Consider the following 57,671-nt stretch of genomic DNA (forward strand, 5'->3'; position numbering starts at 1 on the left):
ATTTTTCGATTCGATAGAAGGGTTCGAATATATGTTGTATATTTTCTTCTTTAATTTCGATACCTGTATTGATGATTTGTATTTCAATATGATTTTGCTTAGATTCTTGTTTTAACTTTATATAGACCTTTTCGTTATGAGGTGAATACATAATCGCATTATGAATGATGTTTTTACAGGCTTTTTCTAAAAGAGCATAATCCGTATAAACAAAAATATCAGAATCGACTTCTTTTATAATTTGAATGCCTTTTTGAGAAGCAAAAAATTCTAATTTTTTTGTGATTGTACCTATTAAATTTGTAAGATTAACTTCTTTTACTTGAAGTTTAAAGGTATGTTGTTCTAATTTTGACATGCTTAAAATTTCACGAACTAATTGTTCCAGGTTTTCAATTATTTGATAATTCCTCTTTAAATATTGGTCACGATTTTGATAAGGGCCAATATTATTGATCATCCCTTCCAAGTATCCTTTCATAACAGTAAGAGGAGTTTTTAATTCGTGCGCTACAATGGCAAAAAATTCCCTGCGCTTTGTTTCTATTTCTCTTTCCTTTTCAATATCACTTTTCAATTGCTGATTTGCTTTTTGTAAATTAATAGACATATCGTTCAAACTATAGGATAATTCCCCTAATTCATCCATAGAACGAACCTCAATTTTTTCGGAGAACTCCAGATTTGCCATCTTTTGTGCACCTTCATTAATGTAAATAAGTGGATTTGTAATAAATCTTGAATAGAAATAAGCACTTCCTATCCCAATAACCAGTACAATAATACTACTATAGGGAAGAAAACGTATCAATACTCGGGACGCTTCGTCAATCGGTTGAAAGGTTGCGAACACCATAAACGTTAAGGTAACATCTTGAAATTGAATCGGTATAGTAACTTCAAATGAGTTACGAAGGTTATCTGAACTCCCTAATGGTACAGTTGTAGCAAACCCATTTGCTTGATTATCTCCTTCGATGGTACCTTTTTGAAGAAAATTAAAAGTAGGTGAATAAACAATTGTCCCTTCTTTATTATGCAGGTAGATCACTGCGTTATTTTTTTGTGCGTATTCATCAAAAAGTGGTATTGCATTTTGAAACGTAAGATTTTTAGATTTATCAATTATTTCTTCTACTCCTGTTTGAAGCTGATTGGTTTTGTATTGCTCATAATATTTAGGGAGAAAGAAATATAAAGTTACATAAATCAGGGTGGCAAAGGCTAACAAAATGAGAGATGTACTTATAAAAAGTTTATAGGTGATTTTCTTCATCTTCATGATTTTTCATGACCTTATTCATCGATTTTATAACCAATGCCCTTTACTGTTTTAATGTAGGCTATACCTAGTTTTTTTCGTATATTTTTAATATGTGTATCTATCATTCGTGTGTCTCCGGAATAATCATATCCCCAAACTTTTTCTATGATGACTTCTCTTGTAAGTACTTTTTTCTCATTTTGAAGTAGCAGTTGCAGGATTTCAAATTCTTTTAAAGTTACGGGAACTTCAACTCTATTTACATATACTTTATATGCATCACCATCGATATGTAATTCTTTAAATATGAAATGATTATCGGTACTTTGCTTGTTGCTTCTTCTCAGAATTGCTTCAACTCGTCTCATCAATACATGAAAAGAAAAAGGTTTCGTAATATAATCATCTATCCCAAGGTCAAACCCTTTTATTTGATCTTGTTCTTCTTCTAGTGCGGTAAGCATAATAATGGGTATATTTGAATGACTTCGAATCATTTTGGCAACTTCAAATCCATTCAGGTTTGGCATCATCACATCAAGAAGAATTAAATCGAAGGCTTGTTTATTAAATTCTTTCATCCCCTCTAAACCATCTAATGCAACTATAACATTATACTCTTGTGTCATTAAAAATTGTTTAATTAGCTCTTGAATTTCTTGATCATCTTCTATCACCAGAATATGATAATTCATCGTCATATCACCTCTTATAGCCATTATAACCTTCTTATGTGGAGATGTATGTATGTATGACAGAAAGACAATATAAGGAGTCAGCCGTATGCCCATCACCTTAAAAATTTAACTAGAAAGGATGAGATTTTTTATAAATCTTTCGATTCAAAGTGAATTATAACTATTTTTTGAAGAACTGTGCCATTATTTTCCCATTTCTCTTTGAGAGAAACTTGCAAAAAATTTGGTTTTGTAAAAGGTAACTACTATTTTCAGGAAATGAATTAGCTACCATTTGTATTAGGATAAGTCAAAAAACGTGAAGGCTTCCCTCGGTCAATTATATAGCCTACAGGTATCCGTATAAGTACAGACAGACTTAATAAATACTTTGATACAATACGTTGAATTTCAAAAATATATTTTTCGCCCTTAATCTGTAACCAGTTTGTCTTGAGATACTCTACGATTACCGTATCTGTTTCAGAATATACGAATTGTATTTTATACACTTTCGTAAAGTGGACCCGCTTGTATTTTTCAAATTTAGAGTTTATAAAAATTGCTTAATCCCTCCAGTCTGCCTTTATATAACTTTTAAAATAGGTAACAGAGCCATCTCTAGAAACCATTTTTAAATGAGGGAATGTTTTAAGCCAAGCGGCCACATACCTTCTATATCCCTCGAGGGGATTAAATCCACAATTTTATGCGTCTCTATATTCACCATAATCGTTTGTCTTTTTAATAGCGAAATCATCAATACAGAATTTTGTAACTTAATTTTTAGCCATCATAACTTTCTTTTTTTAATTCAATGACAAATAGTATTTTTACTGATTTTGATTTTCTGCTGATTCAGTCTTTTAGCAGAATTAATAGAACTCATTTCTAACGAAAGGGCAAAAATCTCTTTTTCTAGACGTTTTGTATTCCGTGCCCTCGGCTCAATGAAAGAAAGCGATGCGCTAAAAGTAATATAAGCGCAGTCAGTGTTAATACAAATAAATTTAAGTAGTTCTAAATGAATGGATTTTATGTATTTCTATCCCCTAGTATGGACATGTAGCCTTTAGCTGTTTTTGACTCACATTATATCAACTTCAACTACTGTGAGAAAGAACCCTGTTTATCTTGATATTTACATTTGATTTAATGTATTGTTTTTTCTTAAGAGTGGATTTGGATTACTACTGAGGGATGGAACTTATATAATGAAATACAGAGGACGCTCTGCTCTCACTACGGATAAATTTAGTCATTATATTTCTCAACTAATATTACAAAATTCAGCTTCTTATTCGTTACATACCATGGTATTGTAAGTATAACTGTTACATATTTTTAAAAGCAGATATAGAATAAATAATCGTGTATAAATGAAGTGTAAGAAATTAATTATGATAACTACAATATAGGGATATCTTTTCAATCAGTAAGCTGCCTGTTCAGATGAGCGATCCAGTAACATACTGAGTTCACAAATTACAGAACCATATAAATGGCCTGTACGAAAGAAAAATCATCAGGAAAGAGAGAGCCTTCAATCTCAATATTTTATAAACAATAACTAATAATATTATCGTGCGTAACTGAGAAGATGCTTGTTTGGTGACAGTTGGACATAGGTACAATTGTTGTATGCTTTTTATACAAAAGCGCTTCTATTTGTAAGATATCCTTAAGGACCAGAGAAGAACCTGAAGATACCTAAGAACTTTCAAGCATAACTCTCCACGTCTTTTCTTATTCGATTAATGTAATAACTACAAACCATTTTTTTAAAGCACCCATTGTCTCGTCCATAATAAAACAGTCAAAGCTAATGATATCGGCAAACATAGTGGTGTTTTCTAATTCCGGTATTTCTGTCATACTTTTCTGATTAAATAAAAGTACTGCCTCGTAAGAGATACAAAAAATAACTTATAGTCATTACTATCCAACTCATTTGTAAACTACTTTCCAGAAAAACACAACATTCTTTTTACCTAAGTATAATGATTCAGCGAGAGTACCACACTCTATCTACAAATACTAGTATCTCGTAAAAATAGATACTCTTGGGTTCATAGGTATATCCCACCCCAAAAAACCTAACTTAATTATACAAGGCGCGGACAAAAATGATTGTACAAGTAAAAACTAATCAACAAATAGAGAAATTCAATCAAATATGGATGGAAAGTTGGAAAGAAAAAGGATTTGAAATAGAAGTATCAGAATCATACTTAAGTCAATTCTTGTTTAAAAAAGGAGATGAATTTGTTGCTACTATTGAGTTTAAATCAATAGAAAATTCATCAATTATTGATTTATTGCCATTAGGTAGTCTTGGGGAAGAATTGCAATTTAATATAAATCGAACAATTGAAGTTGATAAACTTTCAATTCAAAAAGATAGTAGAAAGAAAGGGTTATTATCATTAATACTTTCGTTTTTAATAGATTTTGCCATTAATAATAATGTCACTTATTATGTTGGTTTATTAGAACCGAATTTATATGCTGCATTAAAGAATTATTTCGAGTTTCCACTTGTTAGGCTAAGTAAGGATTTATGGTATAAAGGGGATTATGTTGTACCCATAAAATTAGATATAACAGATATGACTAACAATATTTTTAAATATAATTGGTATAGGTCTACTATCGACCATCTAGATGGAAAGACTTCTGGATGACTCAAACAAAAACCACGTTATTTTCGTTATTAGTAGTGTGAACTGCTTCCCGTCAATTAGACAAAGTAAAAAACAAAATATGATTCATACGATGACTTGATTTCGATATTCAATCGGAGTTAGGCCATCGTATTTTTTTACATAACGTTTATGATGATAAAAATGAATATATTGCTCGATACCATTAATTAACCCTGTGACATTATCAAAACTGTGTAAATAATAAAATTCAGCTTTTAAAGTTCCCCAAAATCTTTCGATATGCTGATTATCAAGGTATTTAGATACTCGGGACATACTCACTTTGAACCCGAACTTTTCCTTCAATCGATTGTATTCATGCGAAGTGTATTGGAATCCACGGTCATTATGAATAAGAGGTTCTGCACTCACTCGGATTTGCTTGGAATGATGCTTTAAGTGTATCCATAACTAAGGCATTATTGTTCCTATTGCTGATGACATGAGATATAATAAAATAGATACTATCCTCCATAGTATCTATCCATTATTCCCCTGTTTCCTTGCGAGTTTCCGGCTCGCAAGGTTTTTAAATTTATTTTCTCATACAAAGGAATACATACTATACTATTTACATAAAAAGTATAAAAGAAATATTACTGCTGATGTTTTTTCAATTCATCCAGTAGCTATTTTTCTCTTCATACTTTATTAACTATTGTTCACATCATATAGGTGTACAATGAAACAGAATCACACAACAAGCATTAGCGGAATTAGGAACCAGTTCCTTTTCTGGAGTACTTATCTACAAATATCGCAAGGTATAAAGTGCCTTTTTGGATAAGGATATACATAATATCATCGACCCATATTTTATTTCATCAGTCCGTTTAAAAAATTTAATTTAAGAAGTTGGGTCTTTCTATAGAAGTTGCTTTTTTATTATAATGTTTATAGGGCTATAGCGGCTTCTTTACGCATATAGCTTCATTTGACACATTAGTTTTCTTACGTTTTTCGATCCTCATCCAAAATAGAAAAAGCCATTTACAGATTTTCCATCCTTTCATCAACAACATCTATTTTTACATGTGGCTTCACAGATATTATCCTTACTTCTTCACATTTTACCTATTCTTCACTCAAATCTTTCGTGGGAATATTCTTTAGATTCATATGACACCTCCACTTAGTTTGGAATTCATCCCATGTACTAAATTCTATTTTTTAGAAGTCTGGTTTGCTCTTTCAAATTCAAACATGGTAATCCCTAACTTTTCATTCTTATCTTGTAACTGTACAAAGTGTGTACCTAAATCTGAAGAATATGGGACTTTCCACATATAACTGCCATTATCCTCAAACGTATTAATACGTATTTTTGACAAGCTATCTAGGGTACTTAACTTAAATTGTGCGACTTCGTATAAATATATATCCGGATCAAAAACGGAAAAGCCAGGAATATATTTATATTCCTCTAAACTTGAATGGATGTATTTTCCTTCCTGTTTCAAAAATTTGTTTATTTTTCTATATACGCCGTCTGTTCCTTTTTTCCATTCCTCAAAGCGGATCCGTTCTCCGGTGCGTACGTTACGTTTTTCGACACGATCATCCCCGATTAATCTATATGCATATTGACAATTTATACGATGATCACTCAATTTCACATATCCATCATTATCAACTGTAATATTAACCTTAGGCACAATTCCCACAGGTCGAATGCCATACGCTTGTCCTGTCTTTAATGTATTTCCATTCGTATCTTGCAATACTTGGGCACTATCAGCAAAACTTGTGGTACTAATAGTCAATGCAGATAGACCTATGATATAAGCCATAACTGCTTTTTTAGTTATTTTCATAAAAATCCCCCTATATGAACCTGTTTTATTGTGGAAGATATCCCTACCACACATTCCTGTCATATTATTTATCTACATATAGAAACAGTCTGTTTTTATACGTATTTTATTGATACAATGAAAACGGATTCGGCAGGATCGTTCACTTAGTAAGTTATTTATCCACTCAAATGTACACATAAAAATATCGGCGTGATTAATTTAATAGCGGGACATCTGTCTGTTTATTATCTACTCTTTTCGCGTCAAATGTAAATATTATTACTATAAACCATTTTTCAGATGTTCTATTCACAAAATTGGGCGTCAATAAATAGATCATTGTGCGACTCATTTCATTCTCATGAGAATTCCAGTATGTTTCATTTAAATATAAAATTCCATTATGCTTGCGCACTGATTTCATTGGAATCAATAGAAACGTCTATTTTTAAATATGGTTTCTTTCCAACTTCTTCGGGATGAATAACTGTAAATTTATTATACTTAAAAGTATATCCTCTGTTTATGAGTAATTCTAATTGGTCAGGATACTTACTCATTTCTGCAATATACGCTCCGTGTGTTCCTATAGGAAGTGTAATTTCTAAAAGAATGGATTGCCGATTGCCAAATGATGAATTAGGATCTTGTACTAATGAAGTACTCATATAACTATCTTGTTTAAATGTCTTCCCTTTAAATTGTCCCTCTAATTCCAATACTTTTTCTTTGTTTAATGTTTCATCTGATTCTCGTAACCAATTATAATCTTTACCGAATTGTTGTTCTGTTACTCTCCTATAAACCAGAAGTGTTTGTGGGATACTTGATTTTTTCAAAGCGGCATCTAATAGGGTTATTTGCTTATCTAGTTTTGTATTCCTACCTAGAATTCCGTTGTTCTCTCGTAGATACTCGTTAATAGGATCGTATAAACTACGTGTATACTTTGATACAATATCTTTTTCAGATACAGTCAAATTTGTTTTCCATTTAGCGAAAGTTTGGATTCCCCAATTTTCCGCTTCCGCAACATCACCTTTAAATTGTAATATTTCTCCACTTTCATTTTCTATCTGAGTATATCTTTCTTTGAATCTTGTTTGCTCAAGCTCCTTCATGTAATAAAACATAGCAGGTGCATACGCATGTAATCCCCCTTTATATCTTGCTTCGAAGTATTGGGCAAATCCTTCAGCAAACATATGCTCAAATTCTTCTAGGTGCTCACTAACAAACTCTTGATCTATTGGTTTGTCATACAATTTTACTGCTTTTTGCAAATCGTTGCTAAATAGTAACTCCTTTCCATCACGATCTGTATTGGAGCGAATTTGCTCAACAGCTTGAATAAAAGAATGATTCATTAACTCCTGTTTATAAGTCGTACTACTGATTAACGCTTTTCCTATTTCATAGTACACCTCTTTGCGTTTCGTATGACTCTCTGCATAATCTTCAATCCGTATCACGATTGTAGGTTTTCCCCCCGCCTTCCGGACGACAAAACGAGATGCTAAAGGGATCGGTTTTCCACTACTGTCTTTCATCACCTGTTCTTCAAGTCCTTGTAATTCTTTGTGCTTTGTTAATCGTTTATCTGTAACATGTATTACTCCTCCCCCCTTTTCGTATATCCCCAATACTTCATGGGGAAGTTTTTCCAATACAGCTCGCGTACTTTGAATCCTATCTTCATTTTCTCGTAAGATGTCTGGTTTCACAATTATTTGTAGGATATCTTTCATTTTTTCTTTTTTATCCTTAGCCGTTTCTTGTTCTCTGTTTTTTTTCTCCTCCACATAATCATGATTTGCAGCATGTACTGTAGTTCCATATAGTGGCGTAGTCATGATCAAAGCAGATATTACAGAAGTGGCACCTAAAATTTTATACGTGTATATAGTTGAATTCCTCATAAATCATCGCCTCCTAAAATACAAATCTATTATATGTAATAGTGAAAAATAAGCCTTTCTTATATTAGATAGGCTTATCCTTAAAATAAATACCTCTAATCAATCTTTTCTTTGAAAGTTAATTAATGGAAGATCATGATATGATTGATAGACCAAATAGTCGTGAATCATGTGATTCATTTTAGTAACAATATATTTGTAATGAATTTTCATCCTTACTTTTCCATTACACCATTTTCATTAAAATAGTGCATAGAATCATCTATCTCTTTCCAGCCTGTTACTTTCCTTCCATTTTCATCGAAATAATATTTTCTTCCTGTTTTTATGTTTTTTTCCCACCCTTTCGGTACGATTTGTATATTCATATTTGCATGTACTTGTATAGCATCTAACCCTTGATAGATATCTTGAATGCCCAAACTTTTTAGTTGGGAAGAAATCGCTTCACCGGTTTCTTTATCAAAAATCAATTCAAATTGTTCTATCGTTTTCTGTGGGCTTTTTAGCGATTTATTATTCTCTTCCAAATCAAATGCCAATTTTAACGCTTCTTTTAAAGTTATTTCTGGTTTTGTTTGTTCTAATGGATCCTCGGGGTCTATTGCAGCAACTCTTCTTTCAATCGTTTCATCACCTGTAATTAACAATAGGCGGGCACTCGTCGCTTTAATTTGTCCTATATATTCATCCCAATCAAGAGTTTTCTCGATTGCACCATTACGCTGTACTACGCCTACTTTTCCATTTACTTGATCTGTATCTAAATGGAATTTCTTTTCTCGTTCAAGGTATTGTAATTGTTGTAAATTCAGAGTAATCGGCATGGAACCAAAATCATCTTTGGTATTCAAAAGAATAGATGCATCGTTTTTTCTTGGATAATATTCCCCTGGTGAGATATGATTGGCTATTTGGTTTTCCTTCGCCATGATTGTTGCGAGAGGCGTACCATCGGTCAAAGATAATGTAGATGTTGGCTTCGCTTGATAAATCGGTGCGGTACCACTATTAACATATCGTATACCAGCTCCTACATACGCTGCCTCCGATTCCTTTATTCCTATTGTTTGAGACCAATTTGCTTCATTCGTATTAGAAATGGAATTTTCTAAAGAAACTGTTGAAGAATGATCTTTTGTAAAATTAGTAGAAATTTTTGCTCCAAAATCGAATAAAGAAGCGCTTATTTCTGCGTTCACTGAACTTGAAATCCCATCTGTCTTACTTGTAGATGTCATATGAGAGATAGAATGGTTTGCGGATCCCCCATTTTCTTGCGTTATATCTCTATTTTTAGATAAAATTATTCTTTCCATATTTACATCTACAATGGGATAGGCAGCTACTAGTGGATTTCTTGCCTCTTTTTTGACCAGTTTGTCAATTCGACCTGTAACTTTTGCAAAATCACTATACGGATCTGAAGCTGTACTCCACTTTTCTGGAGAAGACTTGTATTGAGTTAAACCTTTTTTTGTATGTAAATGCTCTATCCAAGGTACAATAATTGTTTTTTTATTTTTTACATCTACTGTATACCCTTCTATTTCTAATGAATCTGGAATTCCATCATTATCACTATCCATAATTTCATCATTCGTATCCAAATTACCTACGGTCCTAAGACTTCTTTTTGTTCGAGATTTCAAAGGTTTTTGTTTATTATTTGGAGCAAATAAACTTTCAGAGGGGATTACCTGTTTTTCATTATCTGGAGTTTCCCAATATAACTTTAGTTCCATTCCCTTGGTTGAAGAGGTATTGATTTGGTGTTTAATGGTGATTTCGTATAATCTATCTGGTTCCAAATTCATTTTTTGAGAAGGTGACAGCTCTTTCTGATCAATGAAAATCCGTGTATTTTTTTCATTTGAGGTTGAAAAAGCATACGCACCTTCTCTATCTATTTTAACGTGCCCTTTCCATATTGCTGATTGAACGGTTTTGTGATCTTCTGGTATTAATGTATGTAAATCGGATGTCGAAAGAGTCAAGTCACCTGTTTCCGCTGTTGTAAGGAATAGATTTTCTCTAAAGTTTGAATCCTTATAAAAATAACCAATTAATCCTTGTGAAGTTATATCTCCTTGTTTTGAACTTATCTCCGTATATTGAGTTTGTGCTTGAACAAGATTCAATCCACTTTTGTCTGAGACAAATACGGTTGAGCATGCTAAAATAGGAATTAACATTTTACTTTTCTTCATATCTTACTCCTTTTTATAATTAGTGTTTATTTTAATCATCTATATAGAACGCATTAATGAATTATAAAAAACAAGGCATAGTCGATCAATTACCTGTTGAGGCTGCTGATTTACCTTTTGGATAAATTCTTGTACAGCTTTACGGATTTCAGCAACGGATGTATAGAATACATTATAAATAACAGATGATTTGAGCCATTTCAACAGACCTTCAATTGGATTCAAGTTGGGACTATATGGAGGCAGAAAACCAGCTCCACCCTAGAGGAATGCTTCTCTAAAAAAGGTTGGATGAGCTTGCATGGTGAATTCGAGCATTATCTAGTATAATAACAATTTTCCCTTCGGGATATTGCACAAGTACTTGTTGAAGAAAAGATAAAAATACTTTCGCATCAAAACGTTCTTCCTCCATACATAGGATGCTTCCCTTTTCATAATCCAGAACGCCCAGTAACTTCACACTTTGATGAGCTCCGTAGGTAGGGATTTTCCGTTGTTTTCCTTTACAAAACCAAGAATAGCCAACGGCTACATAGTCACGAATTGTGGATTCATCTTGAAATAAAATGGTGTCAAATTCCCCATTTTCTAGTTTTTTTATATGTTTCGAACGTTTCACGAAATACTTGTTGCTTCTGCTCGTCTGCTTTTTCTAGTGTATAAGTTGGTCTCGTATGGCTGAAACCAAGACGATGTAGAATATTTAATACAGCTCTATCTTTGTATATAATGTTCCATTCTCGATATATCCACTCGCGAAGTAAAGGTGCTGTCCAGTTCATTTCTGGTTTGAGTCCCAATTCTGCTGGGGTATGGTGAAGAACAATCTCAGATATACGTTCTTCTTGTTCAGGTGTCAATCGGCGCGGTGCGCCTGGAGAAGAAGATAATTCGAGACCAGCAATTCCTGTTTCTTGATATCGTTTTACATACGTTCCTATCGTTAAGTTAGAACGGCCAATAATTTCAGCAATTTTTATATTGGTATAACCTTTTAGATGTAACATAATTGCTTGGTAACGTTCATACAAACGGCGATTTTTTTCATTTTTCATACATTGTTCTAACTCATTTATACGTGCGTCTAAATGATCATACTTCATAGCTCGTTTCATACACATATCCTTCCATTCTATAGTTGAATTCCGTATAGAATTAGACAAATTTATTCAAAATCCTTTAATGCATTCTATAAATATATATATATTTCGATTTAAGTTCCAATAACATTTTTAACATATACTTAAAAAGCTGTATCAATCAAATCACTTTCATTACAACCCCAAAATTATCGTAATCAACTCGTAAGTTTTGTTAACCTATGAAATGAACTCATGTATACTCCTTTCTACCGCAAATACATTTTCAGAATATCGAATTTTTTCATCTCCTACTATCGAATTACCTTACAAATACCTTACAACTTTGTAAGAATAAGCGCACAGCGGAATTTTATCTACACCAGAACATAACTAGATATTTCCCATAAATTATATATAGTTTTGTACACACCAATAATTTTTTTGCGCAACTAAGACCTCCTCTTACATATATAATCGACAATTCTTCACTTTTCTTTTCGACTAACCGATAGTTCCCTCAGCATTCTTACTACATCCAATAGGATTTTTTATGCGAATCATAAGAAACTGTTCATGCGTTATTATAAATATTCATTTTTACATATCCCTGAATAAAATCTCGTTTTTGGTCAACACTATAAACACGGTCATCTCATTTTGATTTTCCATTTTTCCACTTAAACTCTCCTGAACGAATACAAACAGTAGCTAGCAAAAGCTAGCTACTGTTTGTATTCGTATCACCTTCTATTCATCAAAAACTCAATCATTACTTATACGATTCTCAACTTTTCATCAAACAAATATTTTTTATTCTGTTGGAACACCCTATGTATTAAAATTTGCTGCAAAGGTAAAATAGTTAATCACCGTGTTTGGTTCTTTTTATGGAAACAGACCTCCTCTTCTTCCCATTACATACACCATCTTAAACCTTAATTTGTTGGTCTAATAATTTTGTTCCTAACTGACGCACATCATAGATAGACGGTGGCAGTTTCATAAACGAACATATCAGTACAATTGTTCGCTCGCAGCTATCCTCTCTAATGTTTTTTCTTATATTACGATTCTCTTCAATCCACCCTTAAGTACAAATAAATATTTATCTTCCACTATTTAAAATTTAATATAACGTTAATAAGATGTTTTTTCACCTTAATTATTTGCATTCGCTTCTTACAAAATATAACCTTATGTATAAATGATAACTTAAATATGGATCTTTCCCATGTTTAGGTTGACATTTTCAACTTATGAAGGATTAACAACCTAACATATATTAATTGATAGGAACAACATAAGGAATGTCAGTACTCTTCATCCAATATAACCTATCATTTTTTGGTTAAGTAACATTGACTCCTTCTTCACTTCTACTAAAAAATCCGTTTTTCTAGAAAAACTTCATTCGAAAAATAGTACCAGATAGGACAGGTTTTTATATGTTTATTTTTTAATAATTATAAGTTTTATAACACAATAAAGGCTATTATTTTCCCGATATAATAACCTTCATATCATCTTTTTTAAGTAACTATAACAAAATGTAAGAACGGACTTTCACTTCAAACCTGCATGCCTTTATACATACGCAATAGTTCATTGCCTAATGTTTTTCAGTTAAAATAGTAATGATTCTGTTCATCTTTTCCTAAAGAATCATACATTTTTTTTAACTTCGGAAAAGTAGCAATGGAAGTAATCCAGTGTATTGTATAATTTATTGAGAAGAAATAAAAAACTCCTTGTCTCTCCCCCTCTTGTAGTATTTCTTTCAATTGTTCAAAGTTACCTATAATATAAGGCTTGATTTTTTCTATTCGTGCACTTTCCTTCAAAAGCTCCCCATATACCAACGTTCCTATTTCTGGGTTTTCTTTTATTTGTGCAACAAAGACATGTAAATATTCTTTAAGAGCATTGATAGGATCAAATTGGTTTTTCTCCAGAAAATTAGGTAACGCATTCGCGACACTATATTTCTTAAATACCTCATAATATAGACTTTCTTTCCCATTAAAATAGTAAGAAGCCATGGAAACATTCACTTTTGCTTCTATTGCAATTTCTTGTATACTCGTCCCTTCATAACCATGCTCTCCAAATTTTTTCTTAGCAGCCTTTAAAATGCTTTCCATTGTCCGCTCTCTCGATTTCCCCATTGCCACACACCTCAAATACATAGATAGTTTAGTTCCACAGTCTAAAAAGGGCTTTAAATGACCGACCCTTTCAATACAATTAAATCATATATTTAAAATGAAAACTTGACAATCATAAACATTACTAACAAAAAATATCATTACACATCCCTTCGTGCACCAAAGTAATAAATTAGTAATTGTGTTTTTTCTTTTTTTCCATACTCATTATCATCTTACAATTGGTATTTCCAATGCTAAGAGCTACATATTTATTTTTAACTATAATCGTATTACAATTTAAAATAATTAAAATAAATATACAATATTATGAATCGGCAAATACCCCTAACATATACGAATTACTTTATAAAAGAGGTACAACTCTTATCATTTCAGCAGATGCCTTACAAGGGAATGACTTTTAGTAGCCAAAACAGGTGATTTGATACAATCCAAAATTCCTATTACTCTTGAGTACATCCATATGTAGTTAAAAGAAGAAATGGGCTTTCCCGCTCCTCTATACATTCACATTTTCTTTTTCAATCAATGTTTTTACCATCCCCCCTATGAAATTAATTGTATGTGAGCTGAATCAATTAAATCTATTTCCGTTTACATTTCTGGAATCATGATAGGTGTTAGCATGTGTTTTTCCGTCTACGTCCGCACTAAAATTATGGACATCATTGGTGACAAAATATATTTGATTGAAATCGCATTAACTGTGATAGCAAATTTAAGAAATTATTCATTCATAATAAAGAAAATCACAAGCTCCCCTACTATTTTTACAAAGTACTAAAACCTTTTCTTTTTATTTCAGCGATGCTATAATTATAATTCATTATTAACTAATTTCATGGACCTTTAGCTCAGTTGGTTAGAGCAGACGGCTCATAACCGTCCGGTCGTGGGTTCGAGCCCTACAAGGTCCATTATTCATTAAAAACATTAGTCACTTTAACAAGTTAATAATCCTTAGACGTGAATCCGCTATATGTTACATAAGATTGTTTTAATCGAATTACCTCTACTTCAAACCTTATTAGCCTGCTATATGAAAGTAACTTTCTCAATATACTCTATACTTTTATGTATTAAAATAAGATTGGTTGGATGGGCTTTTAAAATATATATTATTAACATGGTTTAAGTTCAAAAAAGACACCCAATTCATTGAAGTGCCCCCCAATTGTTAGACACAACTAACAATTGGAGGTTTGGACTTGTCAACATTTACTAGACACTAAGTTAGGTGAATATTATGAATAGGCCTTTTCAAATTCGCTTGGAGTAAGATACTCCAAGGAAGAGTGCATTCTTTTTGTATTATAGTACAACTCTATATATTTAAATATTTCTATTCGGGCTTGTTCAGGAGTTCTAAATTTAGCACCTTGAATAAGCTCTCTTTTTATAGTTTTATAAAAGGATTCCATCAATGCGTTATCGTACGGGTTTCCTTTTCTACTGACACTCGAAACAGCACCATACTGTTTTAGTGTAGATTGAAAATTACTGCCTTTATACTGAGACCCTTGGTCTGTATGAATGATTAATCCTGTTTTCGGGTGTTCTTTTTGATATCCCTGTAAAAAAGCATCTATCACAAGAGAATCTTTCATACGTGTACTCATGGACCAACTCGTTACTTTTCTAGAGTACATATCTACAAATACCGCAAGGTATAAAGTGCCTTTTGGAGCAGGGATATAGGTAATATCACCGACCCATATTTTATTTCGTTGATCCGTTTGAAAAACTTGATTTAAGAGGTTGGGTCTTTCTATAGAAGTTGATTTTTTATTATAACGTTTGTAGCGATAGCGACTGCCTTTCGCATACAGTTTCATTTGACGCATCAGTTTTCCTACTCGCTTCCGGTTTACTTTGATGCCTTTCTTTTCAAGAACTTTTGTAATTCTTAAAGATCCATACCGCCCCTTATGCTCCTCAAATATTTGCTGTATTTCCTCACTTAACACGTCATTCTCTAGAGCTCGTTTAGAAGGTTTTCTCTGTAAATATTCATAGTAACCTGATCGCGAGATGTTTAACGTTTTACAAGCCTTCTTGATGTTATATTTGTGTTTAGTTTATTTTCTTTTAAATATTGAAATCTTACACATTCTTTTTCTTCAAGAAGACCTGGAACTTTTTTAATAAATCGAGCTCTTTTCTCAGTTCTTCATTCTCACGCTTAAGTTTTTTCATTTCATACTGAGAATGATAAAGCGCGCTTCCACGGCCTGGAAACGCACTTTCCCCATATTCTTCATATTCACTTATCCAACGATAGAGGGTATTAGAATGAATCGATAATTCTCTGGAAACCTCTTTTACAAACATATTTTCTTCCAGTACCAGCTGAACTGCAGCCATTTTAAATTGACGATCATAAACTTTTCTACTCATAAACTGAATCACCTTTCTCTCTTAACTTAGTGTCCAATTTAGATGTTTTGATACGTGTCCCGTTTTTGGGGTTCACTTCAAAAATCCTTTTCCTGTGTTTTTTTCTGTGAAAGACTCAAGTTATCATTCCAAATTTCATATGTGCTGTAGAGGTAAAAAATCTTAACATGTGTGTGATGACTTAAAAAAGATCACAGAAAAATAAACCACATGTTATTAAATTTTTTTAACAGTAGCGAAAGAAATATGAACTTGAATGGGTTACTAAGAAAGAACTTTTGAATATTCAATGAAACCAGATCGTTGATCTAATATGTAATAGATAATTTTAATAACTTTATGTGCAATGGCAATAAGTGCTTTCTTTTTACCTCTCCGTGCAGCAAGAGACCAATACTTTCCTGATAACCATATATGACGTGTTCGGGAGATTGCCCAGGCTACTTCGCAAAGCATAGATTGAATGTGTGGGTTTCCTTTTGTTGTTCGAGAATTCTTTTTCTTGCCTGCACTTTCATGATTTCCAGGGGATAATCCTGCCCATGAAGCAAGATGATGGGCGGATGGAAATTGTCTCATTTCGACACCAACTTCTGCAATAATACTTGCGGCAGCATGTTTTTTCACCCCAGGAATCGTTAAAAGGAGTTCAGCTTGTTCTTGATAAGTAAAAAGAAGTTCATCAATTTTTTCTTCTATTTGTTGAATGGATTCTTCGAGAAATAAGATGTGATTCCAAGATTGGCGAATAAGAAAAATTTGATGTGGATTTAAAGTTCCAAACAAGAATTCTGTAATCTGGGATGCCTTCGGCATCATGCTTCCATGAATATTTTCTTCTACTTCATGTGAGTTAACATATCCTTGTTCCACAAGGCAGTGCGACACGTTCCTAAGTGAAAAGCTTAGGAACTGTCATTCCAAGAAGTCAAATGATAGGGTAACGCCTTGAAGGGCTTCCTTTAATACTCCGACATGCAGTGAAGTTAGCAAGAACTGAACTGTATGAAGCTCGGTGAAGTCGGTTGAGAGTTACCGTAATCCTATAGGATACGAAAGTCACTCAGAGTTGGGTGGTGTAACCTATCACTTCTTTGCGAATCATTTGATGGGAAAAGATGTGGAGCTTAAGAAAATACGTGACTATTTAGGACATGAATCTATTATGACGACAGAACGTTATTTAAGGGAACGTACAAGACGCCAAAACTTGGCCACAATAGATATAGGGAATTCATTATTTTAGTAAGTATATAATTAGGAAGAAGCTCGATTTTAAGGTTTAAAAGTTCAATTTAGGAAATATCTCTAAAAACAACAAATGCGATTGCCTCTATTGAGATAATCGCATTCGAATTATTTAATGGTTAATCCATTTTAGCTAATAATTGTTCTGTTTCATTTTTACTAAATTGTTTGGTTGCTCTTTACTACCAGCAGCGGTGTAAACAATTCCTACCGTCAAAACGATACTTGTTAATATAAAAAATATTTTCTTCGCATTATGCTACCCTCGTATATTATATCATTTTTTAAAAATTCTCCTACTATCTTTTTAGGGGATTTATTATAGAACCTCACTCATACAACTCAACTTTGCTTTTTTAAACTTTGTAACAGATGCACTTCTAATCTCGACTAAATAGGTCCCTAGTATAAACTTTATCAGTTAGGTCACATAATTCATCAGATAATCTATTAGCTACAATTACATCACTTATCTTTTTAAATTCTTCAAAGTTATTAATAACCCTAGAATTATAAAATGCTTTCCCGTGAAAAGTAGGTTCATATATAACTACTTCTATCCCCTTTTCTTTAATACGCCTCATAATTCCTTGAACAGCTGATTGTCTAAAATTATCTGAATTCATTTTCATGGTTAATCGATATATCCCCACAACCTTAGGTTTTCTCTTTATAATCATTTCTGCAATATGATCTTTTCTCGTTCTATTTGCAGCAACAATTGCTGTCATTATATTATTGGGGATATTCTCATAGTTTACCAATAGCTGTTTTGTATCTTTTGGCAAACAATATCCACCATAACCAAATGATGGATTGTTGTAGTGATTCCCAATTCTATTATCTAATCCAATCCCGTCGATAATTTGTTTTGTGTGTAATCCTCTTACTTCTGCATATGAATCTAATTCATTAAAAAAAGCTACTCTCATCGCTAAATATGTGTTAGTAAACAATTTAATCGCTTCTGCTTCAGTTGAGTTTGTAAATAAGACAGGAATATCTTTCTTAGCAGCTCCTTCTACTAACAAGTCAGCAAATACTTTAGCCCTACTAGACTGTTCACCAACGATTATACGTGAAGGATATAAGTTATCATATAAAGCGTTACCCTCTCTTAAAAATTCTGGTGAAAAAATAATATTACTTGTTTTAAACTTTCGCTTTACTTTTTCTGTATAGCCTACGGGTACAGTTGATTTAATTATCATTATAGCTTCTGGATTAATTGTTAAGATTTTAGCAATTACAGTTTCAACGGTCCTTGTATTAAAAGAATTTTTTTCTGGATCATAATCTGTTGGCGTTGCAATAATTACATAATCAGCATCCTTAAATGCTTTGTAACTATCGGTAGTTGCAATTAAATTTAATTCTTTTGTTGCTAAAAATTTCTCAATTTCATCATCTAAAATAGGAGACTTTTTATCATTTATCATATCTACTTTTTTTTGAATAATATCAAGTGCTATAACTTCGTTATTTTGAGACAATAAAATCGCATTAGATAGTCCTACGTATCCTATTCCTGCTATTGTAATTTTCACAATAAGCACACCCTCAATATCTTTTTGTTTTATATCCCAATCTCCTTAATTCTATATATTTTTTATAATATTTAAATCCAACTTTATTTTCTATAAAAATAATAAACCTTTCTTATTAGAGTCTCAAGGAAATACAGTCAGCGTTGATTAATCATAAATTAATATAATACTAGAGTTAGTGTTGTCTATTATTGATTGATTTAACTTTTTAGTATTTGTGATAGCTAAAATAATAACCTGTTTTCAATTTCCAAAAATATAAGGTAACATACTGTTTCTCTTTTAAATGAAAGTTGGATAGTACAATTTTTCAAGGAAATTTAGTTGGCCTAAATTTTTATTTAAGAATACTGTTAATTTATTATTATTACTAAAAGCTGTAACATAAATTAAATCTTGTATTTTTTCCAAGTTATCAAAGACATTGCTGATTGTATCATAATAAGAGCTCTTTTCGTAATCTGATACTTCTCCAATATAATTTATTGAGGTATTTGAAATCGAATTCCACTGATCTTTAAGTTTTTTTTGTTCTTTTGTTTTACTTGGGTAATTTGAACCAAACGCATATCCTGGTCTGTATGGGTGGGTAGTGTAGTATTTTCCGAATATCCCCTCAGATTTATTCGTAAATTGTTCATAGTTTTCATCTTTTGAATAAACTAAATATAAACTACCATGAAAATCACCGATTGTGGTTGAAAAATCAAAAAGCTTATTTTCTCGCCCGTTAATGACTGATTTTATTACAATTTGTTCTCGATCTACGATTTCTAATAATCTTTTTCCTATAACATATGAAAGAAAATTTATAATCCGAAAAGAATCACCTTGGCTAGGATAATCTATTTCATAACATTTTAAACTTTTACTTAGCTTATTTAAGTTGACATCATTCACATTTTTGCTTATAGCAAGTAAATTATTATGATATGCATTATTTTTCAAGCTATCAATTGTATTATATTCTCTAACCTCATAACAGAAATCATTATAACTTGCCTTTTCTTTACTTGAATAGCCATTTAGTTCCTCACCAATCATTTTTTTAATTATATTAATACATGAGATATCAGCAATAGTATGATCTAACACACCAACTATTGTATACCCTGATTTATCTATTAGTAAGGCTAAAAAACCGAGTAACCCACCATTATTGCGAGCCTTATACACCAAGTTTTCTCCTATTGATTCGATTTTTTGGATAAATGATTTTTTTTCAACATTTCGATTTAATGTAAATATAGGAAAACTATCAATGGAATTTAAAATTTTAAATTCTAATCTGGAATCACTTTCCCTTAACATAGCTCTCATCAAATCATTGCTATTAATAATAGTTTTAATTGCTTTTATTACTGTTTCCTTATCGTATGAAGTATCTACCCTATAACCAAAGGAAACTGAACTCTTAAAATTATCAAAATAGTAAACCCGTTGTGAGTGTATAGTTTCAAAGCTATAAGTAGTTTGATATTCATCATTTAATAAATAACCGTTGATTTCTTTTTCCATGAGCTTAAAGTCTTCCTCATGTAGCTTTTCTTCAAAAACTTCTTCTCTTTCTGTTGTTAATAATTTTGAAACTTCAGAAGCAATCCTAGATAATGTTCGATTAGTATAAATTAACTCCAAAGAAAGCTCTGTTTCATACATTTCTTCTAATTTTAAAAGTAATTGAAATACATCTAGGGAATCTCCACCTAACTCAAAGAAATCACTATCTTTTCCAATTAACTCTTTTGGTAAATTAAGTATTAGAGCGACTTTATCTCTTAAAACCTCTTCAAATTCTGTCATATCCTTACTAATGATTAGTTTTTCCGATTTCTTACTCTCTTCATAAGAAAATAATAAAGATTTTCGATCAACTTTATTATTTTCGGTCAATGGAAACGTCTTGATGATATGATAATCATTTGGAAACATATACCTTTCAAGTACTGAAGTAGCCATTTTTTTCATATCATGAATTGTTAAATTAGAACTCAGGATAAATGCAAGCAATTTACCCTGATAAAATAAAACAACCGCTTGTTGAACCCCATGTATTTTTTCAAGTAAATATTCAATTTCACCTAATTCTACACGTATACCGTTAATTTGTATTTGACTATCATTTCTTCCATGGTAGTATAGTTGATCTTTATTACATGAAACTACATCGCCAGTATTGTAATATTTTTCCCCATTAATTACTACAAACCTCTCTTTATTTAAGGATTCATCTGTATATCCAGCTGTTACTCCATCTCCCCCTATCAAAAGAATTCCTAAATTTGAGTCATTGATAGGTTGAATTTCAATTTTCACACCATCTAGTGGTTGACCAATTGGAATATCATCCATCGCAATTTTCGGGAGTTCAAAACAAGTTGCATATATTGTCGTCTCTGTCGGACCATATGCATTGAACAATTTAAAATTCATGTTATTTTGAATCCATTTGTGTTGAATAATAGGATTAAATCTTTCTCCAGCTATTACAACATATTTCATAGAATTATTAATTAATTGCAAATCATTCATGTCCATTGAATCTAGAATTGTATTAAATGCGGAAGGAGATGCTGCCATATGTGTAACACCATACTTATAAATTAAGGATGGGAACTTCCTGTAGACTTCTAAAGAGCTTAAATCTAGACAACAAACTGATCCACCTCCAATAATCCACCCTAAAATTTCAGAAATAGATACATCGAAAGTATATGGAGTGGAGAAAAGGTATACTGATTCCTTATTTACAGGAAATAATCTTTGGAGATTTTCTAAAATATAGTCGAGATTTTTCCTAATAACCTTTACTCCTTTTGGCTTTCCTGTACTACCAGAAGTATGTAATACATACACTTCTTTTTCTGAATCAATAATTTTAAAATTAATGCTCATAAAACAATCAGAATTTCTTATCTCTTCACTTAAACATTCATCTGGCGTATTAAACCTAGAAATCTCGCTTGGTAAAGTTAACTCCGAGTTATCGCTAATAATTGCACTTGCTTTTGTTCCTATAATAATATCTTTTATTTTTTCATTTGAGATTGTATTGCTAACAGGAACATAACTATTTCCAGATTTAATAATAGAAATTATTGCCAAAATAACATTTGCTCCGTGAGGTAATTTAACCAAAACTCTATTATTCTCACCAATTGATTTTAATAGTTTATTTGCAAAATAGTTTGTAATGTCTTCAACATCTCTATATGTGTATACTTCTGCACCATCAAAAATTGCTATTTTATCCGGAGTGTTTTTTGAATAATAACTCAATTTTTCTAAAAAAAACATCATTTCTCCTCCTCATTTTTAAACATTTTCATTTTTATTAGAAGTATTAAAAATAAAAATAGTATGCCAGTCCCAATAAATCCAAACGCATTCCAACTAGGTGTAGTAAAGTTGGCAAAAAAGAACGAACCTATTGGCATAAATAAAACCGCGACAGTAAATACAATACTAAAAACTCTACCTAAAAATTCTGTATCAACAGTATTTTGTATGTAAGTAAAGAACTTTATGTTATAAATTGTTAATGATATTGAAAAAATAAAAAAATAAAAAAACATACTCCACTTAAAGGGTCTAAATAAAGCAAGGAATAAAAGCGAAATCCCCATAAAAAATAAACAATAGTGTATACTTTTTAAATCGATTTTTTTTAAAAAAAATCGATTTAAAAGAGCCCCAACAATACTCCCTATAGATTCTGTAATTAAAATGGATGCATAGATACCTTGATTTTCAGAAAAAATATTTGTATATGGTAAAAAGAAATTATATCCTGCTAGAAAAAAATTAATAAAAGAAGATACAATTAATAATTCAAGAACATTACGCTGGTTCAAAACATATTTAAAACCATCTGAAAGAACTACCATATATTTTTCTTTACCCTTTTTCTTTTTCTGCACATAATTTATAACTTGAAATCTACTTACACAATAAGCAGAAATAAGAAAACTAATACTATTAATTAACATTCCTGTCTTAAATCCAAAATAATGTACGGTACTTATAGCAACTAAAGGACCCAATACAGAAACCACTTCTGAAAAAGCATTAGAGTATGAATTGAATTTATTTAAATCTTCTGTTTTCAGTATATCTTTAACAATAGCTTTATATGCAGGGGAATTAAAAGAATACAATAACGCCAATAAAATATTTATTAAAATAATTAAAAATAAGGAATTTTTACTATCCCAAAAAAGATAAAGTAGAAAGGTTGCTAGTGAAGCGGTTAAATCTGTTATAATAATTATTTTCTTCCTATTTTTTAAATCTGCAAAAACACCACCTAACATATTAAACAATATATTTACAATAATTTCAGAACTTTGATATAGTGCTAAAAGGTTAGAAGCCTTTGTTCCTAAAGAAGCTATTAATACATTATTTATATAATCAAAAATTACATTACCTATTTTATTTGTTGTTTTACCCGTAAGCATATATATACCATTTTTCTTTGAACGATCCATTATGTTCCCTCCTACCAACTTAAAAATAATTTCAATATTTATTCTCCTCATCATTCCCAATAGTTCATTTAGCTTTGATACAACAAACAAGCGAAGGAGGGACTATACCGATATCGAAAAATTTAAGCTTCATAATTCATCACTAAATTAATTTGAAATAGAGAAATTACTCCATTTTTCAACAAATAGAAGCCATTAAAATAGAATAAGAATTATAAACCATTTGCACATTTGCATTATAATTCAAATGTGCAAATGTGATCATTTTAAAGTGATGAACGGACTATTTGGATCTTACAATAAGATAGTCAAATAGTCCGTATGATGAAGTTTTCAAGGAAAAGGATAGTTATTCGAATTTTTAAAAAATACAAGGTGCTAATCTTTAATTTAAATACTGTTTATAAAATCTACATCAAATTCAACATCTGATTTGACAGCTTCATTTTTTTGTAATTGTAATAAATCAATTTCCTTTTCGATATTAAGTTCTGCATCTTTCACATTAGAAATGTTTTGTAAATAGTCTACAACACGTAACAAATAATACGGCAATATTGATTTTGCAAGCAATTGACTATCTACCTGTCCTATCCTTTTCTCATGAGCAAGCAATATTTCCACCCAAACTGATGGATTAATTTCAATATCTTTTCTCATATTTAATATTGTCTCTTTCGATGCTAATATTTTATTAGCTTCCTCTTTTTTCTTTAATATTTCCTCTTGGCTTAAAAATATTTTAGGAGAAAATAAAACTGATGGATTACTAGATTTTATTACTGCTGTATTGAAAATGCCATTTTTCTTTTTACTTTCAAATATGATTTTGGAGGTTTCATAATAACTACTCGCAACTTCAACAAACATGTCTACCATTTTCCCGAAACTAGGGTTATGTTCTTTTCTATCTAGATTGATCTCCTCTATTCGAAAATTATTATATACAGCATGTAAAGTAAGAAATATATCAATACCATACCCATAACAATATTTGTGCCAGTGCACAGAATTGGCAAGAAATTTGATGAAATTTTTCGATAAACCAAAATCACCAGCGATTGGCTGTCTTGGGCAATTGCCGTTCGTATGGTAATTGATTAATGGATAAACAAAGTGATTTGTTGTGTTCCCTTCCTGAAAACTCCTTGAATAATTAGGTACAACAAAATCTACTTTGTCTATTAAAAGTTCAGTAAATTTTTTAAGCCAAGACTCTGAAAAAGATGTAATATCACCATCAATTAATATGCAACCTTCACAATTATCTAGGTTATTTACAATATCAATTATTGCTTTAATATTAAAACCTTTACCAACTTCCTTGGTAACAACAGATATTTTTTTATTTAATGTTTTAACTGATGTAAATATTGTGGCCGTATTATCTGGACTGTTATTGTCTGCATTAATAATAACTATTTCTAGCCCTATTTTTACTGCTACACAATCAATTAAATGAGTAAGTTTAGAAATATTTTTTGCTTCATTATAAGTTGGAATTCCGATAGCAATCATAGTACTTCTTCCTTAAACCAGGTTGCAAGTGCTTTACTGTCCGGACTAAATAGTTCAGTTATTCCTGTATTGACCATACACTTAACTATATTATCCCTTACCAATGAAGCCTTATCACGATTTATGCTTGGTAGTGATCCAAGATAATTACCCTGATCATCTTGAAATGGTGTAGCCTGACCAGATATATGCCTACCTATTTTTTCATGAAGTATTAAATTTCTCTGTATCCCTTCCCATGGAGAAACAGAAAAATAATTTTGATAAGGATCAATTCTAATATTTAAAATTTTATCTATTTTCGATTGCTCAAAATGGGTTTCTATAGAATGATCTTCTGGTAATATTCTAGTTTTATTATTCCATGAATTTGCCGATTTAGCAGATAATATAGTAGCTAACTTATTCATATAATCGTCAGCCTTTACTGCTGTCTCTCTTACATCGAACCATCGACTCCCTTCTTTTGTAAAAAGTTCACCATTTTCATCATATCCAATACGAACTAAGTCATTACCAATAAGACTTAATCCTAATTCTTGACATAATCTAAAGGACAATGTTGTTTTACCAGACCCTTTTTCTCCTAAAATCAAATATGATCTATCTTTTTCTTTTGAATAAACGGCTGCCGCATGTATCAATAAACTATTTGTGTAGGAAGCCTGTAAGCATTCAGACATATATTCAGATAAAAAATATAGCGCTCGTCCCTCAACAAATAGTTCCAATGGGCCTTTTACTGATAGGCAGCGATTATCTGAATCGAAAGTAACACTAGTAATTTCATCTTGAATGTAATTTATTAATCCCGATATTTTAATTGCTTCTACTTGGTTATGTGTATTCAATCCCAATTCTTTTTGAATCGATAAAATGTTATTAAATATAGTATCCCGTTCAGATGAAAATTGAATCTCAACACATCCATTAATAATTTTCTTACCTATATGTCCGCTTCTTTTCTTTGTATTTATTAACGTTGAATCAATATATATCTTTTCCATACTTCACCTCATCTATGACATTAGTTCGAGGAATAAATGGCTGTTCGTTTATAATAGATATAGTAGTATCCACACCAGTATTAAGTGCATCTGTAATAATATTCTGTATAATTATCTCATCCACTTTTTTTGCTGTGGATACTAATATTTTTGAAGGTGAGTATAATTTATCCCCAATATTTGCCCGAAGTATAACTTGACATGGTACCCCAGTTGCTTCATAAATTCTTTTTGAAATGACATCAGCATGATATCCAAGAACCTTACCAACAAAGTATGTAGCATTCTTACCATGCGGGGCTTCCATTGTGTTAGGACGGAAACTTGAAATGATACCGTGAGTCTTATTCCCTCTACCAACTGCACCCTCTTCACCAAAGTCTGTACATGAACCAGCTGTAACTAGATATGGTGGACGGGAATTTAAAATCAATTGAATATCATCATTCGGATATAGAGATTTTATGTACCTTTTCAGGTTATCTTTTAACTTATTTTCACGCAAAAAATACTGATCTGCATTTGCTGTCATAGTTGTTATTTGTGGTACTGCGACTGTAGCTACGATAGTATCACCATCTCTAACTACCATTACTTTAATATCGCCACCAAATTCTGTAAATCTCGGATAAGGTAAATCAGCAGTATTATTTTTGTAGAAATATCCTTCTATATCAAGTGCTAGCTTTTCTGACTTTGTAAGTGGCCAGTAACTAATCATTGTTGCTGTATCGTTTGCAGTTGGACCCTCATTATTGTATTCTGGTAAATCATTTTTGTCTCTAGGGTTGAACCAATAAGGGCGTGTACTATGAGAACTAGTTATAGAACGAAATTCAATTACTGATTTAGAATTTACATCTAAATGTGGTAAGACTCTTGACAAATATTCCTTAGCTGCTTTAATTTGTATATCCTCCAGCGGGATTGTTTCATCACCAAAACTTTTACTTCCTCGTCCCATGAAAATGACTTTTATTGGATCTGAAAAATTATCACCATCATATTTTTGTATACAGTGGCCTCCTACAATCATGACCTTATCGAAATTATGATGCGGAATATAACCAAATTTATCAAGGCAATATCTACAATATTCGATTTCAGCTGCCTCTGCTATCCCATCAGCCAAAGTATCAGGATGTCCTAATCCTTTTCTTTCTACTACCTCGAATTGTAATTTATCTGGTGTAATAAAATCATTATTAATAGTTATTGACATAATTATCCTCCTTTTTAATATGAATAATATTTGCATTGTTAAATAAAAGGATTGCTTGTTTAGATTGCTGTATAGCGTATTCTAGTTTACAACCCTCAGCAATATTATTATTAATAATACTGAATATATTTTCTCTTAACATATCATCATGAATTAACATCGATTCTTCTCCAAATTTTAATTCAGCATATAAGCGTTCATTTGAGGGATGAGGATCCATAATAACTCTATGATTAAAGTTTTCTCCTTCTATCACTAAGGATCTATCTATGAAACAATTATCAGAAACTTCATTTTCGGGGGATACTTTAAAATCACCCAGAAAACTATTTATAACTACTGTTGTATCATTTTTAGTGACATATTCAATATAGATTCCCTGATTGTTTTTATCATCTGAATCAATATATAGTATATTTTTTACCAATGCCATGAGATTAACTGGTTTATCTAGTATATCTAGTATCGCTAATATATGTGGCAACTCAATACCATATGCACCGATATCATTATCTATAAATCTTCCGCTTTTATTATCTGCATTCCTATCTTTGGACATGGTAATTTTCACCCGTTTAATCTTTTCTTTAGAAAGTCTTTCTTGTAAACATTTTATTACTTTTGATCTGTAATATTGTTCATTAACAATAATTCTTTCATGTAGTGAATTATCATTATCAAGTAACTCATACAATATATGTTTTTCATAGGCGTTATTAAACAAAGGTTTTTCAATAATAACACGATCAAATCTAACATCATCTGATATTATTCGTCTCAAAACCTCGATATGGGTATTAGATGGTGTACAAATATCCACAAAACTATACGATATATTTGATGGGGATTTTTCAATACGAAAACCATCTGCTTGAGCACTCTCTAGTCGTGTTTTAGTAACATCAGTTACAAAAACATTTATACCACATTGTTTCCAAATCTTCGCCTTAATTTTGCCAATTTTACCATAGCCCATAATTAATACACTGGGATTTAATTGATGCATTACCACTTACTCCTTTATACATAACTAATATAAATTGACGTCTAATGCAGTTAACCTTCTAAATAGTTACAAAAATTACACCTCCTTCATCCTTTTATAAAAAAATGTCTTTAAAAGCGGTATTTTGTTGACTATTATACAATAATTGTGTATGTTGTCAATATTATAAAAAAAATAAATATTCTAAAATAAAAAGGAGGAGACAAATATGAAAGAAAAATATTCTGCATTAATTGGTAACCCAGTAGCTCATTCTGTTTCTGACATTATGTTTAGCGAATTAATTAATAGTGCTGAATTTGATTGTAATTATCGTCATGATAAAATCAAAGTATTATCTAACGAACTAAAAGATACATTAGAGTTGCTATTAAAAAAGAAATATGTAGGACTAAATGTTACTTTGCCCTATAAGCGATCTGTAATGGAACTTATAGATCAAATAGATTTAACAGCTGTTAATGTCGGGGCCGTAAATACAATTAAAATAAACAGCAATGGACTCGTCGGATATAATACAGATTGGATTGGTTTATACAAGCCTATACTAATAAATTCAAAAAAAGATAATCCGACAGTTTGTATTTTTGGAACTGGTGGTGCTAGTAGAGCTGCAATATATGCAGCAAAAAAAGTTAGCAATAATGTGTATGTTCTATATAGGGATCATCCAAATATTAGTGATTCAACTCAAGATTTACTCAATAAACAGAAAGCACTACAAATAACTCTACTACCCTACTCTGATGTAAAAGGGATAGTTGATAAATCTGATATTATTATCAACACAACATCAACTGGTATGAAAGGTAATGTGGCAAAAGCCCCTTTTAATATTGATCTTTTAAAAAGTGTTAACATGCAGGAAAAACTCTTTATTGATGCGGTCTTCAATCCAGTAAAAACTATCTTATTACAATTTTTCTCCAATAATGGTGCAAAAGTAGTTGATGGCTTATGGATGATGCTCTATCAGGGGATATTAGCATTATCTATTTGGTTTGATAAAGATATTGATATAAAACATTCAGAACTAATAAAAATCCACAAATTATTAACGGAGGCCATTCTATGAAAGCTAAATTAACTATCAATCTTGATGAGATTTCGAGCAACATAGATTCATCTGTTACTTTTTTAAAAGAAATGGATTTACATACATGTGAACTACGCATGATTAATAATAAAAACCTTTCCCTAATGAATAAAAATGAAATTGTAGATTTTGCTGATAAGTTAAAATCGTCAGGAATTACCCCTGTTTCTATAGCAAGTCCACTTTTTAAATGGACTACTAATAACTCCATCGAGACTATCATACATGATAATTTCGGCATAGACCCTAATTTATCTCTTTCTGAAAAGGAGAAACTAATGGATAATATTCTAAAATATGCTGACATATTATCTATTGATAAAATTAGAATCTTCTCCTACCTAGGTAAAGTCGAGAATCCGGTTAGCAATTTTGTCAGAGATAAATTGTTCGAAAAAATAATAAACGATAATCATACATTTTTATTGGAAAATGAACCAGTTTGTACGATTTATATGAAAAAGCACTTAGAAGATTTTGTTAAATTTATTGATAGTAATAATATTACTAATATTAAAATCTGGTTGGATATTGCGAATTTAATCCAAGTTGGTGAAGATATAGATGAATCGTTCCTAGAAAAGATTGCACCACATATTGAGTACCTGCATATTAAGGACTTTATATATGTAGGTACTTCTATAAAATACGTACCTGTTGGAACGGGGGTAATTAATTATGCGAAAATTCTATCTCTATTAAATAAACACATTCCAAATAGTCAAGATATCACTATAAGTATTGAAACCCATGCTAAAAATGAAGAAGAAAAATACAGTTATTCAAAACAATCTGTTATTAAGTTACGGGAAAAATTAGACCTGCGGTAGTATGTCAACTGAAAAACAAAAGAATTTTTAGTTATCAAAGGCCTATTTGCTAAAAAAAGACATTACGAAACTAAATCAATAATATATGTGATTTACTGGAAAATAATTGAGAGGTAGCGATGACAAGTTTTATGTCACACTTTCACACACCTTTCTGGCGCAAAGAGTTGGTGACTACGTAGTAGCGCATCCACCAATCGCACAAGTTTTCTTGCGGTTAGAACGAGTGCACGTTTGCGTTGATGTGTTGATGTGTTGGTACTTCATTATATTTTTTTACGTAATATTCTTGATAATCAGAAACATGCCTTCTTACAGAGTTGGCGGCTTCAACTAAGTAATACCGCAAGTAATGATTTCCATTACGGGATAATGAAGTATTTCCTGCGGTGAATCAACCAGACTGGTGCGTACGCCAATATAATCCGACATATTTTGCTACCTTGGTTTCATCATCAAATCTTTCGACTTGACCAATCTCAGCGATAATACCGGCGGCGAATACAGGACAGGACCGATCCCAGGAATGGATTCGAGTGTTTGCGTTAATCCAGCCATGATTCGCTTAATGGACTTTTCTATTTCTTTGATTTACTGTGGATAGGTACGAATAACCGCAATTGACGTTCCTAAAAGAACATCGATTGAGTCTTCTACAACCTTATCCAAACGATAAGAAAAGCGAACAGCCCTTTGAATGGTTGATGCGATACATTTCGGGTCACCGAATCTGTTTTTCCCTTTTGTTTGTAGGAACTCAGCGAGTTCCTCTAAAGGCATGTCGGCTAGCTCTTCTAGACTGAATTTTTCAAGAAACAGTTCCATCATGGCGTTGCCAAAGATAGAAGAATCCACTTCTTGTGAGAACGTATTACATTTATAACTTAGGTGTTGGAGAAAATGTTGTTTTTCCGTTGTCAACATTCTAACGAGTTGATAACGAGATCTTGTTAATTGCTGGAGTGCCACATACTGACTTTCTTTTACGATAGACATTTGATTCCGCCCAAATCGTAAGTAATCAGCGATGACAAAGGCATCAATCTCATCTGTTTTATCCATGTCAGAATAGCTTTTCTTGAAATTTGCAATTTGTTTGGGATTCATCAAAAATACCTTTGCTCCAAAGCGTTGTAAGTCTTCATCATAATGAAGAAACATAGATGGATGAAAACTATAAACAGATGTGGATTCTAGGCCGATTTTAAAAGTTTCAATTTCTTGGTTCGCTATACACTGTAACACTCGCTCTTTGAGCGCTTTGGCACCTGGCAAGTCGTTGTTAACAGAAAAGGAATCTAGCTTTTTTCCTTCACCATTTAAAATACAAGCTTTTATATCAAACGAACTTACATCTAAACCAACAAATAATCTCATGTAAGAGACCTCCCTTCTATTTAGAATCATTCCTTGGACGTCTCGAGATATCTCTAGTGTGTACGCCGACCAACAACCTCGTGTATGAGAGCTTGTCCTGAATCGAAAGCCGCCCTAGGTCTACTAACATCTAGGTTCGAGGGTCAGGTTGCTCAGCCTGCGGGTAGGGAGTCCCGCACGTTCACTGAGAAACACTCTAAGTGATGTGGTAAATCCACAAGAGGAAAAAGAATTGTCCCAAATGATCCTAAGATCATTATCTAGAAATATCTTGAGACGTCCAAGTATTTTATTTATTACAGGACTCTTTTTACAAAGAAAATCTAAACCTGAAATAGGACTTAAAGATTAATATACGAGGAGGTAAAAATATGAAGATCAATGTTGAAGCAGTTCCAGGTATACCCCAAATTAATATAGGTGACAATATTGGCGATTTTATCGCTTTGTCAGTCATAAAATCGAGCTTTGAAATAAAAGATGGTGATATACTATGCGTAGCTTCAAAAGCAGTTTCAACTGCAGAAGGACGCGACATCAATCTTAGTAACATAAAACCAAGTGATTTAGCTAATCAAATACATGAAAAAATCCCAAGAAAGAATCCTAGAGTAATTCAAAAAATAATAGATGAAACAGGTGATCCTTCAGGTGGTAAGTTAGAAATAGACAATAATTATATTGGAGCTTGGTTACCAAATGGAATGCGTTTAACAAGTGCTGGAATAGATAAAATTGATTTTGAGCATGTAATGCTTTTACCAGAGAACCCCGACCTAAGTGCAAGGAAAATTAGTGAAACATTACAAAAAAGACTAAACGTTAAAGTTGGAGTGATAATTACCGATAGTGATGGGCGGATTGAAAAGCTTGGAGCGACTCAAATTGCTATAGGTCTATATGGTGTCCCTGCTCTAAGAATCAGTGAAGTAGTCGACATAAATACTAATGAGACGAAGAAATCTACAGAAACCTTTTGTGACCTTCTTGCTGCTACTGCCGCTCTTATAATGGGACAACGAGGTACAAATAAACCAATAGTAAAAATTAGCGGTGTAGAATATGAATTTAATGAGAATAGCCAAATAATTGATTCATTAAGTAGAGTCCCAAAAGATTATTTTAATTCCCATAAAAAATAACTAAATTAGATTTAAAATAGCATATTAATATTTTATTAGTTCTGTTGCAAATATATGAAGAAGAACATGGATGATAGTAGATTCCTAACGGAATCTTATTTTATGCTATAAGTTCAAATACTCGGTGGACAAACTGATTCTACAAATCAATTTGTCCCTTTTTATCATATGCATGGCTTCTACACCACTCAATACAGAAGTTGCTGTTTTATATAACTTAAATCCCAACATAGCACACACGCTTCTTGATAAAACGATGATTTTGTTCCACTATATTATTAAGGTATCTAACTTGCCTTTGGGTATATGGCTCTCTCTCTTTCAATCTAGCTATCAATCACAGATGGACTAAAGGATGTATGCTTGGTATCATTTGCATTTAATACTACAATTTTATCAATAAGATTAATTGCTTTATGCAATGAAATGTTTTTTCCATAACATTTATAACCTAGTTCTAAAGTTAAAAGTGTAGCTTCACTTAACAGATATTGTTTTTGAATCTCCTCAATTTCTTTCCCTGCTTCACGAATATTTATATACTGTTCTATAGACATATTTTTATTCTCCTCTCACTACATTTATATATCTAAATTGCTATTGTCATCTTTTATTTCGTTTTCTCTTTCTTCAGCTTCTAACATAAATTTAGCGTAAATCATTATCTTTTCTAGTTCATCTTTCGTCGCGTTATAATCTGTGATATAGCGTTCTTTTCTTCCTGGACTCATATATTTATTATTTTTCATTTCGTTTATTGTTTCTATATTCAAGATTTTTCTTTTTTCTTTCAACTCATGAAAGAGTTTTAAATTAATAGCTAGACCTATACTCCAAAGAATCAAACCAATAATGAAAGAAAGTAATAGATGTACTGAAAGAGAATTATCACTGATCATGAAATAAAGAAAATAGATAATTGAGATTGTCCACAAAAATGGATTGTAGTACTCTTGTATTTTTTTATATTTTTTTATTTTTATTTCGTGTTGCTTTTTTCTCATTTCAAGAGTCTCTAACATGTAAAAGCTCCTTTTAATTAGTTAACAAAGTTTTTTTCAAGCGTTGAGTATAAACGTTACATTTTTACTCTATTTCTATAATAATAATTGTGATTTTCCTGCTCAGAATTACCTTCTTAGTTTATTGTAGATGTTGTATTCTGTCCTTTCATCTGACTATATTTAATAAATTGATTACTTTTAAAACAATAATTTCAAATAGAATTAAGTTCTTCAACCTTTTCCGGCATCACTACTGCTTGTAATAGATGAAAACAAAGCAACATCCATCGCCTTCTTATTACTACTTCTATATGTTGGTTTACCAAAAAACATCCGTCCCATTAATATCAAAGTGATTAGTAATGTAGATACACAACCCACTATCCATAAATAAGACCAAAATAAATCAATCAAATCATTAAAATTATTCATTTAAATTCCCCTAAATTAGTTATTTTATGTTCATAGTCTAATTGCATTAAAAATAGCTATCAGCAAGAAAAATCCTAATAAGCATAAAATTATTATATTCAATGAGGTCCCTGTGTACTGTCCAATTGTTGCAGTCAAGTTTTTATAAGTAGGTTCAAATTTATCTTTAAACATAAGTAAAATTCCCGAACTAATTAAGCATATTATTGCTTCGGTTAATCTGATTATGTCTGGAACATAAAGCTGCTTAGTTTTTAGCCAAAGAACAATAATCGTCGCTAGGGTAACTATAGAAAAAATAAAGATTGATATGATAAGAGGTGAACTCCCCGCCACTTAACGTCCTAACGGACTATTTGAAGTGGGGGCTTCTCGGTTAGTCGTTACTTTGGGTAGCTAACGAATTCGTCCTAAGACAGCCGAGCTAACTCCCTTGTTCCAAGGGTATGCTTACGCTAATAGGCGTATTGCTTCATTTCTGATATTGATAGCTGCGTTTCTCTATCGAGATTTACACCACATATACAAGAATAGACTCGCTCAGACAATGACATATTTTTCACCTTTCCACAACTGCTACATGTTTTTGTGGAAGGAAACCATTTGTCTATTTTCACGAGCTGCTTACCTTGTTCATTTAGTTTATAAGCTAAGAAAGAAGTGAACATACCCCAAGCATTATCAGCGACGCTTTTTCCAAAATGAAGTGCTTGCGATATTCCCTTCATATTTAGATCTTCAATAGCTACAACATCAAAATGAGTAGCTAACCCTTTAGACTTATGATGAAGGAAGTTCTTACGTTGGTTTGCTACTTTTTCATGCAGCTTAGCTACACGGATACGTTGTTTATTCCAACGCCCTGAACCTTTTGTACGTCTTGATAATACTTGTTGCGCCTTTGCTAATTGGTCTAGCATTTCACGATAGAACTTAGGATAATTGGCTTTCTCATCCTCAGAACTGACGTATAATTGATCCATCGCAAAGTCTAATCCAACAACTGTTTCTACTTCTTTTTGTACGACCTCTTTTTCGTATTTAGTCAAAATGGACACATAGTATTTACCAGTAGGTGTCATAGATATCGTACATGACTTGATTATATGGGGTACAGCCGAGATACGTGTAAAAATAGGCCATAGGCTTACTTTTATTTCCAACCCTATTTTGTTATGTATAAAATTAATTCTTATTTGTCACGTGAGAATTTGCTTACATGACAAATAAGAACCAGATTTAAATAATCATATACCAGCTCTAGCTAGACATAGCATGGTTTATTCTGTAGACGGTTTGCCTTGTTATGCCGTTTTCTTTTGCAATATGAGAAATGGCTTCGCCATTGTTTAACATTTCAACCACCCGATTATATACCAACCTCTTTTGTGGATCCTTTGCTTTTGGAGAATAGAGGGGCGGTCTCCCTTTATAGACACCTTTCTGTTTAGTAATCGAAATTCCCTGTGCTTGCCTTCTTTTCGTTTCTGCTCGTTCTTGTTCCGCAATCATAGCTAAAATTTGAACGATTAAACCTTTAATAAATTTGTCTAATAAGGAATTCCCAATAACTTCTGCCATAATAGGTAAGCTCGTGATAATTAATTTTACTTCCCTTTTCTTTAAATAATTAACAGTATGAATAATTTCATCATAATTACGTCCAAGTCTATCAATTGCTTCTACCATAAAGGTATCTCCACTTCGAACAAATTGTAGCGCCTCCTGAAACATTTCTCTATTATGAACAGATGCTCCAGATTTTTGTTCCGTAAATATTTTTTCCGCTCCAAATTCTTTTAAAGTTTCTATCTGTCTATTTAAATTTTGATCTAATGTGGAAACTCTAGCGTAAGCAATTTTCATTTTTCAAAATTAACCTCATTTTCCATCCTATTATCATACAACCTAATCACACGTTCAAAACTGAATGTTTTCAACAACTTATCAATTTATGATTAGAGTCTACCCATAATAGAGAATTTTAAATGTTTTATCGTAAGATGAAAGAATCAACGATTCCATTGCGATAATTTTAATCAGGAGGAATACCAGTGACTTCAATTGAGCGTACCGCATATCCCAGGTTCAAACAAAATATATCTAAGAAAGAACTTGCAACAATTTATACTGTTACACATGAAGAAAATATATTTGCACATCGTATAGCCCGTGGAGAAAGCTCCGTTTTTATTTGTTTAGTTATGTTGAAATCTTTTCAGCGGTTAGAATATTTTCCACGATCTAAGAACTTGTCTAGAATCTTTTTAATAAAATCGCCACAACTGCCAATAAGCAACTCTGTCTACTATTTTCAATTGTTCGTTCGCAGTTCTTCCACAGTCTGCGGTAATTTTCTAACCAAGAAAACGTTCGTTCCACAATCCAGCGTTTCGGTAACACGACAAACTTGTGAAGTTCCGATCGTTTAATGATTTCAACTGAGCAATCAATCGTTTCTTTTATCGATTGGGCAAATGATGGACCTGTGTATCCACCATCACAAAGTATATGTGTCACTTTATTCAATGTTTTCTTATGCCTTTCACACATTTTGATAGCACCTTTTCGGTCTGTTATATTCGCAGTTGTTACTTCAATCGCATGAATGAGACCATTGGTGTCTACAGCGATATTGCGTTTGATTCTTGATACTTTCTTCCCGGCATCGTAACCTTTTTCCCTAGCTATCCATGTGTTTTTTACGCTTTGTGCATCTACGATGCAGAAACTCGTCTACTTTTCGCCAAATCTGATAGTAGAAATAGACTGTTTTCCAGTTCGGAAAATCACTTGGAAGATTACGCCATTGACACCCTGTGGTAAGCAAGTATAGCACACCGCAGAACACCTCGTACAAATCAACTGTGCGTGGACGCGTCGTTTTTCGTGCACTTTCTAAATCTTCACGAATCAGTTCAAACTGTTCAAGAGTAATATTACTTGTATAATCATGTATCGTAGGAAACATCCTTTTTTGTACAGATTATACCATAGATTCCAGACAGATTCTTAGTTGGAAAATATAATGGAAGCCGGCCTTTTAAGGAAAAAATGAAAACACTTATTAATAAGATTGATTTCCCAAAGAGTAATCCAGTTCCAATCCCAACAATGATTGCAGAACATCCAATTAACATATTTTCCATGATGATTAACTTTTTTAATTGGGAACTAGACATACCATGCAGTATTACAATTCCAAATTCCTTTTTCCTTGTTTTCAAAAACATAGTAATAGAATCATTCTATTTAATAAGTTACTCCGTTTAAATCATGAATATCTTCTATAACAAAATATACTTTATCGACATTATTTTGCGGTGTATTTTATTTCTATAGATACTAAACACTCAATTACATCGCCCACATTCAATTACTATGATTCACCATAATAATTGAATGTTTAACACAAAATTGACATAAAAGAACCGATTCCCTGTACGTTAAGGAATCGGTTCAAATAGAACATAGATTTTCACGTCAACATTAAGAAGTCCTTTGCATTTACAGGAGCAATAATTTTCACAGCATGCTAATTAAGAATTTTTTCATGCACCATTATTCGAATATACTTTATTAAGCAACTATATTTTTAAACATCCAATACATCAGTTTTTGGTCGAACAATAACTTTTTCATTCATAGTCTTCTTGCAAACGAACTCATAATAGTAAGCATCAACAAAATTCATCTTATATTAATACTTATTTAAACCGAATCAAAATATTTGTTTATATTTTTTAAAATATTCTACCCTTTGAGCTGTTGGTAAAGAGTTAATTGCAACCCATATATGTTTTTTGATCTCTGAGTCTTCAAGCGGTGTTGAAAGTAAATTAGAATCATTCAATATTTCCATAGCCTTACTATCAATTTTTTTCATCAACATATCTATAGGATTATTCTGAAGGGCCATATTCTTTAACCCCCATTTCGTGATTGTAAATGAATTAAGCTTATCTGAGGCCTTAATTATTCCTTCGGTGTTTTTTAAGCGATTTTTGGATTCAGCATGGTAAATATTAATTTGATAATCTTTTTTTAAAGGAATGATATCCTTACCTGTCTGATTATTTTTTCCTTTGACTTCTTTTGAATAAACCACTTGACCTGAGTTTGTTAAAATTTCCACAGAAGCATATTTTTCATTGCCATAGTAATTATGCGGAGATGCAGAAGTCATTGTAAATATTGCTTCTGCATGATTATAATCGATTTGAAACTCTGCAAATTTACTATCTCCCAAACCTAAAAATTGAATTGTTTGATTTGTCAAGTTACTAAAACCTATTTTTTCCACATCAACAGTTAACGAATTCTCTTTTTCTTTTACATAAGCATAATGTTGATTCGTTTTATATTTCCCCTTCTTTCCGTCAGGAATTTTTAATGTATAAATGCCATTCGGAATATCTTTAAAATTGATATTTTCTCCTTCAATAACTAACTCTTTGACTACTTGATTTCCTTCCTTTAATTGAACTTTTTCCCCTTTAAAAAGGTCTATATTTTTAGTTTTCAACTGGATGGTCAAGTCTCCTTTTAAATTCAGTGGAGCAATTTCTTCATTAGTCACCATTTCAAAATTACTATTAATTAGAATATTATCGTCTACTAGAGCTCTCGCATGAGATAATTGCTCTTCTGGTACAACATCTACCAATGAAGCTACCGCTGGATACCCTTTAGCACGATTACTTTCAGCATATATCGGATCCAAAGATATACCCCATCTTTGTAAAACCGCTGTAAAATCGTAACCACTATGTTCACTATAATACTGATTCATTAAATTTGGTAAAGAATATTTATTTTTATTAAAATCAGGTTTGTTGGCTAGTTCACGATAATTTTGATACATTTTTGTGAATGCTGTATCTCCAGCTTTTTGTTTTAACATAGTTAATAAAATTAGTTTGTCCCTTAAATCTATAGAACTATATGTGCCATTATTTTTCACAAGTTTTGAATATAGATTTTTTTCAACTGCCTCTTTTTTACCGTAATTAAAAAGCCAACCTATCTTATCGGCCTCTTTTCCATATTTATCATATTGATATTGCACAGCAAATAAATTATTTGATACTTCACCAGTATACATACCTTGATTATCAAAACTTGCTTGATAACCATGGCCAATTTCATGGAGAGTTCCCCAGCTTACTTTTTTCAACCACATCTCTGTTGTACTTGCACTATTAGCGGTCCATTTATCTCCATAATATGCTCCACCTGCGCCATGCACATCCGCTTTTAAAAAGTATCGATTTTCACTTATCTTATTCACTTCACTAGAATTATCTAAACCAATCATTTGATTATAATCAGTGAAAAGAGTTTCATAGTAATCAATAAGATCATCTAGAGATTGAAAATCTTTTGAATTTTTCACTAATCTCTTATCTTTTTCCGGCATAAATAATTGAAAGCTATCGATTTTTATTAACGCGTATTCCGCATCATGTTGATCCCAAGTATCAAAAAATTGTGTTACATCTTCAAGTTTTTGATACTTGGGTAATGGTTTTTGAACTTCATTACTTTCAATTTGATATTCCACTGTAGCACCTACTAATCCATATGGCGTATCTATAAATGGCACTAACGTCTTATCCGATTGGACAGTCACCCATTCAGAACCCACCTGTACAGATTTTTCATCTTTAGAATCATTCGATAATAAGCGTAACGTCAATTTGTTATCAAAATTAGGCTGGGTTTGTCTAACCTTTAGAGGGGTATTTTCCCGTAAAATAAAACCAAGATCTTGTCTATCATGATACTTCCCCTTACTAGTCCCAGTTTTGAAAATCCACGTAGGTTCTTCAATACTAAAAATTTCTTGTTCCTTTATTTTTTCGTCGGCTTGAGCATCTATATCACCTATTATAAAAAGAATGAGCAATGCTAATCCTGTTATTATCTTTTTTCTCATATTCATACCCTCGCTGTAAAAAATTTTATGGATTATTATTTTTTAAAAACAGAAAACATATTTGGTGTTTATTAAACAATATAGTTTATAGACGTACAACTATTAGGCTACCTTTTGGTGAATTTAAGATAGCTATATTATTTAAACTCACTAAACATAACACCTATATTACACTGCCCCTCCTAGCTTACTCTAGAAATACAATCTTAAGTCGTAATAAAACAATCATGATTATGCAATCTCCTTTCAACCATCTGTTATACTTCTATGACAACTTATATATATAAGTTGTCATAGAAGTATAACAGAAAATGCAAATAAATCACACAATTTCCACAAAAATATTTTAAAACTATAACATTATAAGCTTCGTTTAATATTTTAACAATTGTTCAGATCCGATTCCTTCTTGTGTGGGTGTACTGGAGTAAATACTTTTATCGCCTTTCCCTACTGTAATTCTAACTACAGCTGCAGATAAGTTATCAATTCGAAGATGTGGTGGTACACCACTAGCTTGATAAAATAGGTGCTGTAAGCCTTCTAAAAAACATTCCGTATTTTCAGGTAGTGATGGGTATACAAGTGCTGTATTATTATAAGGAATGCTCAGTAAAAGTGCTTTTATGTCTTTGTATGCACCATCTTTTACAACTGTCATATTCTAAAAATCTACTAGTGCTTCTCCTATTGGTCTTCTAATCTTCCATATCGTGCTCCTTTCTCTATTTTCATTTGTGGTTTTCAAAGTTTAATGTACTCAAATACAGTTCGATAAGAACCTTTAACATCATATTCCGCTTGTAATTGTTTCCATACCTGTTGGTTTGTACTTATTTTCTTACGCCGAAGTTTACTGTCCTCTACTAGCCACAATTCTATCATTTCACCGTATCCACAGTTATATACAGCATACTTCGCTTTGTATAACTGATATCCGAAGGTTGAATTTCCCCATCCACATATTTCTTTACTGTTTTCCAATCTTCCCCGACCTTTTTAGTAATCTCAGATATACTCAAACCCCCATTTTTTCAAGACAAAATTTCTACTCAACTCAGTACTCTAATTCAGCACTAAACAAATATATTGCTTAGTGTCCAGAAAAAGCGCTGCAAAGATTAGGTGCTGAACATCTGTTTAATAAGGCTCTATTTCATCATAATAAACCGTTTTTATAATACCAGTTTATTTATGTGAACTTAAAAAGGAGTTGGTTAAAATATGTCCCGATTATTTTTTAACATTAATCGGGGGAATATATTATTTTGGAGTAAAAATTTCAAGGTACCATTTCGAATAAAAAATACCACAACCTATTCTCATAATGTAGAGAATAGGTTGTGGTAAAGACAACATGTATTTTAATAAACATACCAATTTTGAACTACTAATATCGTTTGGTTGTTGCTCATATTCGCATAAAATTGTATTTAATCCCTGTCTAGATAACGTTCAATCCAACTACTAATTATTCAACTGAGATTTTTTTGTTCGTTATAAAACTTTGCAACAGTATCTCTAGTATCAAATATTATGTATTTTCGCATCACTCGCAGAGATCCATCTGTGTAATACTTTTATTTCTTTACCAGTATTTGTTTTGGCCCATATTTCAACTAAAGCACCTGATCCTATATACCAACTCTCCTCAAGAGGAGGGCGTAATCGTCCATCCATTTCCAATGCAGGCTTATTTAGTGTATAGAAAACTTTTCCATTTACTCGCATTTTATATTGTGGAACAGAGTTATAAATATTAGGATCTATACCTTTTTGGAAATATACCGCATTATATGAAAGCCTTGTGCTATCATACCAGAAAGCTCTCCATTTATGAAACCCATAATAACTCAGTAAACTTGGATATGTTCTCCATTCAGTTATAGAAACATCATCCACATTAAGATATCCCGTTCCATTATTTAAAAAACCTATTTGGAAAAGAATTCTGGAGTTTCATCGGTGGTATTAAGTATACATTGAACCAATTGCCACTGATTACCTTGAGTACCTTCTAATATTCCAGTCTCCTTAACTCCTGGTCCAGCGCCCTTATTGTTGTCGTCAAAAAACGTTATTCTTTCTAAAAAACTAGCTAGAAAGGTTGACATTTTTTATGAATCTTTTGATTCAAGATGAATTACAACTATTTTCTGAAGAGTTGTATCGTCATTTAACTCCTTCTCTTTTGGAAAAACTCGCAAAAGAATTAGGTTTTGCAAAAAGAAAACGAAAGTTTTCAGGAAATGAATTAGCTGCCATATGTATTTGGGTAAGTCAACGTACAGCGAGTGATTCTCTCGTGATAGACGCTTTTTTACAAGGATATAAGAAAAAACATCCGAAAAAAGGATTAATTATTCATACAGCAATGGGCTCAGTATACAAGCAGTAACTTTCAAGCCACACTCAAAAAGTATGATGCTGTTTCGAATGTCAGTAAAAAAGAAAACCCTTATAACAATGCACTGATGGAATCTACAAGACCATAAAAAGAGAGCTTATTCAAGGTGCCAAATTTACAACACCTGAACAAGCTCGGACAGAAAGATTCAATACAAAAAGAATGTATTCTTCTTTGGAATATCTTTCTCCTATCGAATTTAAGAAAGCCTATTTATAATATTCACCTAACTTAGCGTCCGGAAAATATTGACAAATCCAGGTTCACTTCAGTTTTTTTAACCGGATTTATATGTTTTTCATATTTGTAAAAGCCTTTCATAATCTAAGATGGGTAGTTACTGTAAAAATTCAACTTTTTCTAACAGGATATAAAAAGTTATACTTTATAATTAAATACTAATATATTTTATAAGAATTTAAAGTTCAATCACCTGTCCATCCTTCATAGATTAAGATATCTTTATCCCGTACTACAGCCCAAACCTTTAACCATGCTCCTTTTGCAAATCCATATCCTGAATTATAATCTAAGAAATTTAATTTTATTCGTCCGTCTGATTCAGGATTATTACGTGGTTTTCCGATTTGAAAACCATTATTAAGAGATATTTTATACTCAGTTATTTGTGATAAAATATTTTTCTCCATGCTGTTGAAGTATAATCCATCTATCCTCTTTTGTTGACCTGGAATCCATGAATTAAATCTATGAGCATTTTTAATTTGTTGTTCGGTCGCGCCTCCAAATTCAGCAACTTTTACTTTAAGGTTGTGGTTTTTTTCATCAACAGCAAATACTCCAATTTTATTATCTGTAGCAGGTGCATGACTGCCCGTACCAAATGATATGGTTCTTTCACCATTTTTGTCTACTATATTTGAATCAGGTAAGATCTCCCCCCAAGAACTATCATTAAATAATAGCTGGTAACGAACTTTTTGACTTGGAAATTTAGATAGTTTTACATTACTTACCCTATACTTATTAGTACTAGTATCAAAAGGTACAGTCCAATCCTTAAAAACATGGGATTGTTGGATATTTTCCGTCTGCTTCCACTCAGTCACAGATACATCATCAAAATGTAATCTTCCATTTCCAACTGTTTTAAATCCTAATTCTTTGAAGAATTCTGGGTTAGGACCCGTATTAAATGCAAGTTCAACGAGTTTCCATTCATCACCTTCTATTTTACCACGAACGTTCGCTCCACGTCCTCCATTTCCTGTTACATCAGGTTCTCCTACAAAGAAAGTCGCTTCGGTACTCATTCCTCTATCTGCTCTCACATATGCTTTCGCCGTATAACTGGTATAAGGTTTTAAATTAAGTTTTCTTTTTGCATAAGAAGGATCACTATTACCGTTCATATAACCATGAGTTTTTCCTGAATTAGGACCACTATCCTTCAATGTATATGCGTAAGCAAATGTATTATCCTGTGTTTCAAAATCATAATAAGCCTCAGGTACATGAAGCGTCATCTTCATTCCACGCTTCCATTTTACATTGTATATTTTCTTATCTTTCATATTTGCTAATTGCGCTTCGACTTCTTTTTTTGTCTTTTCATCAAATATAATATTGAGCGCAGATTCATCAATTATAATATCATTCCCTTCTGCATCAGTATAAATCAATCTACCATCTTTTTCTGTTGCATCAAATGCTTTTTTAATTGCTTCTTTCACGGTAATTTCAGGTCTTTTATCTTCTGGGTCACGTGAATCTTTCGCTGCTATACGGCGATCTACATTCTCTTTACCAATGCCCAAGTTTAGCGTTAACTCCCCCGACACTGTATCTATATTTGTTCGAATCGGATCCCATTCCCCACCTGGTACTTGATTGCCACTCTCATTGATGATTCCATATTGACCTTTATTTTGGGTCGTCTCAATATTCACTATTTCACGACCATCTTGGATTGCATCTAATGTTTCTCCATTAATCTCCATTTTTACTGTTCCCGCTTCATTGGCTTGATTGATAAAGATTGGTGCGGTTCCCTTCGCAGGATATGTTGCACCCGGTGCTAAACTATTGGCAATCGTATTTTTATTGGCAGTCACAGTCCCGATAGATTTGTTCTCATTTTGTAATACAAAGTTCGAGGTTGGTGCTAAATCATATATGGGTGCCGTTCCCTCATTGTGATATCGTACATTCGCACTTAAATATGCTGCAGTAGAAGGATTGACAGCGATTTGTTTTGCCCAAGATTCCGTTTCAGAATTTTGTATAGCAGTACTCTTTGTCCAAGAATGTTTGTAACTTGGAGATATTTCAAAGGAGAACCCTTTATCATTAAAGCCCAGTTTTCCTCCAACGCTCACTTCATGTGTTGTTGAATTTGTCTCTGTTACTGATTTTGTTTTTGATCCAGACTGTCCTTCGGTTTCAATCTGATTTGGGGAGAAATGTATTTTTTCCATCCCTACACCAACAGATGGATATGCAGCAATAAGTGGATCTCTAGCCACATTTTTTGTAGCTGCAGGCATTTTACCAGTTACTTTCTGAAAATCAGTATACGGGTCTTCAGCCGTTTTGGCTGTTCTTGGGCTAGACACATATTTTTTATACCCTTGTGCCGCATATGTATCGTTCCAAGCTACAATTGCATTATCTTTAAATGTATATCCATTTTCTTCTAAAATATTAGGAATTCCATCACCATCTGTATCTATATCCAAATTTTCCAGAGACATTGAACCCTTTTTCTTATTCAGTTCTGTTTGTGAATCAAATAAATTCTGATTTGGTAATAGGGATTGCTTATCATCCTTCACTTCACTTTTTTGAGAATAATTTGGTGAGAGTAGGCTTTTTTCTGGGATCAAGATTTCTTTTTCTTGATTCTTACTCCACAAGAGTTGCAGTTCTTCTGTTTCTCCTTTTTTTATTTGTTGTTCAATCTTTATTTCATACAGTTTATCTTTTTCTAGGCGCAAAGATTTCTTTTCTTTTTTTTGTTTTACAACTGTTTCTCCATTCCCTTGAATGATGACGTTTTCGTTATTAGATGTAGAAAATGTATAGTCTCCTGTTTCATCAGGTTTAATGTTTCCTACCCAGCGAATAGATTGTATATTTGATGTATCTGCCTTCACTTTTTCTTTGCTTAATAACGTATTCTTCTCATCCACTTGAATAAAAGAAACCTCTGTAAATTGATTGTCGATAAAATATTGACCAATCAAACCTGTAGAGATTTTTTCTTGCTTTTGTACCTGGGAAGTCTCCTTTTGATTCTTGTTAGTTTCTTGTGTTTTTTCCGCAAAAGAGGCACTTGGAGATACCGCAATTTGCGCTAGTAATGTTGTGATTGTTAAACATTTGTACACATTCTTCAATTGCATGCGCTTTCATCCTTCCTACTTTTAATTAGGCTATAGTTAAAATTGAAAGAGAAGATAGATATATACCTATTTGTTCAAGAAATCCGGGTAGAGACCAAAACCATAGCTATTCATGTTCTATTTTATTGGAGAAAATCTATCTTTCTATGAATCAATAAATTAATCTCGTTTACCTCTTGACGCTTTAAATTTATCACCTTTTGTATACAATGTAAACTTTTTTGTATACAATTCGTTTTTTGTTCACATAAAATCATTAATTTTGTTTTGAAATAAGTAAAAGAAAGGAATTGTTACTGAAATGAGATAAACAAATAGGATTTAATGTGTCGATAAAAATCATATCAAAATAAGGAAAACCGCTGCACTTGTATTACGCGGTGCATGCTGACAGAAAAATTGTTTATTATTTAAACCCTCGTATTCTCACAGTTACTTTATCTATTCATATTGATCAACAGCAAAATTAAAAAACGTATCAAGATAAGATTCATTGGCTAATGTATAATGCGGTTCTGGTGCAAAAAATATAACACTTATGAAATGAATCGTTAAATCTTGGACATACTGATACTATTACTCTTAACAAAAGTGTGTGATCAGTATGGAACAGAAAATTTTTTTAAAATGGAAGCACTATCAACCAGAGGTTATTTTATTAACTGTACGTTGGTACCTACGGTACAATCTCTGCTTACGTGATTTGGTAGAAATGTTTGTGTATCAGTCACCTCATCTCCTTCAATCCAGCCTTGATCTCCAAGTTGCCCTCCACCTCTGGATAAAAAACGGTTTGGTTCAAATAAACCTTATTCTCTTCAACCCGAGTATTGTAGCATTGCATTCTTGAAGATAAGGATATTGAAAATGCATTTTGCGAAAAATTCACAAAACACAATTCTTAGCATGTTCCATTTTGAAAGTATCCTCAGCTGCAAATAATAAAGCAAAAATCAATCCACTATGAGCTACAGATATTCCGTAAGCTCCTAATTCAGGGAGCTTATTCATAATATCATTTACTTCCTTTTTATAATGTCTACGCTGATTTACATAAGCACTTATTGTTGCGGCACCCCCTAATAATTCAATATCTTGTTTTTTTATTCCACGAATCGCTAGATCCTAGGCTTCCAAAATTTTTTTCATCTCGTCAGGTGTATAAGGTATCCTCTTAAAACTAACCGTATCGACAGCTTCTCCATTATCAATAATAAGCAACTTCATCGGCATTAACGGACCAATATCTTCAAGCAACCTCCCTTCAAAAAAATCATATACCACCGCTGAAGGATACATTACACCATCAGACATTTCAATTGATGTGCAAATATTTGAGGAATATCATTACAATAAATGACTTTTTCACAACATGGCTCCATTTGTATTCCGAAATATAGAAAAAGCTTCAAATGCATAAAGGCATTCAAAGCTTTTCTACGGAAATAACTTGAAAAATAAATCATCATAAAAGGGTTTTGACTAGTGTTGTCTCTTACATACATAACTTAACATATAATTATATAATTTAAAATATCAAATACCGATATATGCATAATTGCATATATTTTATTAAACAGGTAAAACCCATACTTCTTGACGTTCTCATCTTTAACATACCTTATATATTCAGCTTCAATGATTACCCCCTCTAAAAATGCACCAATACATATAGAAAAACTTTCACAAGAATATCTGGAAGGAGACACAGGAAAACCACACCTCTCTATGGTTGAAAAACCGAAATACAAAATATCCTATAAAAAACGAAAGTTATCAAATGAAAACAACGGTGAACATACTTGATTAAAACCTGAAGAATTTTCTATCAGTTACAGCAAACCTCCTCTAACACTTCAATCTTTCCTGCATATACAATAGAAGTACTTTGTCATGCTGCATATCAACCTAGGTAAGGTTTTGAATTTTAAAGTCGGTTTTAGACAATGTCATAAAATGGATTGGAACTATGAATTCACTTGTACAAACACTACAAAAATATTCAGAATCGATTTGAAATGAATAAACTTGTAAATGATGATTATACAGACTTAAGTCCTTAATAAATTGTGGTTCTGATGAGGGCATAAGAGGGACTATACATGTATTTAGCGGTTGACTCAAACCGTTACCGATACATTTAAAAAAACTTTCTTTAGCAGTCCACATACGATAAAACGCATATTGTGCTTCATTTGTTGGAAGCTCTTTTAAATACCGTTGTTCGATTTCATTAAAAAAATGAGCATTTTCTCCTATATTAATCATACTTACTTTTTCAATATCAATGCCAATGGCCTCATTTGTAGATAGAGCGAGCATCACCCATTTACCAGAATGAGAGATATTAAATGAAACAGAATAATTTCCCACTATTTTTTTGCCATACTTGGTAGTTATAAAATGGATATCTTTTATATCTTGTTGGGTATGCTTTGCAATCAAATACTTTGCCATGTAATTACCAATAAGGGTTCGTTTTTTATCGTCATATTTTTGCAATCGCGCAATTTGTCTCTGTGTTTCTTTTTCTAAAAAAGGAAGAAATCTCAATAAATCTGTTACATCATACTCATAAATATTTATCTTAACAATTAAAATCACTACATATATCTCCTTATATCGCTTTTAAAATTCCATATAAAGTATCTATTTTATCTATAGGTTGCTGCAAAACTCATGATTCATAGCATGTTCAGCTAGTGTTGCTAATTCACAACATTTCCATTGTTATTTTACTATTTACAACATACTTTATTTAAAGTAATCATACTATTTAAAAATGCAACCTTTTATAGGAAAGAGCAGTATTCCATCACAACAAAGGTGACTGGACAAAACAAACATGAATAAAATTGTATTTACAGTAAAAAAACAAGTATATGCTAGGTCACAGCATATACTTGTCATAGGCTTTACGTTTTTTCATTAAAAAAAACCAATCTTTTGTCCGTATTGAAGTAAACGATGAATAAATTGTTCATTTAATTTTGGAGCGCATTCTTTCATATTGAGATCTTCTAATGTTTGGTTACTATCAAATATATAAGGTGAATTACGTAAATTATTTCGATCCAATTTGATAATTACTAATTCAACACCTTCTCGATTTTTCTCTTCCTCATTAAACAAATATTCTTCAAATTCTTTTACAGGTAAAAAATCAATCTTATATCCCATACTCCGAATATACTCTACCATTTTTCTATGCGGAAGCGGCTCATAGTGACAAACATGAAAAATTCGTCGATCCGTGTTAGTCTCAAGTGCTTTCACAATGACTGCACTCGCAAAATCCACTGGAGTTAAATCCACTTGCCAATCTACATCAATGGCTTTATTTAATAAAATCATTGATCGAATCCACCCATACAGTGCATTGCCACGTATATTTTCTTGAAATTGCCCATTTTCCATGGAACCGACTAAATTTCCTATTCTGTATATGAAAACTTCTCGTTTCTTTAGCTGATCTAACACTTTATTTTCAGCAGCTAACTTTGTCTTTGTATACGTATTATTTTTAATATCCATATTTCTTCTATTATCAATAGTAAATTCATCCCATAGTCCTTCTACGGCTAAATCTTCAAGTAATCCGACTGTAGAAATGTGATGAAACTCTATATTCGAATTTAAATCAAGGAATTGTAACACATTTTTTGTGCCCTCTATATTATTAGCCGTAAATCCTTCTAAATCCCCATGAAATCGTACGTCAGCTGCCGAATGAATAACAGCGTCTATTTCTTTAGCTACATTACAAAACTTTTTGTAACCAAGCCCTACATATTTTTTGGTAATATCCCCCTTAATAACATGAACATGCTTGAAACAAAGAGGCTTATTAAAATAAAAACCATATTTCCCCTGTAATCTTTCTTCCGGCTTATCTCCTCTAATTAGAACGTAAACTTCATATTTTTTTTTCTAATAATTCACGTAAAATATAGATGCCTAAAAAGCCAGTGGCGCCTGTTAATAAAATTTTTCTACGTTTCCGTTCTTTACGAATATCAGGTTTCTCATTCAAGTATATAAAAGATTCCACAGGCGCATTCAATACGTTATGTTGCGTCTTTATATTCGTAATATAATTTGCTGACTCTCCAATTGTTGGATGCTCATAAAAATCTTTTAAAGTAATTTGTGGATAATCAGATCGTAGAGCTGATAATACTTCTAATACCTTTAAAGAATGCCCTCCAATTTCAAAAAAATTATCAGTAACACCAATATTTTTGAGTTTCAATATTTTTTGCCAAGCCAAAACGAACGCTTGCTCAACTTTATTTCTAGGCGCAACTATATCTGTCATTTCATCAGTAATAGAATAAGCTTCTTCGTGTTCTAATTTTTTTCTATCTACCTTACCATTTGGAGTCAACGGTAAAATGTTTAATTTTTTATATTGATCCGGTACCATATATGAGGGCAATTTTTTCTTTAACATCTGCCTAATATCTTTAGATTTTATAAATGAGCTACTTGTATAAAATGCTTTTAATTTATCTCCTTTATCTTTTACTACTACAGCATCATTTATATTTTCTATGATGCATAATACATGTTCTATTTCAGCTAGCTCAATACGATGTCCACGTATTTTAATTTGGGTATCTTTTCGCGATATAAATTCTAAATTTCCATCAGAAAGGATACGTACTAAATCTCCTGTTTTATATATTTTCCCATTGTATTTATCTGCTTCAAATGGATTATCAATAAATGATTTACTAGTTTCTACAGATTTATTTAAATAACCTTTGGAAATACTAAGAGATGCAATCCATACTTCCCCTATTTCGCCTGTTTTGCAAAGATCCCCATTTTCATTAACTACATAAAGTATAGTATTTGCAATAGGTTTTCCAATTGGAATAGACGGTGAGGATTCATCAAAATTTTCAGGTATCTTATAGTAGGATACTGCTACGGTTGTTTCTGTTGGACCATATAAATTATACACATCCATTGTATGACCAAATTGGTTAAAGAACCGTCGAACTCTTTCCTTGATTAATTGTTCACCACATATACTAATTATACGTACAGAACTTAAACTTGATATTTCATTCTCTTTAGCGTATACAGCAATATGATGAAAAAACACTGTAGGAACAGTAATAATTGTTAGTTTTTCTCTATTAATAACATCGATAAAGTCTGAAACTGATTTTTTATCCATGTCATCAATAATATGCATACATGAACCACTTATCAAAGAAGGGAAGATTTCTATAATAGATAAATCAAAATCTAATTTAACAAATTGAAGTACTTTATCATTTTTGGAAATTTGATATTGTGCTTTGACCCATCGGGTAAAGTTCAAGAGATTACCATGTGTCACATTTACCCCTTTAGGTTGGCCTGTAGTACCTGAAGTATATATGATATAGGCATTGTCCTGTGATTTTAACTGAATCTTTATATTTGAAATGTCGTTTCCATCTTCTAGCGTAAAAACCTGTATACTTCCAAACCTTTGTAAAACCCTTTCTTTATACTCCTTCTGAACTATAATACAAGCCATTTTAGTATCCTTTAGGATATACTGATTTCTAGCAAAAGGATTATTGGGATCTAACGGAACATACACCCCTCCTGCCTTTAAGATTCCAAGTATGGAAATAATCGCATCCATCCCTCGATCAAAATATACTCCTACGTAATCTCCTTTACCTATATTGTTATTTATTAATACATGTGCTAACTTATTAGACTGTTCATTTAATTCTTGATAGGTTATTTTTTTCTCTTTGTCGGAAATAGCTATACAATCGTAACAGTGTGAAACATCATTTTGAAATTCCTGTACAACTGATGACATATACATAATCATCCTCTCGTCATAAAATTTACGCATTTTTAGATTACGAAATACTATATGACAGTTTTACAATTGTGTGAATTACCAGAATTTCAAGTATGCACTTTTCTGTTCAAAAGAGTTTTCCAGGTCATTCAAAAAAACATCCAATATTGCGTACCCTAATTTGGTTCACACCCTCTTTAAAACTATGATTAAGTATCAGATTTATCATTAACATCTAAAACTATCAACACCACATACCTAAACATTGTACAGCATATGACATCGTTCTGAGTCTTTCCATAATCGATCCCAATACATCTGTACAATTATTTGCCGATCTATCTATGGTACTATCATTCCATTTGTCCTCATTCATCTACGCTGTTACAATCAGTCGTAGATGTCAACCACTTTTGAATACGTTCATTTTTACTCCCACCCCCATTGTTAAATCCAATTCTAGATAATTATTTGGTGAACGGCTCTACTCAATGTTCTTTCTAGTTTTCAGATAGATCACAAAAACTTAAGAAAAAAACGACAAGAGTAGCCGTCGGCTACTCTTGTCGTTTTTTTCTTAAACTGCTCCCTATATATTTCTCCTTATCTTGAAACTTCCAATAAAACTTCGTATTTAAACGGAAGTGTAACCCCTTCGTTCTTAGGAGTAATTTTAAAGTAATATGTTTTAGAAGGTTCCATTCTGACCAAATAAGGTTTCTCAGAATACTCATACTTATCCACTACATTACCAGTATCATCATAAAGCGTTATGAGACTATCTACTCCTTTTTTAAATAATAATGTAACCGAATTATATTTATTTAGAGTAAACTGATGAGTTTTGTATTCTGGAGTTAATTCACCTTTCCAAGAAAACAACGTGCACTTGTCTTGCCTTGCTTCGCTTAATACTATCCTATCTTTCAAATCAATCCATTTTTCTTGTGAACTATTTGGTACGAATGCAGATGCATGATTGTTTTCTCCTAATAACAGTCCGGCTACGATTATACCCATTGCAATGTATTTTTTCATATATTTTAACTCCTCCTCGTATAGTAGGCTTAAGCTGTCATTTTAGCTTTGAACTTTCCAATCAGAAAGTCGTACTTTTTATTACTAGGATAGCTCGTTTTTCCTAGTTAATGACACTTCATTTATTTTTGGCCCATTTAACTCCATAGGTACATCCTTTTTAAAACCTGGATTTTCTCCTTCCTTTTTAGAAATTCATTCCAAACGTCCATTACATCTGACTAACATATCTTAAGCCTTTTATTTTTTAACAATAACAATTTCATAAGCATATGACGGTTCTTTTGCGTAAATTTTCATAACGTTCCGTGTGCTATCCCATTTTATATCCCATTTATCCGTTTTTGATGCAGGTGCTTGTATTTCCCAACCGTTTGGATAATATTTTGGAGAAAGAAATAATTCAGTCGGTTCTTTAATATTTGAATTGGAACGCCATGCTACATGTAATGTATTGGAACTTCGCTTAAATTTCCAACTTATATCAGTACCTGAAATGGCCCTAGGATATGGGTATGCTAATACCTCAGCAAGTTGATTATAATCCCCATTTTTATCATAAGGTCCCCACCTTCCTTTATCATTAGACCAATAGGAAAATCCTGTTCCCCCCATTGATTCTAGGTTAGCTAATACATCCGTTACATAATTAAGTGCTCCCTCTTTTGTAGCATTCAATCCAAATTCCCCCAATAAAAGTGGGACTTCCTGCTTAATAGCTTCTTCTGTTCGATTCTTTTTCCAACTACGGATGGTTTCTTGTACAATCCCTTTTGTAAGACCTGTATAAGTTTCTGTTTCCAGTAAAGCCGGATATAAGTGAGGTGCATAAACTAAACTTGATTCTGGTAACGGATCTTGTAATTTAGACAAAGTGGATTTAAATCCCTGATTTGCTAAAGTAACCTCCGGTTCATAAAAAATCCAAGATTTCTGATCTACACTTCTAATGTCATGAATTACCTTTTGGTACATCTTAGTTAATTTGTCCTTTTCAAAAGAAGGCCAGATGTTCGGCCCCCTAAATGGCTCATTCATAATCTCATACCCAATTATTGCCTCATTATTTGCGAAACGCTTTGCTACATGCTTCCACATTTCACCATACTGCGTTTGAACTTGATACTTATCATTCCAAAAGTTTTCGAAAGCTCGCAAAACCCCAGGTTGTAAATATGTCAAAGCCCATGGATCTTGTCTCTTCGTCGGAAGGCCATCATCATAAGTAGCCCATGCCGGCGCTCCATTTCCAGTTAATTTTGATCCATATAAATCTTGATGCATATCTAATAATACATACATACCTTGCTTTTTATACCATTCGATTCTCTCTGAAACTTTATCTAAATATTCTTCATTATATGTTCCTTTTTCTGGTTCTATCTTATCCCAGAAAATTAAAAAGCGAACAAAATTTGAACCGAGTTCTTTTGCTTCTTTTTCAATATCTTTTTCACTAATCCAAGGCATCCCGTCTACACCACCTTTGGCACTACTTGCTGTATTATATCCATGTAAAAAAAGGACTCTTCCATTCTTATCATAGATATGTTTCAATTTTCCTAAAGGCACATCTTGCAGTCCTATCTCTGATTTATCCTCTACATTTTCTGCATATACAGATTCGGTGTATACATTCATAGTCAGTAAGACGCCAATAAAACATATTCCCCACCATATTCTTGTACATAAAGTCATCTTTTCCACCCCTCTCGTATATTGATATATAACTCCCGATTTAAAAGCTTAGATTTTCTCCTTAATAAGATCCCTATAGATAAATACTTAGACATCTCAAGATATTTCTATATAGAAAGGTTTTGTAGTGACCTTTTGACTTATCCACAGATACAGATACAGCAACTTAATCTTTAATAACTTGAGAGCACAAGGCTTTTCGCAGCATATCACTCATTACACAAGCAAGCATTTGAATCAATTCATCACCAGAATCATAGACATTTCAAACGATGTTTTTCCAAATCCACTGGATTCAAATTCTTCACCATGCTTTACATACCTTGAAAGGAACGAAAACATTGAAATTCCTTTCAATACAATATGATAATAAATGATAAAAAAGATGATGTACAAAAATCACACATACCATGAGGGCCCTTATAGAAAGCAAGTAATGACCACAAAAATCAAGTTAACATCATAACCTCTTCGGTCTCATCTATTAAAATCGGATTCCAGTAAAAATCTTGTTTTCTTCATATACTCACTATATTTGAGTCAGGATCCCTATTCCTGTGGAGTAATAGGTTCCACTTTTAATTCTTTTATACCCTCTTTTAACATGACAGCATCTGTTTGTAATATTTTCCAACTATCTTTAGCAGCATTCAAGTTAGGTTTTAAGAATTTAAATTTATTTTGATCCGCTTTTCCAGATGCCCTATCAATATGTCCCAGTACTCCCGAATATTGAGAATCTAAATCATGCCATTGCGTAGACATATAAGTAAGAGCATTAATAGCACCATCAAGCAACGTGTACATCTCATTAATATTATTGTAAGCGAGATGAAGTACACGATTTAATGTTACTTTCTGATCTACCGTCTGACGTAATTCTGCTAAGGAAGAGCTTAATTTATTTATATCAGTCGCATTTCCCGCCACTACGATGATACCGAATATCGGTATAGCAATAACAGTCATAACCTTTATTAGGGTAGATTCAAGTGATTCATATCGGTTTATTTCACTTAAAATTTCATCTATCCGCTTTTGATCAGCCTCAATATCAGCTCCTTGTTGTTTTAAAACTGAATGTAATAGATCTTTATTGCTTCCAAATGCTCTAACATCTTTTCCGATACTGTCTCTTAACTGAGTTAATTCATCTATTAATTGTTGTGCATATTTTTGATTTTGTTGAATTTCACCGCGTAAATCTGTAATCCCTTCTTTTAAAGTATCTCCATCTCCTGTATGAATCGCTTCTACCAGTGTTTCATAATAATTATCAAATGTTGTATTGTATTCAATAATACCTGTCAATGTATCTAAAAGCTGTCTTTTTACTTTTGTATCCCATGTAACAGCATGTGCTCTGGCATTCTTTTGATCTTGTATAATTTTACCAGGCAAATCTGCATATCCATCAATAGTAATTCCTTCAAAATTTACATTTGGATTTTGAATTAACATGTAAGAATACTTATTCATAGATTGTGCAAATAACCCAGCCTTTTTCAAGGTTTCTTTCATCTTCACTTCATCTGCTGAAAGAGACATATCTCCATTGTTGATTTGTTCAATTTCACTTGCAAAAGCTGTCACTGGTGAAACTACAGCAGTTGTGGTCAACGCTAAAATTGTCGATACAGCGAGTAGCTTGTAAGGGATTTTTTTTATCATTTTATTTTCCTCCTCATATATTAATGTTACAAAGAATTAGTTTAGCGATTTTTTGATTCCCCTGATGAGAAATCATTATTTTGTACAGATAGAAAGCGTAGTTTTCCTCCTTGAAGCTGATTCTTCTCAAAAAAATCCTGTGTTGTATCAATACATATTAAATTAAGAGTTAGAGGAAAAAACATAAGGTAGCAGTCTATGACTTGTGCTAGAAAACTACAGAACATCATTTTGGCCATATAGAGTCAAAATAAGCCATATCCTTCTCTAATCTATAAGTAGCCAATGGATACAAATAATATTAAATTATAAAATCAATTTCTTCTTGACGAATGTATAGCTAGCCATATGATTTTTTTTATTCCGTTGCCTCTTTTGTAAAAGCAATGTCCTTCGAAATGAATTCTGCATCATTATGAATATCATTCCACCCTTGTTTGGCAGCCTTCAAGTCATCAGGAATTAAAGAAAGTTTATGATCTTGCATTTGGTCGATATTATCATATAAATCTTTATAATTTGCCCCCATTGTATTCCACTGTTGTTGAATATTTGTTAAAGACATTATCGCTTGATCGACTGTCTGATATAGAGTTGTCAAAGTTTCTTTCGCAGTAGTAAGCGAAAGAATTGCTTTTCCAGCCATATCAACCTTTGTACTCAATTCTCCGATTTTTTTAGAAATTTCATTATAGGCGTTCATATGATTAGACGCCATGACACCAGTTGCTGTTCCTAAACCGACACCAGCTGCAGCGAGAGATGTAAGACCACCAACAACAAGCGGTGTTGCTGTAGCACCAGTGACAACGATTATTACCGTTCCTGCAATCGCTCCAATAACTAAAACAGCCGTTCCCAATCCACCACCAATTCCCCATGCTAATACATTGTTAAAATGTTCTTTCTGAGTAGCATTTAGTTTCTCAATTTCAGTTTGAAGCTGTGGAATCAGTGCTTCTCTCCCTGCTAATAGTGCTGTTAAGCCACCTTTCCCATCTGGGCCACCAACATTATTTTTAAAATCTGTGGAATTTGTATACAGTTTTGCTTTGAACTCTTGTAACATCTTAATTACTTCTGTGACTTCTTTTGAATTTGTATGAATAGTAGTAATTAAATCATTTAAGCCCTCTTTCAGACCTGTCCTATCTTTCTTTTGTACAGTATCTACTAATATATCGTAATAATTTTTAAATTGTTCATCGTAATTTACAATATTACGTGTTGTTTTTTGAATCTTCGGCTTTGCTGTATCTATCCAATATTTCGCATTAATTCGAGACAGTTCCTGATTCAGGTGAATATTTTTGATTAATTCTGCCCCTTCTGAACCTAAATCAATATTTGGTAAATTTACATTCGGTTGTTTAATCATTGTTTTAGCGTATAAATCCAATACAAGAATATGAGATCCTGTTTCAGCTAATGCTTTCTTTAGTCCTTCAGGTCCTAATACATAATTCCCTATACCTTGTTCTTGAACAGTCTGTTTTTGTACAAGTGCATGAATCGTGTTACCGTTAGTAGCAGTTATAACCGTTGCCAGTGTTGAAAAAGTTAGCACCTTGAATAGAATTTTTTTCATATTCGTTC

Annotated in this window: 37 protein-coding genes, 1 tRNA gene and 12 pseudogenes; 10 read left to right on the forward strand and 40 right to left on the reverse strand. The window is 32.2% G+C overall.

All coding sequences use genetic code 11. The features are described from left to right. Both MR169_RS04580 and MR169_RS04585 read right to left on the reverse strand, forming a co-directional pair. A partial coding sequence (locus MR169_RS04580; protein WP_242318971.1) for a sensor histidine kinase occupies positions 1-1,282 on the reverse strand: 1,282 nt, incomplete at its 3' end. Positions 1,283-1,296: 14 nt separating this feature from the next. Continuing rightward, positions 1,297-1,983 (reverse strand): response regulator transcription factor, encoded by a 687-nt coding sequence (locus MR169_RS04585; RefSeq protein WP_242318972.1) that lies wholly within the window; start codon positions 1,981-1,983, stop codon positions 1,297-1,299. Positions 1,984-4,067: 2,084 nt separating this feature from the next. Here MR169_RS04585 and MR169_RS04590 point away from each other — a divergent pair. Next, positions 4,068-4,625, forward strand: a complete 558-nt coding sequence (locus tag MR169_RS04590) for a hypothetical protein (protein WP_242318974.1) — start codon at positions 4,068-4,070, stop codon at positions 4,623-4,625. An 84-nt stretch (positions 4,626-4,709) separates the two neighbouring features. Here the strand turns inward: MR169_RS04590 and MR169_RS04595 are convergent, their stop codons facing one another. The 6 genes and pseudogenes from MR169_RS04595 to MR169_RS04625 all read right to left on the reverse strand — a co-directional run bounded on the left by MR169_RS04595 (position 4,710) and on the right by MR169_RS04625 (position 13,821). Further along, entirely contained in the window at positions 4,710-5,018 is a 309-nt protein-coding gene (locus tag MR169_RS04595; RefSeq protein WP_242318976.1) for an IS3 family transposase, read from the reverse strand. Between the two features lie 791 nt (positions 5,019-5,809). Next, entirely contained in the window at positions 5,810-6,460 is a 651-nt protein-coding gene (locus MR169_RS04600) for a hypothetical protein (RefSeq protein WP_242318977.1), read from the reverse strand. A 383-nt stretch (positions 6,461-6,843) separates the two neighbouring features. Further along, a complete protein-coding gene (locus tag MR169_RS04605; RefSeq protein WP_242318978.1) occupies positions 6,844-8,361 on the reverse strand; it encodes an ADP-ribosyltransferase in 1,518 nt (505 codons plus the stop codon). Between the two features lie 215 nt (positions 8,362-8,576). Further along, a complete protein-coding gene (locus MR169_RS04610; protein WP_242318979.1) occupies positions 8,577-10,571 on the reverse strand; it encodes a binary toxin-like calcium binding domain-containing protein in 1,995 nt (664 codons plus the stop codon). Between the two features lie 39 nt (positions 10,572-10,610). Next, positions 10,611-11,677: pseudogene (locus MR169_RS28155) on the reverse strand (IS630 family transposase). A 1,598-nt stretch (positions 11,678-13,275) separates the two neighbouring features. Further along, positions 13,276-13,821, reverse strand: a complete 546-nt coding sequence (locus MR169_RS04625; protein WP_347408017.1) for a TetR/AcrR family transcriptional regulator — start codon at positions 13,819-13,821, stop codon at positions 13,276-13,278. A gap of 846 nt (positions 13,822-14,667) precedes the next feature. On the opposite strand from MR169_RS04625, the gene MR169_RS04630 reads away from it, so the two are divergent. Then, a tRNA-Ile gene (locus MR169_RS04630) sits at positions 14,668-14,741 on the forward strand. 327 nt (positions 14,742-15,068) lie between these two features. Here the strand turns inward: MR169_RS04630 and MR169_RS04635 are convergent. Continuing rightward, a pseudogene (locus MR169_RS04635) lies at positions 15,069-16,221 on the reverse strand (IS3 family transposase). A gap of 264 nt (positions 16,222-16,485) precedes the next feature. Continuing rightward, positions 16,486-17,094, reverse strand: coding sequence for a transposase (locus MR169_RS04640; RefSeq protein WP_242318982.1), 609 nt, complete (start codon positions 17,092-17,094; stop codon positions 16,486-16,488). 214 nt (positions 17,095-17,308) lie between these two features. Between MR169_RS04640 and MR169_RS04645 the strand changes: the two are divergent. Beyond that, a pseudogene (locus MR169_RS04645) lies at positions 17,309-17,467 on the forward strand (tyrosine-type recombinase/integrase); the annotation flags it as partial. A gap of 382 nt (positions 17,468-17,849) precedes the next feature. On the opposite strand, the gene MR169_RS04650 reads toward MR169_RS04645, so the two are convergent. The 7 genes from MR169_RS04650 to MR169_RS04680 form a co-directional block, all read right to left on the reverse strand. Next, positions 17,850-19,016, reverse strand: a complete 1,167-nt coding sequence (locus tag MR169_RS04650; RefSeq protein WP_242318984.1) for a nucleotide sugar dehydrogenase — start codon at positions 19,014-19,016, stop codon at positions 17,850-17,852. A gap of 282 nt (positions 19,017-19,298) precedes the next feature. Continuing rightward, positions 19,299-22,313 carry a non-ribosomal peptide synthetase gene (locus MR169_RS04655; protein ID WP_242318986.1) on the reverse strand — a complete coding sequence of 1,005 codons (3,015 nt, stop codon included), beginning with the start codon at positions 22,311-22,313 and terminating at the stop codon, positions 19,299-19,301. Next, positions 22,313-23,506 (reverse strand): MFS transporter, encoded by a 1,194-nt coding sequence (locus tag MR169_RS04660; RefSeq protein WP_242318988.1) that lies wholly within the window; start codon positions 23,504-23,506, stop codon positions 22,313-22,315. The genes MR169_RS04655 and MR169_RS04660 overlap by 1 nt, the downstream gene beginning before the upstream one ends. Positions 23,507-23,896: 390 nt before the next feature. Then, the gene (locus MR169_RS04665) at positions 23,897-25,024 is read right to left on the reverse strand and encodes a glycosyltransferase family 2 protein (RefSeq protein ID WP_242318990.1); all 1,128 of its coding nucleotides are present in this window, start codon (positions 25,022-25,024) and stop codon (positions 23,897-23,899) included. Continuing rightward, positions 25,021-26,031: a hypothetical protein gene (locus tag MR169_RS04670; protein ID WP_242318992.1), complete on the reverse strand. Its 1,011-nt coding sequence runs from the start codon at positions 26,029-26,031 to the stop codon at positions 25,021-25,023. The genes MR169_RS04665 and MR169_RS04670 overlap by 4 nt, the downstream gene beginning before the upstream one ends. Further along, positions 26,012-27,253 carry a methionine adenosyltransferase gene (locus MR169_RS04675; RefSeq protein WP_242318994.1) on the reverse strand — a complete coding sequence of 414 codons (1,242 nt, stop codon included), beginning with the start codon at positions 27,251-27,253 and terminating at the stop codon, positions 26,012-26,014. Before MR169_RS04675 ends, MR169_RS04670 begins: the two co-directional genes overlap by 20 nt. Continuing rightward, on the reverse strand, positions 27,237-28,259 hold the full coding sequence (locus tag MR169_RS04680; RefSeq protein WP_242318995.1) for a Gfo/Idh/MocA family oxidoreductase: 1,023 nt from the start codon (positions 28,257-28,259) through the stop codon (positions 27,237-27,239). The genes MR169_RS04675 and MR169_RS04680 overlap by 17 nt, the downstream gene beginning before the upstream one ends. Positions 28,260-28,467: 208 nt before the next feature. Between MR169_RS04680 and MR169_RS04685 the strand changes: the two genes are divergently transcribed. Beyond that, a complete protein-coding gene (locus MR169_RS04685; RefSeq protein WP_242318997.1) occupies positions 28,468-29,334 on the forward strand; it encodes a shikimate dehydrogenase in 867 nt (288 codons plus the stop codon). After that, entirely contained in the window at positions 29,331-30,185 is an 855-nt protein-coding gene (locus MR169_RS04690; protein ID WP_242318998.1) for a sugar phosphate isomerase/epimerase family protein, read from the forward strand. Before MR169_RS04685 ends, MR169_RS04690 begins: the two co-directional genes overlap by 4 nt. Before the next feature lie 134 nt (positions 30,186-30,319). On the opposite strand, the pseudogene MR169_RS04695 reads toward MR169_RS04690, so the two are convergent. After that, positions 30,320-31,562 (reverse strand): annotated as a pseudogene (locus MR169_RS04695) (IS110 family RNA-guided transposase). Positions 31,563-31,933: 371 nt separating this feature from the next. Here MR169_RS04695 and MR169_RS04700 point away from each other — a divergent pair. Continuing rightward, a complete protein-coding gene (locus tag MR169_RS04700) occupies positions 31,934-32,704 on the forward strand; it encodes a coenzyme F420-0:L-glutamate ligase (RefSeq protein ID WP_242319000.1) in 771 nt (256 codons plus the stop codon). Between the two features lie 105 nt (positions 32,705-32,809). Here MR169_RS04700 and MR169_RS04705 read toward each other — a convergent pair. From MR169_RS04705 to MR169_RS04730, 6 genes and pseudogenes are all read right to left on the reverse strand, one after another. Continuing rightward, positions 32,810-33,002 (reverse strand): annotated as a pseudogene (locus MR169_RS04705) (DDE-type integrase/transposase/recombinase); the annotation flags it as partial. Between the two features lie 28 nt (positions 33,003-33,030). Continuing rightward, complete coding sequence (locus MR169_RS04710; RefSeq protein WP_242319001.1) at positions 33,031-33,261, reverse strand: hypothetical protein; 231 nt, start codon at positions 33,259-33,261, stop codon at positions 33,031-33,033. 24 nt (positions 33,262-33,285) lie between these two features. Then, complete coding sequence (locus MR169_RS04715; protein ID WP_048520036.1) at positions 33,286-33,726, reverse strand: LapA family protein; 441 nt, start codon at positions 33,724-33,726, stop codon at positions 33,286-33,288. Positions 33,727-33,939: 213 nt separating this feature from the next. Then, positions 33,940-34,140, reverse strand: a complete 201-nt coding sequence (locus MR169_RS04720; RefSeq protein ID WP_242319003.1) for a hypothetical protein — start codon at positions 34,138-34,140, stop codon at positions 33,940-33,942. A 450-nt stretch (positions 34,141-34,590) separates the two neighbouring features. Next, positions 34,591-35,249 (reverse strand): annotated as a pseudogene (locus MR169_RS04725) (RNA-guided endonuclease InsQ/TnpB family protein); the annotation flags it as partial. Positions 35,250-35,400: 151 nt separating this feature from the next. Then, a complete protein-coding gene (locus tag MR169_RS04730) occupies positions 35,401-36,006 on the reverse strand; it encodes a recombinase family protein (RefSeq protein ID WP_242319005.1) in 606 nt (201 codons plus the stop codon). A 188-nt stretch (positions 36,007-36,194) separates the two neighbouring features. Between MR169_RS04730 and MR169_RS04735 the strand changes: the two are divergent. Then, a pseudogene (locus MR169_RS04735) lies at positions 36,195-36,410 on the forward strand (DUF4158 domain-containing protein); the annotation flags it as partial. Here the strand turns inward: MR169_RS04735 and MR169_RS04740 are convergent. The 6 genes and pseudogenes from MR169_RS04740 to MR169_RS04765 all read right to left on the reverse strand — a co-directional run bounded on the left by MR169_RS04740 (position 36,397) and on the right by MR169_RS04765 (position 41,980). Further along, positions 36,397-37,111: pseudogene (locus MR169_RS04740) on the reverse strand (IS5 family transposase). The pseudogenes MR169_RS04735 and MR169_RS04740 overlap by 14 nt on opposite strands. 40 nt (positions 37,112-37,151) lie before the next feature. Further along, positions 37,152-37,382: pseudogene (locus tag MR169_RS04745) on the reverse strand (FtsX-like permease family protein); the annotation flags it as partial. Positions 37,383-37,861: 479 nt separating this feature from the next. After that, complete coding sequence (locus MR169_RS04750) at positions 37,862-40,078, reverse strand: putative mucin/carbohydrate-binding domain-containing protein (protein ID WP_242319007.1); 2,217 nt, start codon at positions 40,076-40,078, stop codon at positions 37,862-37,864. A 373-nt stretch (positions 40,079-40,451) separates the two neighbouring features. After that, positions 40,452-40,739, reverse strand: coding sequence for a hypothetical protein (locus tag MR169_RS04755; protein ID WP_242319009.1), 288 nt, complete (start codon positions 40,737-40,739; stop codon positions 40,452-40,454). 83 nt (positions 40,740-40,822) lie between these two features. Then, complete coding sequence (locus tag MR169_RS04760) at positions 40,823-41,062, reverse strand: hypothetical protein (RefSeq protein ID WP_242319010.1); 240 nt, start codon at positions 41,060-41,062, stop codon at positions 40,823-40,825. Positions 41,063-41,605: 543 nt separating this feature from the next. After that, positions 41,606-41,980 carry a hypothetical protein gene (locus MR169_RS04765; protein WP_242319011.1) on the reverse strand — a complete coding sequence of 125 codons (375 nt, stop codon included), beginning with the start codon at positions 41,978-41,980 and terminating at the stop codon, positions 41,606-41,608. Between the two features lie 217 nt (positions 41,981-42,197). Between MR169_RS04765 and MR169_RS04770 the strand changes: the two are divergent. Next, positions 42,198-42,386, forward strand: a pseudogene (locus MR169_RS04770) (IS4 family transposase); the annotation flags it as partial. 171 nt (positions 42,387-42,557) lie between these two features. Continuing rightward, positions 42,558-42,704: an IS3 family transposase gene (locus MR169_RS28445; RefSeq protein ID WP_481746813.1), complete on the forward strand. Its 147-nt coding sequence runs from the start codon at positions 42,558-42,560 to the stop codon at positions 42,702-42,704. A 206-nt stretch (positions 42,705-42,910) separates the two neighbouring features. Here the strand turns inward: MR169_RS28445 and MR169_RS04775 are convergent, their stop codons facing one another. Further along, complete coding sequence (locus MR169_RS04775; RefSeq protein WP_242319012.1) at positions 42,911-45,850, reverse strand: binary toxin-like calcium binding domain-containing protein; 2,940 nt, start codon at positions 45,848-45,850, stop codon at positions 42,911-42,913. Positions 45,851-46,454: 604 nt separating this feature from the next. Here MR169_RS04775 and MR169_RS04780 point away from each other — a divergent pair. After that, positions 46,455-46,565: pseudogene (locus MR169_RS04780) on the forward strand (IS6 family transposase); the annotation flags it as partial. Positions 46,566-46,735: 170 nt separating this feature from the next. Here MR169_RS04780 and MR169_RS28290 read toward each other — a convergent pair. From MR169_RS28290 to hblD, 9 genes and pseudogenes are all read right to left on the reverse strand, one after another. Continuing rightward, positions 46,736-46,966, reverse strand: coding sequence for a hypothetical protein (locus MR169_RS28290; RefSeq protein WP_347408019.1), 231 nt, complete (start codon positions 46,964-46,966; stop codon positions 46,736-46,738). A 9-nt stretch (positions 46,967-46,975) separates the two neighbouring features. Next, positions 46,976-47,107, reverse strand: coding sequence for a hypothetical protein (locus MR169_RS28165; RefSeq protein WP_255846429.1), 132 nt, complete (start codon positions 47,105-47,107; stop codon positions 46,976-46,978). Positions 47,108-47,758: 651 nt separating this feature from the next. Next, positions 47,759-48,454 (reverse strand): 4'-phosphopantetheinyl transferase family protein, encoded by a 696-nt coding sequence (locus MR169_RS28295; RefSeq protein WP_242319013.1) that lies wholly within the window; start codon positions 48,452-48,454, stop codon positions 47,759-47,761. Between the two features lie 324 nt (positions 48,455-48,778). Beyond that, positions 48,779-49,756: pseudogene (locus MR169_RS04790) on the reverse strand (SDR family oxidoreductase); the annotation flags it as partial. A gap of 10 nt (positions 49,757-49,766) precedes the next feature. After that, positions 49,767-51,683, reverse strand: coding sequence for a non-ribosomal peptide synthetase (locus MR169_RS04795; RefSeq protein ID WP_242319014.1), 1,917 nt, complete (start codon positions 51,681-51,683; stop codon positions 49,767-49,769). A gap of 588 nt (positions 51,684-52,271) precedes the next feature. Continuing rightward, positions 52,272-52,706 (reverse strand): hypothetical protein, encoded by a 435-nt coding sequence (locus MR169_RS04800; RefSeq protein ID WP_242319015.1) that lies wholly within the window; start codon positions 52,704-52,706, stop codon positions 52,272-52,274. A 240-nt stretch (positions 52,707-52,946) separates the two neighbouring features. Continuing rightward, complete coding sequence (locus MR169_RS04805; protein WP_242319016.1) at positions 52,947-54,404, reverse strand: cellulase family glycosylhydrolase; 1,458 nt, start codon at positions 54,402-54,404, stop codon at positions 52,947-52,949. 549 nt (positions 54,405-54,953) lie between these two features. Then, the gene (locus tag MR169_RS04810) at positions 54,954-56,075 is read right to left on the reverse strand and encodes a ClyA family alpha-helical pore-forming toxin (RefSeq protein ID WP_242319017.1); all 1,122 of its coding nucleotides are present in this window, start codon (positions 56,073-56,075) and stop codon (positions 54,954-54,956) included. A gap of 358 nt (positions 56,076-56,433) precedes the next feature. Then, entirely contained in the window at positions 56,434-57,663 is a 1,230-nt protein-coding gene (hblD, locus tag MR169_RS04815) for a hemolysin BL lytic component L1 (protein ID WP_242319018.1), read from the reverse strand. Positions 57,664-57,671 lie beyond the last annotated feature (8 nt).

It is taken from the genome of Bacillus cereus group sp. BfR-BA-01349 (assembly GCF_022663795.1).
In the GTDB taxonomy this organism is placed as follows: domain Bacteria; phylum Bacillota; class Bacilli; order Bacillales; family Bacillaceae_G; genus Bacillus_A; species Bacillus_A cereus.

Bases quoted from the DNA above. Each gene is read 5' to 3' on its own strand.
- MR169_RS04715 (WP_048520036.1), bottom strand. From the start codon at position 33,726: ATGTTAGAGACTCTTGAAATGAGAAAAAAGCAACACGAAATAAAAATA.
- MR169_RS04750 (WP_242319007.1), bottom strand. From the start codon at position 40,078: ATGAGAAAAAAGATAATAACAGGATTAGCATTGCTCATTCTTTTTATA.
- MR169_RS04600 (WP_242318977.1), bottom strand. From the start codon at position 6,460: ATGAAAATAACTAAAAAAGCAGTTATGGCTTATATCATAGGTCTATCT.
- MR169_RS04730 (WP_242319005.1), bottom strand. From the start codon at position 36,006: ATGAAAATTGCTTACGCTAGAGTTTCCACATTAGATCAAAATTTAAAT.
- MR169_RS04800 (WP_242319015.1), bottom strand. From the start codon at position 52,706: ATGAAAAAATACATTGCAATGGGTATAATCGTAGCCGGACTGTTATTA.
- MR169_RS04675 (WP_242318994.1), bottom strand. From the start codon at position 27,253: ATGTCAATAACTATTAATAATGATTTTATTACACCAGATAAATTACAA.
- hblD (WP_242319018.1), bottom strand. From the start codon at position 57,663: ATGAAAAAAATTCTATTCAAGGTGCTAACTTTTTCAACACTGGCAACG.
- MR169_RS04660 (WP_242318988.1), bottom strand. From the start codon at position 23,506: ATGGATCGTTCAAAGAAAAATGGTATATATATGCTTACGGGTAAAACA.
- MR169_RS04685 (WP_242318997.1), top strand. From the start codon at position 28,468: ATGAAAGAAAAATATTCTGCATTAATTGGTAACCCAGTAGCTCATTCT.
- MR169_RS04590 (WP_242318974.1), top strand. From the start codon at position 4,068: ATGATTGTACAAGTAAAAACTAATCAACAAATAGAGAAATTCAATCAA.
- MR169_RS04655 (WP_242318986.1), bottom strand. From the start codon at position 22,313: ATGTTTTTTTTAGAAAAATTGAGTTATTATTCAAAAAACACTCCGGAT.
- MR169_RS04610 (WP_242318979.1), bottom strand. From the start codon at position 10,571: ATGAAGAAAAGTAAAATGTTAATTCCTATTTTAGCATGCTCAACCGTA.
- MR169_RS04710 (WP_242319001.1), bottom strand. From the start codon at position 33,261: ATGTCTATAGAACAGTATATAAATATTCGTGAAGCAGGGAAAGAAATT.
- MR169_RS04720 (WP_242319003.1), bottom strand. From the start codon at position 34,140: ATGAATAATTTTAATGATTTGATTGATTTATTTTGGTCTTATTTATGG.
- MR169_RS04625 (WP_347408017.1), bottom strand. From the start codon at position 13,821: ATGGGGAAATCGAGAGAGCGGACAATGGAAAGCATTTTAAAGGCTGCT.
- MR169_RS04690 (WP_242318998.1), top strand. From the start codon at position 29,331: ATGAAAGCTAAATTAACTATCAATCTTGATGAGATTTCGAGCAACATA.
- MR169_RS04700 (WP_242319000.1), top strand. From the start codon at position 31,934: ATGAAGATCAATGTTGAAGCAGTTCCAGGTATACCCCAAATTAATATA.
- MR169_RS04775 (WP_242319012.1), bottom strand. From the start codon at position 45,850: ATGCAATTGAAGAATGTGTACAAATGTTTAACAATCACAACATTACTA.
- MR169_RS04810 (WP_242319017.1), bottom strand. From the start codon at position 56,075: ATGATAAAAAAAATCCCTTACAAGCTACTCGCTGTATCGACAATTTTA.
- MR169_RS04795 (WP_242319014.1), bottom strand. From the start codon at position 51,683: ATGTCATCAGTTGTACAGGAATTTCAAAATGATGTTTCACACTGTTAC.
- MR169_RS04585 (WP_242318972.1), bottom strand. From the start codon at position 1,983: ATGGCTATAAGAGGTGATATGACGATGAATTATCATATTCTGGTGATA.
- MR169_RS04680 (WP_242318995.1), bottom strand. From the start codon at position 28,259: ATGCATCAATTAAATCCCAGTGTATTAATTATGGGCTATGGTAAAATT.
- MR169_RS04670 (WP_242318992.1), bottom strand. From the start codon at position 26,031: ATGGAAAAGATATATATTGATTCAACGTTAATAAATACAAAGAAAAGA.
- MR169_RS04805 (WP_242319016.1), bottom strand. From the start codon at position 54,404: ATGACTTTATGTACAAGAATATGGTGGGGAATATGTTTTATTGGCGTC.
- MR169_RS04665 (WP_242318990.1), bottom strand. From the start codon at position 25,024: ATGATTGCTATCGGAATTCCAACTTATAATGAAGCAAAAAATATTTCT.
- MR169_RS04755 (WP_242319009.1), bottom strand. From the start codon at position 40,739: ATGACAGTTGTAAAAGATGGTGCATACAAAGACATAAAAGCACTTTTA.
- MR169_RS04605 (WP_242318978.1), bottom strand. From the start codon at position 8,361: ATGAGGAATTCAACTATATACACGTATAAAATTTTAGGTGCCACTTCT.